At 70.9% G+C, this 54,313-nt stretch carries 54 protein-coding genes and 2 pseudogenes; 37 read left to right on the plus strand and 19 right to left on the minus strand.

What is annotated here, in order from left to right; all coding sequences use genetic code 11:
• Positions 1-134: 134 nt before the first annotated feature.
• Entirely contained in the window at positions 135-593 is a 459-nt protein-coding gene (locus IE269_RS39900; protein ID WP_189828245.1) for a cupin domain-containing protein, read from the minus strand.
• A gap of 19 nt (positions 594-612) precedes the next feature.
• Complete coding sequence (locus tag IE269_RS39905) at positions 613-759, minus strand: hypothetical protein (RefSeq protein ID WP_189828246.1); 147 nt, start codon at positions 757-759, stop codon at positions 613-615.
• 208 nt (positions 760-967) lie between these two features.
• Between IE269_RS39905 and IE269_RS39910 the strand changes: the two genes are divergently transcribed.
• Positions 968-2,395, plus strand: coding sequence for an NsdA family TPR-like regulatory protein (locus IE269_RS39910; protein ID WP_229898539.1), 1,428 nt, complete (start codon positions 968-970; stop codon positions 2,393-2,395).
• An 843-nt stretch (positions 2,396-3,238) separates the two neighbouring features.
• On the opposite strand, the gene IE269_RS39915 is transcribed toward IE269_RS39910, so the two are convergent.
• Positions 3,239-3,517, minus strand: a complete 279-nt coding sequence (locus tag IE269_RS39915) for a hypothetical protein (RefSeq protein WP_189828247.1) — start codon at positions 3,515-3,517, stop codon at positions 3,239-3,241.
• Between the two features lie 107 nt (positions 3,518-3,624).
• Here IE269_RS39915 and IE269_RS43545 point away from each other — a divergent pair, with 107 nt between their 5' ends.
• Both IE269_RS43545 and IE269_RS39920 read left to right on the plus strand, forming a co-directional pair.
• Entirely contained in the window at positions 3,625-3,759 is a 135-nt protein-coding gene (locus IE269_RS43545; RefSeq protein WP_268253650.1) for a hypothetical protein, read from the plus strand.
• A 99-nt stretch (positions 3,760-3,858) separates the two neighbouring features.
• On the plus strand, positions 3,859-4,029 hold the full coding sequence (locus tag IE269_RS39920; protein WP_189828248.1) for a hypothetical protein: 171 nt from the start codon (positions 3,859-3,861) through the stop codon (positions 4,027-4,029).
• A gap of 398 nt (positions 4,030-4,427) precedes the next feature.
• On the opposite strand, the gene IE269_RS43550 is transcribed toward IE269_RS39920, so the two are convergent.
• The gene (locus IE269_RS43550) at positions 4,428-4,559 is read right to left on the minus strand and encodes a hypothetical protein (RefSeq protein WP_268253649.1); all 132 of its coding nucleotides are present in this window, start codon (positions 4,557-4,559) and stop codon (positions 4,428-4,430) included.
• Between the two features lie 325 nt (positions 4,560-4,884).
• On the opposite strand from IE269_RS43550, the gene IE269_RS39925 reads away from it, so the two are divergent.
• The 23 genes from IE269_RS39925 to IE269_RS40040 all read left to right on the plus strand — a co-directional run bounded on the left by IE269_RS39925 (position 4,885) and on the right by IE269_RS40040 (position 33,449).
• Positions 4,885-7,110, plus strand: coding sequence for a conjugal transfer protein (locus tag IE269_RS39925; protein WP_189828249.1), 2,226 nt, complete (start codon positions 4,885-4,887; stop codon positions 7,108-7,110).
• Positions 7,107-7,469, plus strand: a complete 363-nt coding sequence (locus IE269_RS39930) for a hypothetical protein (RefSeq protein ID WP_189828250.1) — start codon at positions 7,107-7,109, stop codon at positions 7,467-7,469. Before IE269_RS39925 ends, IE269_RS39930 begins: the two co-directional genes overlap by 4 nt.
• 83 nt (positions 7,470-7,552) lie before the next feature.
• Entirely contained in the window at positions 7,553-8,149 is a 597-nt protein-coding gene (locus IE269_RS39935) for a hypothetical protein (RefSeq protein ID WP_189828251.1), read from the plus strand.
• A gap of 9 nt (positions 8,150-8,158) precedes the next feature.
• Complete coding sequence (locus IE269_RS39940) at positions 8,159-10,750, plus strand: ATP-binding protein (protein WP_308437010.1); 2,592 nt, start codon at positions 8,159-8,161, stop codon at positions 10,748-10,750.
• A gap of 122 nt (positions 10,751-10,872) precedes the next feature.
• The gene (locus IE269_RS39945) at positions 10,873-13,389 is read left to right on the plus strand and encodes a hypothetical protein (RefSeq protein ID WP_189828253.1); all 2,517 of its coding nucleotides are present in this window, start codon (positions 10,873-10,875) and stop codon (positions 13,387-13,389) included.
• On the plus strand, positions 13,386-14,513 hold the full coding sequence (locus tag IE269_RS39950; RefSeq protein WP_189828254.1) for a C40 family peptidase: 1,128 nt from the start codon (positions 13,386-13,388) through the stop codon (positions 14,511-14,513). The genes IE269_RS39945 and IE269_RS39950 overlap by 4 nt, the downstream gene beginning before the upstream one ends.
• A gap of 326 nt (positions 14,514-14,839) precedes the next feature.
• Positions 14,840-16,840 (plus strand): hypothetical protein, encoded by a 2,001-nt coding sequence (locus tag IE269_RS39955; RefSeq protein ID WP_189828255.1) that lies wholly within the window; start codon positions 14,840-14,842, stop codon positions 16,838-16,840.
• A gap of 578 nt (positions 16,841-17,418) precedes the next feature.
• The gene (locus tag IE269_RS39965) at positions 17,419-17,775 is read left to right on the plus strand and encodes a hypothetical protein (RefSeq protein ID WP_189828257.1); all 357 of its coding nucleotides are present in this window, start codon (positions 17,419-17,421) and stop codon (positions 17,773-17,775) included.
• On the plus strand, positions 17,772-18,314 hold the full coding sequence (locus IE269_RS39970; RefSeq protein ID WP_189828258.1) for a hypothetical protein: 543 nt from the start codon (positions 17,772-17,774) through the stop codon (positions 18,312-18,314). The genes IE269_RS39965 and IE269_RS39970 overlap by 4 nt, the downstream gene beginning before the upstream one ends.
• The gene (locus IE269_RS39975) at positions 18,314-20,596 is read left to right on the plus strand and encodes a hypothetical protein (RefSeq protein WP_229898536.1); all 2,283 of its coding nucleotides are present in this window, start codon (positions 18,314-18,316) and stop codon (positions 20,594-20,596) included. The genes IE269_RS39970 and IE269_RS39975 overlap by 1 nt, the downstream gene beginning before the upstream one ends.
• On the plus strand, positions 20,596-21,552 hold the full coding sequence (locus tag IE269_RS39980; protein ID WP_189828259.1) for a replication-relaxation family protein: 957 nt from the start codon (positions 20,596-20,598) through the stop codon (positions 21,550-21,552). Before IE269_RS39975 ends, IE269_RS39980 begins: the two co-directional genes overlap by 1 nt.
• Positions 21,553-21,800: 248 nt before the next feature.
• Positions 21,801-22,421, plus strand: coding sequence for a hypothetical protein (locus tag IE269_RS43555; protein WP_229898535.1), 621 nt, complete (start codon positions 21,801-21,803; stop codon positions 22,419-22,421).
• A gap of 389 nt (positions 22,422-22,810) precedes the next feature.
• Positions 22,811-23,287 carry an ATP/GTP-binding protein gene (locus IE269_RS39990; RefSeq protein WP_189828260.1) on the plus strand — a complete coding sequence of 159 codons (477 nt, stop codon included), beginning with the start codon at positions 22,811-22,813 and terminating at the stop codon, positions 23,285-23,287.
• Positions 23,288-23,348: 61 nt separating this feature from the next.
• Complete coding sequence (locus IE269_RS39995) at positions 23,349-24,038, plus strand: SAF domain-containing protein (RefSeq protein WP_189828261.1); 690 nt, start codon at positions 23,349-23,351, stop codon at positions 24,036-24,038.
• Between the two features lies 1 nt (position 24,039).
• A complete protein-coding gene (locus IE269_RS40000; protein WP_189828262.1) occupies positions 24,040-24,912 on the plus strand; it encodes a CpaE/TadZ family protein in 873 nt (290 codons plus the stop codon).
• A gap of 40 nt (positions 24,913-24,952) precedes the next feature.
• Positions 24,953-26,470, plus strand: coding sequence for a TadA family conjugal transfer-associated ATPase (locus tag IE269_RS40005; protein ID WP_229898534.1), 1,518 nt, complete (start codon positions 24,953-24,955; stop codon positions 26,468-26,470).
• Positions 26,467-27,381: a type II secretion system F family protein gene (locus tag IE269_RS40010; RefSeq protein ID WP_189828264.1), complete on the plus strand. Its 915-nt coding sequence runs from the start codon at positions 26,467-26,469 to the stop codon at positions 27,379-27,381. The genes IE269_RS40005 and IE269_RS40010 overlap by 4 nt, the downstream gene beginning before the upstream one ends.
• Entirely contained in the window at positions 27,378-28,271 is an 894-nt protein-coding gene (locus IE269_RS40015) for a type II secretion system F family protein (protein WP_189828265.1), read from the plus strand. The genes IE269_RS40010 and IE269_RS40015 overlap by 4 nt, the downstream gene beginning before the upstream one ends.
• A 28-nt stretch (positions 28,272-28,299) precedes the next feature.
• A complete protein-coding gene (locus tag IE269_RS40020) occupies positions 28,300-28,488 on the plus strand; it encodes a hypothetical protein (protein ID WP_189828266.1) in 189 nt (62 codons plus the stop codon).
• A gap of 109 nt (positions 28,489-28,597) precedes the next feature.
• Positions 28,598-28,951, plus strand: a complete 354-nt coding sequence (locus IE269_RS40025; RefSeq protein ID WP_189828267.1) for a TadE family protein — start codon at positions 28,598-28,600, stop codon at positions 28,949-28,951.
• Positions 28,948-29,391, plus strand: a complete 444-nt coding sequence (locus IE269_RS40030) for a TadE/TadG family type IV pilus assembly protein (RefSeq protein WP_189828268.1) — start codon at positions 28,948-28,950, stop codon at positions 29,389-29,391. The genes IE269_RS40025 and IE269_RS40030 overlap by 4 nt, the downstream gene beginning before the upstream one ends.
• Positions 29,392-29,465: 74 nt before the next feature.
• Positions 29,466-29,852 carry a pilus assembly protein TadG-related protein gene (locus IE269_RS40035; RefSeq protein ID WP_268253648.1) on the plus strand — a complete coding sequence of 129 codons (387 nt, stop codon included), beginning with the start codon at positions 29,466-29,468 and terminating at the stop codon, positions 29,850-29,852.
• A gap of 6 nt (positions 29,853-29,858) precedes the next feature.
• Positions 29,859-33,449: an AfsR/SARP family transcriptional regulator gene (locus IE269_RS40040; RefSeq protein WP_189828270.1), complete on the plus strand. Its 3,591-nt coding sequence runs from the start codon at positions 29,859-29,861 to the stop codon at positions 33,447-33,449.
• A gap of 1,675 nt (positions 33,450-35,124) precedes the next feature.
• Here the strand turns inward: IE269_RS40040 and IE269_RS43915 are convergent.
• Together IE269_RS43915 and IE269_RS40050 are read right to left on the minus strand one after the other, a co-directional pair.
• Positions 35,125-35,887 (minus strand): annotated as a pseudogene (locus tag IE269_RS43915) (DUF2637 domain-containing protein); the annotation flags it as partial.
• A gap of 289 nt (positions 35,888-36,176) precedes the next feature.
• Positions 36,177-36,989, minus strand: a complete 813-nt coding sequence (locus tag IE269_RS40050; RefSeq protein WP_189828271.1) for an alpha/beta hydrolase — start codon at positions 36,987-36,989, stop codon at positions 36,177-36,179.
• 7 nt (positions 36,990-36,996) lie between these two features.
• On the opposite strand from IE269_RS40050, the gene IE269_RS40055 reads away from it, so the two are divergent.
• Together IE269_RS40055 and IE269_RS40060 are read left to right on the plus strand one after the other, a co-directional pair.
• Positions 36,997-37,422, plus strand: coding sequence for a hypothetical protein (locus IE269_RS40055; protein ID WP_189828272.1), 426 nt, complete (start codon positions 36,997-36,999; stop codon positions 37,420-37,422).
• Between the two features lie 152 nt (positions 37,423-37,574).
• Positions 37,575-38,243, plus strand: coding sequence for a cysteine hydrolase family protein (locus IE269_RS40060; RefSeq protein WP_189828273.1), 669 nt, complete (start codon positions 37,575-37,577; stop codon positions 38,241-38,243).
• 69 nt (positions 38,244-38,312) lie between these two features.
• Here IE269_RS40060 and IE269_RS40065 read toward each other — a convergent pair whose 3' ends face one another.
• The 4 genes from IE269_RS40065 to IE269_RS40080 are packed head-to-tail and all read right to left on the minus strand — an operon-like array spanning position 38,313 to position 42,106.
• Positions 38,313-39,341 carry a hypothetical protein gene (locus tag IE269_RS40065; protein WP_189828274.1) on the minus strand — a complete coding sequence of 343 codons (1,029 nt, stop codon included), beginning with the start codon at positions 39,339-39,341 and terminating at the stop codon, positions 38,313-38,315.
• Entirely contained in the window at positions 39,325-40,269 is a 945-nt protein-coding gene (locus IE269_RS40070) for a phosphotransferase (RefSeq protein WP_189828275.1), read from the minus strand. The genes IE269_RS40065 and IE269_RS40070 overlap by 17 nt, the downstream gene beginning before the upstream one ends.
• The gene (locus IE269_RS40075; RefSeq protein WP_189828276.1) at positions 40,269-41,429 is read right to left on the minus strand and encodes a hypothetical protein; all 1,161 of its coding nucleotides are present in this window, start codon (positions 41,427-41,429) and stop codon (positions 40,269-40,271) included. Before IE269_RS40075 ends, IE269_RS40070 begins: the two co-directional genes overlap by 1 nt.
• A complete protein-coding gene (locus IE269_RS40080; protein ID WP_189828277.1) occupies positions 41,426-42,106 on the minus strand; it encodes a histidine phosphatase family protein in 681 nt (226 codons plus the stop codon). Before IE269_RS40080 ends, IE269_RS40075 begins: the two co-directional genes overlap by 4 nt.
• 236 nt (positions 42,107-42,342) lie before the next feature.
• Between IE269_RS40080 and IE269_RS40085 the strand changes: the two genes are divergently transcribed.
• A complete protein-coding gene (locus IE269_RS40085) occupies positions 42,343-43,107 on the plus strand; it encodes a GntR family transcriptional regulator (protein ID WP_189828278.1) in 765 nt (254 codons plus the stop codon).
• Between the two features lie 167 nt (positions 43,108-43,274).
• On the opposite strand, the gene IE269_RS40090 is transcribed toward IE269_RS40085, so the two are convergent.
• On the minus strand, positions 43,275-43,817 hold the full coding sequence (locus IE269_RS40090; RefSeq protein WP_189828279.1) for a flavoprotein: 543 nt from the start codon (positions 43,815-43,817) through the stop codon (positions 43,275-43,277).
• A complete protein-coding gene (locus IE269_RS40095) occupies positions 43,814-45,052 on the minus strand; it encodes a helix-turn-helix domain-containing protein (RefSeq protein ID WP_189828280.1) in 1,239 nt (412 codons plus the stop codon). Before IE269_RS40095 ends, IE269_RS40090 begins: the two co-directional genes overlap by 4 nt.
• 207 nt (positions 45,053-45,259) lie before the next feature.
• Here IE269_RS40095 and IE269_RS40100 point away from each other — a divergent pair, with 207 nt between their 5' ends.
• Positions 45,260-45,610 (plus strand): hypothetical protein, encoded by a 351-nt coding sequence (locus IE269_RS40100; protein WP_189828281.1) that lies wholly within the window; start codon positions 45,260-45,262, stop codon positions 45,608-45,610.
• Positions 45,607-46,023 carry a restriction endonuclease gene (locus IE269_RS40105; protein ID WP_189828282.1) on the plus strand — a complete coding sequence of 139 codons (417 nt, stop codon included), beginning with the start codon at positions 45,607-45,609 and terminating at the stop codon, positions 46,021-46,023. Before IE269_RS40100 ends, IE269_RS40105 begins: the two co-directional genes overlap by 4 nt.
• A 166-nt stretch (positions 46,024-46,189) precedes the next feature.
• Here IE269_RS40105 and IE269_RS40110 read toward each other — a convergent pair whose 3' ends face one another.
• Positions 46,190-46,390 carry a hypothetical protein gene (locus IE269_RS40110; protein ID WP_189828283.1) on the minus strand — a complete coding sequence of 67 codons (201 nt, stop codon included), beginning with the start codon at positions 46,388-46,390 and terminating at the stop codon, positions 46,190-46,192.
• 53 nt (positions 46,391-46,443) lie between these two features.
• On the minus strand, positions 46,444-46,581 hold the full coding sequence (locus IE269_RS40115; RefSeq protein WP_189828284.1) for a hypothetical protein: 138 nt from the start codon (positions 46,579-46,581) through the stop codon (positions 46,444-46,446).
• 75 nt (positions 46,582-46,656) lie between these two features.
• Here IE269_RS40115 and IE269_RS43560 point away from each other — a divergent pair, with 75 nt between their 5' ends.
• The 4 genes from IE269_RS43560 (at position 46,657) to IE269_RS43575 (ending at position 50,253) form a co-directional block, all read left to right on the plus strand.
• Positions 46,657-47,340, plus strand: a complete 684-nt coding sequence (locus tag IE269_RS43560; protein ID WP_308437009.1) for a hypothetical protein — start codon at positions 46,657-46,659, stop codon at positions 47,338-47,340.
• Positions 47,295-47,786: a tyrosine-type recombinase/integrase gene (locus IE269_RS43565; protein ID WP_308437008.1), complete on the plus strand. Its 492-nt coding sequence runs from the start codon at positions 47,295-47,297 to the stop codon at positions 47,784-47,786. Before IE269_RS43560 ends, IE269_RS43565 begins: the two co-directional genes overlap by 46 nt.
• 85 nt (positions 47,787-47,871) lie before the next feature.
• Positions 47,872-48,939: a hypothetical protein gene (locus IE269_RS43570; protein ID WP_229898533.1), complete on the plus strand. Its 1,068-nt coding sequence runs from the start codon at positions 47,872-47,874 to the stop codon at positions 48,937-48,939.
• A 72-nt stretch (positions 48,940-49,011) separates the two neighbouring features.
• Positions 49,012-50,253, plus strand: coding sequence for a tyrosine-type recombinase/integrase (locus IE269_RS43575; RefSeq protein WP_229898532.1), 1,242 nt, complete (start codon positions 49,012-49,014; stop codon positions 50,251-50,253).
• A 352-nt stretch (positions 50,254-50,605) separates the two neighbouring features.
• Here IE269_RS43575 and IE269_RS40130 read toward each other — a convergent pair whose 3' ends face one another.
• From IE269_RS40130 to IE269_RS40135, 3 genes are all read right to left on the minus strand, one after another.
• Entirely contained in the window at positions 50,606-51,178 is a 573-nt protein-coding gene (locus IE269_RS40130; RefSeq protein ID WP_308437007.1) for a transcriptional regulator, read from the minus strand.
• A gap of 100 nt (positions 51,179-51,278) precedes the next feature.
• On the minus strand, positions 51,279-51,404 hold the full coding sequence (locus tag IE269_RS43580; RefSeq protein WP_268253647.1) for a hypothetical protein: 126 nt from the start codon (positions 51,402-51,404) through the stop codon (positions 51,279-51,281).
• Positions 51,405-51,433: 29 nt separating this feature from the next.
• Positions 51,434-51,796 carry a hypothetical protein gene (locus IE269_RS40135; RefSeq protein WP_189828285.1) on the minus strand — a complete coding sequence of 121 codons (363 nt, stop codon included), beginning with the start codon at positions 51,794-51,796 and terminating at the stop codon, positions 51,434-51,436.
• Positions 51,797-52,439: 643 nt separating this feature from the next.
• Here IE269_RS40135 and IE269_RS43585 point away from each other — a divergent pair.
• Both IE269_RS43585 and IE269_RS43590 read left to right on the plus strand, forming a co-directional pair.
• Positions 52,440-52,583 (plus strand): annotated as a pseudogene (locus IE269_RS43585) (endonuclease domain-containing protein); the annotation flags it as partial.
• A 186-nt stretch (positions 52,584-52,769) separates the two neighbouring features.
• Positions 52,770-52,982, plus strand: a complete 213-nt coding sequence (locus tag IE269_RS43590; RefSeq protein WP_229898538.1) for a hypothetical protein — start codon at positions 52,770-52,772, stop codon at positions 52,980-52,982.
• A gap of 70 nt (positions 52,983-53,052) precedes the next feature.
• On the opposite strand, the gene IE269_RS40145 is transcribed toward IE269_RS43590, so the two are convergent.
• Positions 53,053-53,745: a hypothetical protein gene (locus IE269_RS40145; RefSeq protein ID WP_189828286.1), complete on the minus strand. Its 693-nt coding sequence runs from the start codon at positions 53,743-53,745 to the stop codon at positions 53,053-53,055.
• Positions 53,742-54,176 (minus strand): ATP-binding protein, encoded by a 435-nt coding sequence (locus IE269_RS40150; protein ID WP_189828287.1) that lies wholly within the window; start codon positions 54,174-54,176, stop codon positions 53,742-53,744. Before IE269_RS40150 ends, IE269_RS40145 begins: the two co-directional genes overlap by 4 nt.
• Between the last annotated feature and the right edge of the window lie 137 nt (positions 54,177-54,313).

Below are 54,313 nucleotides of genomic sequence, written 5' to 3' on the forward strand. Positions count from 1 at the left end.
CAAGGCCGACCACTTCCTCGCCTTCACCAGCATCGCCTGTACCCTCATCTGCTACCGCAGACTCGCCAAATGAGATGACTTCTTAGCCGGAGCGACGGGCCACCTCAGCCCGCCGCCACTGGGCAGAGCAGCTTTCAGCTCGCACCGTCATGGTCGTCCCAGTGGGTGCCGAAGCCTTCGGTTTCGGTCCAGGAGGCGTACGCGTTGATCTGGCAGTCGGTCCGCAGCCAGGACTCCAGCTCGTCGGCGAGAGTGCCGAGCGCAGGGTGCAGGTGGTCGATCTGGTCGACCACCAGCGAGGCCCCCTCGGCGAGCCGCTGGTGCAGCTCGGCGGGGTGGACGCGCTGCCACACGGTGTGGCGGCGGGTGGTGACCGGCACCGCGTACCGGTGCTGCGGGAGCATCTCGCCGCCGGCCGACAGCCGCAGCCGGGGCGGCTCCAGCCGGTGCGTGGCGATCAAGTGGTTGAGGTCGTCGTATGACAGGAGGGCGCCGACATCGGGCACGGCGCCGGGTACATGCAGGTAGTCGCGGTGCAGCGTCTCGGCCCGGAAGTCCGGGCCGAGACGCTCCGCGATGGACACGAAAGCCACCGCTAGATCACCGCGCCTTTCAGTCGTTGCCGTCGGACTTGCCGGTGCCGCCGCCGTCGGACTCCGACAGGCAGCTGCCGCGGTCGCGGGCCGACTGCACCAGACGGCGGGCCACGACCAGGCCGCCGCCCACACCCTTCTCGGTCGTCGTGAGGTTCTCGGCCATGCTGTGCCTCCCAGGAGGGGGGTGTCCCGGCCTGCTGCCGGGCTTGCCTCTTCAGCGTCCCGCTCCACCTGGCGCCCCGTCATTGCCCGTCGGGGGCAGGGACATTGACGGTAGGTGTCAATGTCCCGGGGTGCCCGAGGGCCTGCCGGGCCGGTGAGGGCTCGGCTACGGTGAGCGAGCCGACCGCCTGACACCCCGGGGGCGCCCCATGCTCACGATCACCCGCTCACGCCGCGCCGAGATCGTCCGCGAAGCCGCCGCCGTCCGGATGCGCTGCCAGCGCCACGGGCACAGCACCGAGCGCACCGTGACCGCGATCCGTACCGCCCTGCCCGAGGTATCCGCACTGGAGGGATGGCGGCTCGCCCTGGGCTGGTCGAGGGCCGACACCATCACCCAGGTCCGCGCCCTGTACGTCGCCGACGGGCTGCGCCCGCCCAGCCTCACCGAGGCCAAGCTCTGCCGGTGGGAGCACAACCCCCGCGAGTGGCCGGGCGAGGAGTACCGGGTCATGCTCTGCCGCGCCTACGGGGCCCGCCCCGCCCAACTCGGCCTCCCCGGCAGAGACAACGCGACAGGGCCCGTCCGGTACGGTCGCCCCCAGACCGATGCACGCGCCGAGGCGTACGGCCTCGTACGGGAGATGGTGTTGCCGATGACCACAGACGCAGGGCTCCCCGCCGTCCGTGAATCCCTCCACCTCGCCCTCCTCGCCGACCCGGCGGGCAGCAGCACCGTCACCGAACTCGCCCAGGCCGCCGTCGAGCACTACGCCCTCAACTACTCCACGCACCCGCCCGCGCTCCTGTTCGCCGAGGCGCGCACCGCCCGGGGGCTCCTCACCGAGGCACTCGTCGAGCCGTCCGTCACCGAGCCGGTCGCCACCGAGCTGCGGCGCACCATCGGCTGGCTGTCCGCCCTCCTGGGCAACGCCGCCTTCCACCTGGCCGACCTCACCGGCGCCCGCGCCCACCTCGCCGCCGCCGTCACCTACGGCACCCGCACCGGGGACGCCCGCCTGACGACCTGGGCGTACGGGGCACAGAGCATGGTGGCCCGCACCCTCGGCCACTACGACCAGGCCCTCACCCTCGCCGAGCACGCCCTCGCCCACGCCCCGGCCGGACTCCCCCGCGCCCAGGCCCACGCCTGGGCGCACCTCCCCGCCCTCGCCGGACAAGGCCGGGCCACCGACGCCGAGACCGCACTCGCCGACGCCCGCCGCCAGCTCGACACCGACCCAAACGGTTTCACCCCCGGCCGGTTCGGCTTCGACGCCGCCGAACTCGCCCTCCACGAAGCCGAAGCCCACATCCGGCTCGGCCGCACCGCCCTGGCCATCACCTGCGCCGAAACCTCGCTGACCACAACCACCACCGGCACGCCCGGGTGGGCGGCGGCCTCCCTCGTCCTGGCCCAGGCCGAAGCTCCCGCCCAGCCCGCCGACGCCGCACACCGCGCACTGCACGTCCTGGACACCGTGCCGCCCGCCCGCCTGCGCTCCACCACCCGCACCCGCCTATCCCGCCTGGCCCTCGACCTCACCACCACAGACGCCGCAGGCGTCGCAGACCTCCGCGACCGGCTCCGCACCCTGCCCCCGGCCATCGACCACCACGGCGCCGCCACCGCCTGACCCACCCCACCCGCACCACCGCCGTGCCCACGCCCGAAGTCCCACCACCCCATGGGGTGGTGGGACTTCGCCGCTCTCCGGACTTCAATCCAGAAGGGCGGCCAGGATCAGGCCGTCCAGCCCTGGGGTGCCGATGGCGAAAGCCCTACTAGTGCTCGACGCTGTCAGGAGTCGGCTTCACCTCGCTGCACGAACGCCTCGACACCACCACCTCCTCATGTCAGAACCACTGACATCCCGATGGCAGACGACATGGCAGGCTGTCCTGTCTCTGGGATGTCCGGGCAGTCTCGGAGATCACCCGGCTGCGAAGCGCCTCGGTCATGTCCGGGCAAGTTGCGGAGTGTCCCGTCATCTCCGGGTACTGCGGGCACGGCGCTTCTACGGTCGTAGCGTCTGGTCAGCACTGTGCCGGAGGCCGGGGTGGCGGAGCATGTGCAGGTACCGGAGGACTTCGAGGTCGAGTACGTCACGGCGAAGGCAGACGGTTGCGGGGGCTGTCTTTTTCCAGCGCCCTGCCTCGTGTGCTGACCCAAACACTGACCCAATTGGAAAAGGCCAGGTCAGCGACATTCCAGTCACACCTGGTTCCAAGCCGAGAGCAGGAGGTGAAATGCCCTTGCGTCGGATAATGGCGAGCGTGGTTCCAACCGGGGCTACGGCTTCCTCGCGCTGCTCGACAAGTGGTAGCCGTGGCACTGAGGGCACCGGTACACCCGCTGTTCGCCCCGACCGGCCGCCTCGGCCCGGGACATGGACATCTTCGCAGTGATCTTGTCCGGGTAGCGAACCTTGCCCGTCGGACAGGTCGTAATATGCCGGCGCACCATCGCCCCTCCTCCCCTACTTCGCCTTCAGCAGCTGCTGGACGCGCGGTACGGACAGACCGAGCATCGTTGCGACCTCGGCCATGGTGCGGCCCTCCTTGAGGGCTGCCACGGTTTCGTGGCGCACTTGCCGTACGTCGGTGACCGCCTCCCCGAGCTCGTCGTGAGCGGAGCGGGCCGCCTGGTCGCGCAAGATCAGGTCGTCGATTCCCCGCAGCGCTTCGCCCAGTTCACCCCGGAAGCGGCGCACCAGGGCCAGGACGGCTTCGGCTTCGGGGGTCTGCGGTGTGGTCATGCGGCCAGGGTAGCCGGATTCCAAGATTATTTATAGGGGGGTCTTGCTTTCTTATAGACCCCCCTATAAGCTGGTGTCACACCACGGGGAGAGAGGAGGTGAACAGCATGGACATTGGGGAGATCAGCCTCATCGTGAACATCGTCATCCTGGCGGTGAACACGGTGGCCGCGATCGCCGCAGTGATCGCCATCCGGCCCAAGCGCACGCGCAAGGACCGGGGGCGTCACCGCCGCGAGTGACGGCACGGAGTGGCCGGGGCCCGCTTCCACAGGGGTTCCGGTCCCTCCGGTCTCCCCCAACACCTCTGCCCCACCGGCGACTACCTGAAGGAGGAAAACGTGCGCACCGCGAGCAAGGCACTGACCGTGTGCACCGCAGCGAGCCTGATCGCCAGCATCGTCACCGCGATCACGATGGGATTCCAGCCGCTGATCTGGGCGACGTGGGCACTCCTCGCGGTCATCACCGTCGCGGTCATCGCTGGCGAGCGGCGCGGCGCCGGCCGCTGAACGGCCCGCTTTCGCGTCCTGGTCCCGCCACAGAACACCGGGACATGAACCGGGCAGAGCCGACGGCCCGGCCCGGAGAAGAGACAACGACACCTCTCTCCCTCTGGGAGAGAGGTGTCGTTGTGCGTCAACGCTGACCCTGAGCCCGTGACCTGCCTCGATGCGCCCGGGCCTGGAATCGAGCCGCAACCTGTTGCGCGACTGGCACCGCAATCAGTTGCGCAACCTGCAACGCAACCTGGCAACGCAACCGGTTGCGCAACCTGTTGGTCTGTCCGCAGCACCGCCACTGTCGGTACGTAGGCACCGTGCAGGAGGAAACGAGGCCCCGCATCGTCGCGAGGGGTGCGTCAGCGAGAGTGGCCCGTCGACGAAGGCGGCCGCGATCGGGGTCCGGCCTACTCGTCGATCTGGTGCAGGAGTTCGTCGTGCAGAAACGTCAGCTCCCACGCCTGTTCCTGCAGCACCTCAACGACCTTCTCCAGCTTCCCTCTCACCATGTACGGGACGCTGATCACGCTATCCAGCAAGGACCCGCCCCTACCGGCGAATGCCGGATCACATCGCCCGCCGGTGGTCCTGGGTGCGGGGCGTCGTGATCAGCGCCGTCCACTCAGCGGGTCGCATCACTCACCCCCGCGGCGCCCCAAGCCCGGCATAGCCGATCCCAGGGCCTGGTTCTTCGCCTCGGCTGCTGACCCGGCGGGCCCGGGTCAGCGCTCGACGCTGACCCGATGGCCGGGTGGGTGTTTGGGCAACCGTTTGACCTGCTCCTTTACCTCTTTGGGTGCGCGGATGGGTCAGGGGTGCTGAGGAGAGTGCACGGCAGATGACCTTGGGCTGAGGAGTTGTGCCGTGGCTGGAGTGGTGGGTGTAGGCGAGCAGTGGCGGGTCTTTGACTCGCTGGACGCCGAGTGGGCGCTGGTGGACGCTGACGCCGCGCACGCGAGGACCGTGTACGGCCTCCTCCAGGACAGCGGGGTCCTGAGCGCGGACGACGTGGCGGGCGGACTCGCAGAGCTCCTCGCAGAGTTGGAGCGGCGTGATCGCCGTCTGGGCCCTGCGCACAGCGACCAGTGGCTCTACGTGCTCCTGGACGCCGCGGCGGGGAACGGGGAGACGGCCCGGCTGGCAGCGCGGGTGGTGGTGCAGGCGATGCTGCCCGGTGCGGTGCGGCTGACCCGGCGCCTGCTGCGGGACGGGCGGGACTTCGACGAGACCGGGCAGGTCGTCCTCGCCTGCCTGTATCAGGTGGTGCGCCAGTACCCGTTGTCGAGGCAGCGGCGGGTCGCGGCGAACGTGCTCCTGGAGACCCTGCACCTGGCCAGCCGCGAACTCGCTGTGGAGACGGCGGTCGAGGGTGCCGTGGCGTACGACGCCGACCGGTCCGCCCTCCGGGGCGAGCCGTCGGCAGACGATCCGGTTGAGGAAGCCTTCCGGGCCGTCTTGGCCCAGCAGGCTGCCGAGTCGGGTCTCGCCTCCGTGGAAGAGGTGGAGGGGGCGCGAGGCGAGCTGGTCGAACTCCTCCTCTGGGCAGTACGGGCAGGGGTACTGGCGGCGGAGCGCGCGCAGGTACTCGCGGCGGAGACCCGTGCCGGGGCGCGGGAGGCGGCCGAGCGGGCCGGGGTGTCGGCGGTCGCGTGGCGCAAGCGGTGCAGCCGCAACGTGCAGCAGTTGAGGGTGCTCGCCGGGCAGTGGGTGCAGGCCTCCTGCGTGCAGGCGGAAGTGGGGCCCGCTCTGTCACATCCGGGGCGGTGCGCCTCCTTGGGGCGGGTGTACGGCGGAACGGCCGCCGTCACAGGTCCCAGGAGGAAGCACGGTGGCGCAGCACAGGACAAGCACCGGGTGTGCGGAGGTACGGGAGTTGGCGCGGGCGCGCCTGCGGTTGCAGGAGCTGGCCGCGCAGTTGGAGGTGGCGCCGTTCGCACCGCGCACGGTCGAGCTGATGCGCCGGCACGTGGAGCAGGACGCGGAGTGGGGGCAGCGCGCCTTCGCCCGGTGGGCGGCGCTGCCCGTACGGGTGCGGGAGCAGCAGGCGGCGGCGTTGCGCGAGGAGCAGCGGTGAAGCGCCGTCGCGGTAAGCGGGGCGACATTGGGCGGGAGCGGCTGCCGGTGGAGGCGGGTGGCTGGGCGCTTGGGTCGGTGGGGTCGGCGGCGGCCGCCGTGACCGTGCTGCGGCGGGCGGCCTGGGGGCTGTTGCTCGCTGGTCCGGCGCTGGGTGCGTGGGCGCTGGTCTCGCAGCCCGCGCCGACCGTCGCGGCTCCGGCCGTACGGGCGGAGCGGGCCCCGGCGGCTCCGGCGGTGGGTCCCGGCGGGTTCGCCGAGTTGTTCGTCACTACCTTCCTCGCGGCCGGGGAGGGCGACGAGGCGCTGCTCGCCCCGTTTCTCCCCGACGCGCGGTCGGTGACGCTGTCCGGAGCGGTGGCGCAGCGGGTCGGGCAGGCGGCGCCGGTGGCGGTGCGTCAGGTGAGTGCCGGGTACTGGGTGGTGACCGTCGCCTCCCGCACCCGGCCGCCCGTGTCCGGGGCGGTGAAGGACGGGACGAAGACCCCCGAGGAGACTGCCGGGGCCGCGTTGCTGCGGTACTTCCAGGTGCCGGTGAAAGCCGGGCCCGACGGGGGGCTGGCTGCGGTGTCCCTGCCCGCCGAGGTGGGGCCGCCCGCCCCGGGCGAAGTGCCCGCGCTCGCGTACGGCCAGCCGGCACCGGCGGGCAAGAACGACCCTGTGGCCCGCACGCTCGCCGAGTTCTTCGGCGCGTATCTGGCCGGGCGCGGGGAGCTGGACCGTTACCTCGCCCCCGGCACCGCCCTCACCCCGCTCTCGCCCGCCCCGTACACGCAGGTGGGCCTCGGGCAGCTCGCCGAGGTCGGCACCAACGACCCGGCCACCGCCTTCCCGGCGGGGGCGCCGGTGGCCGACGGGGTGCGCCGTCAGGTGCGCGCCGAGGTCACCGCGACCGATGCGGCCGGAACCAGGCGCCCTTTGTCGTACGCCGTCGCGCTCACCGCGCGCGACGGACGGTGGGAGATCGCCTCGGTGGGCGGCGCTCCCGTACTCACCCCCAACGGAGATGCACGATGAACAACCTGACGGACCTGGTCCTGGCCGCGACGATCGACGACGCCACGACGCTCGGCAACAAGATCGACAAGTTGCTGAAGTTCACCGTGATGTCGCTGATGGTGACCGTCTCGACGATCGCCACCTGGCACAAGACGAAATCGATCATCGCCGCCGGTGCGGCCGCCCTGGGCGGACTCGCCCTCTGGTTCGTGGTGATCAACGGGGTGGTGTTCCGCGACAGTGTCGGCGAGGACCTCACCCCCAACGGGCCCGCGGCGCCCCCGGGGAAGAACGACCAGGGTGCTGGCACCGCAGTCGTACGGCTCGCTGAAACTGGCCAGCAGAGTCCGGTGCGCCCGGGCGGTGAGCTCCAGTGAGTGCGGCTGCCGCCCCCGTTGCGGGGGGAGCGGGCGAGGTCTTGGTCGGCCGGTGCTACACCAAGGCGCGCAAGCATCCTGCGGTGATCGGGAAGTGGCCCGGCGGGCGGGCCCGGCTGTGGGGCGGCCCGTACACGATGACGCAGATGGCCGTGCTGCTCGTCTCGCTGGCGGGGCTGCTGCTCACCAGCGACCTGTGGGCCCATTTCGGGCTGGGCAACATCCTGATCGCCATCGGGGTGCCGTACGGGCTATCGCTGCTGGTGCGGCACGTCCGGGTCGACGGCCGCAACCCCCTGGCGGTGGCCGTCAGCGCGGTGGGGCTGCTGACCTCACCGGCGGCGGGCCGCTTGGGCGGGAGGCCGCTGGCGGCGGTCGGCCGGTACCGGCCGCTGATCGGGGTGTGCACCGTCACCGTCAATCCGGGCTCGCCGGACGGGACTTCGGCGGACAGGGGGCCGGTACGCCCCGTGCGGTCGCAACGCTTCGCCGCGCCCGCGCTGCGCACGGCCATGTCTGCGCCTCGTGCCGGGATCCGGTCGGCCGCGAGCGTGCCGTCGCGCGCGGGAACCGGGCGGGCGCCGGTCTCGGCGGCCTCTGCGCTGCTTCACGCACGCCGCCAGGAGGCCGTCTCCCGTGCTGGCAGCAGCCGCTCGACGAAGACGAATCAGGGGGTGTGAGGGATGCGGATGCCGGTACGGCATGTGGCGCAGAACGTGGTGTGGACCGTGCACGGCAGCGTGTGGGCGGTGTACCGGGTGGCCGGTGCGGACGCCGCGCGCACCTCGCGCAGGGCCAAGGAACAGCGGCTGCGTCAGCTGGAGACGCTGGTCAAGCAGTTGCGGGGGGAGTCGATGCTGCTGAGCCTGTGCCCGGCCGTCGACCCGCAGAGCGTGGTCACCAAGATGTGCACGAACATCGACATGGCCGCTTCGCCCCGCTACCGCGAGACCGTCCAGCTGCTGCACGGGCAGCTCGGGGAGCTGGAGCTGACCGGGCGCACCGACTGGCTGGCGGTGCCGCTTTCGATGTCCCGCGGCGAGCGGGTGCGGGAGATGGTCGCCTCGGCCCGCGCGGATGTCGCCTGGCAGCTGGGGCTGCTGCCGAAGGCGGTGTCCGCGCGTGAGGAAGCGGCGCGGCTCACGCAGGCCGCGCAGATGGCGTCAATGTGGCCTGCGGGGATCGCCCTGCGTCCGGCCTCCACGGCGGAGATTCTGTGGATCTACGGGCACAGTGCGCGCCGTGGCGTCGCCGAACCGCTGCTGCCCGACGAGGCGAGCGGCGTGCGGCGGATGCGGGGGCGCGGGCGCGGAGCGGCTGCTTTGGGGCAGGTGGTGCTCGCTGAGGGCGGCGACCGCCTGAGGAACGTCGCGGGAGCCGACGGGACCATGAACCCCGGACCGGGGCGGGAGCAGGCCAAGGCGGCGGGGCGGCGTACGAACCCGTTCGCACGGCGGTGGCTGGAGGTGACCTCCGAGTGGGGGCCCTCTTACCAGGCGCTCCTCGCGCTCGCCGAGATGCCCGAAGCGTTCTCCTTCCCCGGCTCCGAACACCTCGCGGTCCTCGACGACTTCTCCTTCCCCGTCGACTGGGTGGTGCGCCTGCACGTGTCGGGCGGGGCGGAGGCGGAGGCGAAAACCCGCCGCCAGGCCCGCGAGCTGGCCAACCAGTACAGCGAGTACGAGGGCGAGACGGCCGGGGTGCCTGCGTCGGTGGACAAGGCGGCGAGCGGGCTGGACGAGTACCGCGAGCGCCTGACCTCCTCGGCGAGTGAGGTCGAGGTGCGGGCCATGACGGCCCTGTGCGTGTGGGGGGAGACGCCGGAGGAGGCGGAGCGGCGGGCGGGGGAGCTGGCCGGGCACTTCGGCGGCGGCGAGTACACCTTCGCCCGACCGCGCGGCGAGCAGGAGCGGCTCTGGTACGGGATGCTGCCCGGCACCTCGGTTCCCCCGGTGCTCTCCCAGTACTCCCAGTACCTCCTCGCGCGGGATTTCGCGATGGCCGGTCCCTACACCGGGTCCGGGCTCGGCGACGCCACGGGCCCGTTGTACGGGCTGCAGTTGTCCAGCGGCGGGGTACGGCCGGTGCTGATCGACTGGCTGCGCGGGCCGGCGGAGAACCATTCGGCGACCGCCGCGATGGTCGGCGAGCTCGGCGCGGGCAAGTCGGTGGCGATGAAGTCGGCGGTCTACTCCGTGCTCGCTGCGGGCCGCCGGCAGCGCGGCGGGGTACGGCGGGGGCGGGCGGTTGTCGTGGACCGCACCCCGCAGCAGGAGTGGGTGCGCTTCGCCCGGGCCTGCCCGGGCCAGTGCGAGGTCATCACCGTCGACGACCAGGCCGCCCTCTCCCTGGACCCGCTGCGCATCTTCACCGCCAAAGGGGAGGCGCAGCGGTTCACCGAGTCGTTCCTGACCCTGCTGCTGGGTCTGGCGCCGATGAGCGACGAGGGCATCGCCCTCTCCGAGGCCGTCGAGGCCGTCCTCGCCCAGGAAGGGCCGTCGATGCAGGTCCTCCTGGAGGAGTTGACGAACCGGGGGGCGAACGGGGACGGGCCGTCCGCGATGGCGGCCCGTCGGCTCGCTGCCGTGCGCCGCAAGGACCTTGCCCGCGCGATCTTCGACCAGTCGCTGCCCGTCGTACGGGACTCCACCGCCGACAGCGTGGTGTTCGCCGTGTCCTCGCTGGTGCTGCCGAAGAAGAGCGAGCTGGAGGCGGGGCGGCTGGAGAAGCTGGAGTTCGAGAAGACCTTCGGCCGTGCGGTGATGTACCTGATCGCCGCCCTCTGCCGGAAGATCGTCTACGCGCGGGGGGACGAGTTCGCGCTCGCGGTGTGGGACGAGTGCTGGTGGCTGACCTCCAGCCCGGAGGGTCTCGAACTCGCCCTGGAGCTCACCAAGGACGGCCGCAAGCACAACGCGGGCGCGCTGTTCGGCAGCCACGACGAGGACGACATCGGCTCGGAGTCCAGCGAGAAGGGCCGCCTTCTGCGCGGCCTGATCGCCCGCAAGTTCCTCTTCCGCCACACCGACCGCCATCTGGCCCGCCGCGGCCTGGCCTTCCTCGGCTGCGACCCGGACGACGAAGACCTGATCACTCTGGTCACCTCCGGCCTGTCCCCGGCCGGACCCGAGCTGGACGACGCCCAGCGGGCCGCGAGGGCGGGCGAGTGTCTGCACCGCGACCTGGGCGGCCGTATCGGCGCCATGCAGGTCACCCTGCCCGCCGACCAGCAGGCCGCCGACGCCATCCACTCCCAGCCGATGCACGGACAGGCCGCATGACCAGGTCCACACCCGCCATGACCGTCGCCGGGCGCCGGGCCGGTACGCCGCCCGTGCCCGCCAGCGGAAGGACCCGCGTGCTCGTGCGTGCCCTGGCGTGTGTTCCGCGAGGGCCAGGGCTCGTGGATGCGATCGTGCGACGGGGGCGGCGGTGGCTGCGGCCCCAGCGTGTTCTGCGGATCGGGCTGCTGCTTGTGCTGCTGCCGGTCGTGATGTCGGCACTCCTGGCGGGGGCGGCGGCCGCCGCCCCCGTGCCGCCGCCCGCTCCGGGAGCGTCCACACCGCCGGTACTGCTCGGCCCCGAGACGGACCCGCTGTTGCGCCCCGACGGACCGCTGGCGCCCAAGCCGCCGCTGCGGCCCCCGCCCGCGCAGCCGGCCGATCCGAGCGACAGTCCGCTGCTCAAAGACGCCGCCCAGAGGGAGCGGGACGCCAAAAAGAAGGCCGAGGCCGCCTACCGGCAGCGGGTGGCCGACTACATGAAGGAGCAGGCGGCCCAGGACGGCATCCTCGGCTCTTTCGGGGTCACTGACCGCGAGGGCAACCCGGTTACGTCCTACCGCATCTACGCCGATACCGGCGACTGGACCGAATGGGACCTGAGCGCGGCGCACTTCATGGTCGAGATGCTCTTCCTCGGCAACAAGTGGGCGATCATCTTTCCCTGCTTCCTGATCTCCTGGGGTCTCTCCTTCAGCCTGGCCGGGCTGCTCCTCAAACCGGCCCTGCACGTCTCCTCGTCGCTGTACGGCGGGGTGGTGGTGCAGATCGGACTGCCCGGACTGGCCCTCACCATGGCGCTGGTCACCGCAGCGTGGCAGCTGATGTTCGGCAGCCGGGTGCGCGGCTGGGGCGAGTTGGTGGCCGCGCTGGTCATCTCCGCGCTCACCGTGGGCGCGCTCGCCTCCCCGCCCCAGCTGCTGCTGAGCAAGGACAGCGGGGCCATCGCCGTCGTGCGCGACCTTGCTCTGGAGGCGGCCGCGCTGGTTCTGGACCAGGAGGCCATCGAGGAGAGCCGGCCCACCACCGACGCCCAGTGGGAGCGCTCTGCTGCCGGAGGCACCGTCGGCGCGCAGGTCCGTACGGCGTCCAGTGCCCTGGCCCGGCCGATCATCGATGCGCTGGTCGACGCGTTCGTGGCCCGCCCGGCCATGCTGCTCTCCTACGGTCGCGTCTTCGACGGCAAGTGCGGCAAGGCCTTCCGCAGCTCCCGTATCGAGCAGGCCATGCTCGACCAGACCATCGACGAGGCCCTCAACAAGGCCGTCAAGAACGACAGCGACTTCCTCAAGAAGTTCCCCGTCGTCGGTGATCTGCTCGGCGGCACGTACGAAACGGTCGGCGAGATTCCTAAGAAGGTCGTCCGGGAGGCGCTCACCAGCAACGGGCCCATCGGGAAGTTCGAGAAGGAGTGCGTCGGCGGCAGCAAGGCCGCGAAGAAGGCCTCCGTGGACAAGGTCGGCGGCGCGTTCTTCATGTTCGTCGCCTCCTTGCTGGTCTCTGTCTTCCTGGTCGTCGTCGTCTGCGGGTTCCTTTTCGGGCAGATCCGGCTCGCGCTGGAGGCCATGCTCGCGAAGGTCGCGCTCGCCGTCGGGGTGCTGCCCGGGCCGGGACGGGCCTGGCTGTGGGACCGGGCCCAGGCCATCGTTCGCAGCCTCGCCCTGATCCTGGCCTCGGTCGTCTGCCTCGCGATCCTCATCGTCCTGATCAACGGCGTCCTCAACGCCCCCGAGGGTGATCTGCCCGGCGGGCTGACGGTGCGGTTTGTCGCCATCGACTTCGTGTGCGTCGCCATGTTCCTCTACCGCAAGCGCCTGGGCCGTTCCACCCGGAGCATGGTGCTGCGCGCCCGCCAGCGCCTCGGGGCCAGCCCGCTCGGCGGCGCCACCGCCCCTGCCAGTCTGGAGTCCCCCCGCAAGCGGCGCGGTCTTGGCAAGGGGCTGCTCGTCGGGGGGCTCATGCTCGGGGCGCTCGCCGCCTCCGGGGGCACCAGTGCGGCGCTCGGCGGCACCCGGCTTGCCGGCGGCCGCCTCGCCGCCCGCCTGGGCGGCACCGCCGTACGCGGCACCAGCCGCGCGGTGGGCGAAGTCGCCCGCGTGGGTGCCAAGGGGGCAGGAAAGACCGCCCTGTTCGGGCTGAAGGCCACCGCCGGACTGCCGGTCTACGGGCCGCGCGCCGCCCGCCACCTCCGCGCCACGGCCGCCCGTCTGCCCCAGCAGATCGCCACCGGCAAGGCTGCGGCGCTCAGGGACGTCCAGCGCACGTTCGCCCCCATGGACGCGTTCGTCAACGAAGGCATCCATAACGTCCGTTCCCTGGGCCGCATCGTCACCGGCCGCGGCGGCCTCGGCCCCTACACCCCGCCCCGCCCGCCCACGCCCCGCCGCATTCCCCGCCCCGCCCCACGGCCGGTACCCCCCGTTCCTCCGGCGCCGCCTGCGCCGGCTCCCCCACCGCCGCGGTCGCAGCGGCAGCGGCCGCGCTTGGCTCCGGCCACCGTGCCGCCCGCCAACGCCACCCACGCCCTACTCCAGCGCCGGCTTCACCGGGCCCGCAACCCGCGCCCCCAAACACTGCCGCCCGCCTCCGCGCGACGAGGCAACAGCTCGGGTACCGGGGCCCATGGGGGCCGGCCATGACCGACGGCAAGAAGCTTGCCCTCGCCGGCGCCGTCCTCCTGACACCGATAGCCCTGATCCTGGGAATGCTCCTGCTGTTCGTGGCCGCGGTCGCCAACGGCGCCGCCGGCCACCAGGACGAGAAGCAGAAGCGCTCCCGGACGGCCGGTGCCAGAGGGGCACCCGCCGCGGTGCAGGGCATCGACGCGGTGATGCTGTCCGCGTACGAGAAGGCCGCACAGAACATCACCATCATCCGCCCCAAGTGCGCCGGGATGCGCTGGTCGGTCCTGGCCGGGATCGGGATGGTCGAGTCCAACCATGCGAGCGGCCGCACCATCGCCGAAAACGGGAACATCACCCCGCGCATCATCGGGGTGCGCCTCAACGGCAGTGGGCAGGGCGAGAACAAGGACGCCCACAGCGACACCGACAACGGGAAACTCGACGGCGACACCGCCTACGACCGGGCGGTGGGGCCCATGCAGTTCATCCCCGCCACCTGGAACGGCCCCTCCGGACAAGACGGCAACGGCGACAAGAAGAAGGACCCGCACAACGCGTTCGACGCCACCCTCGCGGCCGCCGCCTACCTCTGCGGCACCCACGCCGCCGACCTCACCAACGAAGCCCAGCTCCGCAAAGCGGTCTTCCGCTACAACCACTCCCAGACGTACGTCACCAAGGTCACCGGGCACATCCGCGACTACGACAGGCTCGGCCCCGCCGCAGCGGCCGCCGGCTCCCCGGCCGGGAAGGCGACGGGAAAGGCCAAGGCGGTCATCGACGCGGCCCTCGCCGCGAAGGGCACCCCGTACGTGTGGGGCGGAGGCACCATCCACGGGCCCAGCAACGGCGGGTACGACTGCTCCGGCCTCATGCTCTACGCCTTCTACCAAGGCGCCCGCCTCACCCTGCCCCGCACCTCCCAGGAGCAGCGCAAGGTCGGCACCAAGGTCTCCCGCGACCAGATGCGCCCCGGCGACCTCATCGTCATCAACAACAACGGCAACTGGGGCCACGTCGGCCTCTACCTCGGCGGCGGCAAGATGGTCCACGCCCCCAACCCGCGGCGCACCGTCGAAACCGTCGGAACCGCTGGGTACTGGGCTGGCTTCGACTGGGACGTCCGGCGGGTGCTGTAGTACGACGGCTCGGGTTCTTTCGGGAATCCAGTCCTGCGGCAGACCAGCGAGTACTACTCTGGTTCGTTGACGCCGCTGGTGTAGCGGCCGAACGCCTGCGCATAGGACCGCGGTCTGAAGGCGCACGCCCCGTGTCTCCCCGCTCTCAACTTCCAGGGTGGGCAACCGGATTGCCAACGGCTGGTGTGCTGGCGCTGAGTAGCCCCGGTCGGACTGTGGTCCTCCGGCGGCGATGAGGGTGCGTAGCTCCCCATGGTGCTGCCTCGCGTAATTCCGCCGGCCGCGCCATTTTTTTGTGCGCGGCCGTACCCAGAAGGGCGGTCGCGATGAGCGACACCATGATTCCGGAGCTCGAACCGGTCGATACCGACACTGAGGTCCGCGTTATCCCCGTCACCGATTTCCGCAATGCCGACGGCGAATTCGAGCACCGGCTTCCTCCGCTGAGTGCAACGACGCGGGCAGAGGAGTACCTGCAGCAGCACCCGGACGTGAATCTTTCCGCTGACGGGATCCGCCGTCTCGTCCAAGGCGCCGTCGAGCCCCAGCAGCTCGAGGGCATCCGTGTCGAGCGTCATCGGGTGGAGAACGGCTGGTTGATGGTCATCTCCTATCGGGCCTACTCCCCCATGGTTTCGCTCGCGATCGAGAACGACCGCTTGCTGACCGAGGCGTCCTACTCAGCCGATCCGCATGCCACCGACGTACGTACGGCGCTGGCCATGCCCGAGCCCCACAGCACCCATGCGGTCTTGGTCCATCCGGACAGGTACAAGGACATCCTGGAGTCTGTCGATCGGTCTGCCTCGCGTGTACTGGTCGACAACCCACAGGAAGTGGGCGAGCGACTGGTCGAACGTCCCCTGATGCTGGTCCCAGCAACCTTCAAGTCCGAGAGCGGCGAGCCCGCCGAAGACCTCACAGCCGTGGACGGCAACTGCCGCCTCGCCTTCTGCCACCACCGCATCCCGGTGCCCCGGGGCTGGGTGGACGACTCCCTCATCGGAGACGAAAGCAAGAAAACCGTGGAGATGCGGCCCTCGCACCTGATGCGGATGTCGCTTCACCGGCGTCGAGAGCTGGTCCGTAAGGTGATCAAGTCGGCGCACAAACGTCTCAAGGACCCTCGTACCGGAACCCCGGCCGACATCACGGCCCGGAACAAGGCAGCAATGACCCTCAACGCCGTGACCATCCCGGTCACGGTCATTGTCGGGTACCGCGACGACAACGCCGATCGTGGGATGCAGCGCTTCCCCGCAGCGGTCCGCTCCCTGCTGTTGCGGATGAACACAGGCGGCAAGGTGTTCGCCGATGGCGCGAAGAACGCCGTAAAGGCCGAGGAGATCATTAACGGGTTGCACGACGAAGGATTTCTTGGCGCCGAGGCGCAGGCCCAGCCCATGCGCGACGCTCTGATCGGCCGGGGCAACGTCGCCTCGTCGATGGAGAAGCTCGGCTTCAACCCCACGCTTCCCGACCTGCGTTTCGCCCTTGTCCTGCAGCAGCTCACCTACACGAGCCCGCTGTTCAACTCGCTGGTGCGCAGCAAGCTGCAGACCGAGGGGTACCTCGTACTCAGCCGCCGCAACGGGCCGATCGTCGAACTAGGGCTGCGCTCCTACTCCGCGAGCATGCCAACGAACTCGCCGCGGACCGCTCTGGAGACGGGATGCCTGTGGCAGGACCTCGTCACTAACTCCTGGCCGGTCGAAAACGTCGACACCGACGACAAGGTCGACGAGCTCCTCGTCCGTGCGGACGCAGGGCAGACCCAGGCCGCCTTGCTGCTCGGTGTACTCGGGATGATCTCCTTGGTGATGAGCGGGCACCTGATGGCGGCGGCTGGCTCAGCGGAAGCAGATGCCGGGACCACAATTGCCCGTACCAACATCGGCCTGATCATCAAAGGGCTCCTGGATAAGGCCGAAGGCAGGCAGATCCTTGCGGATGCCATCAAGCGCGTGCGTACTGGCCTGGCCCCCCGTTGGTGGGACGCTGAGAAGGAAGAGCTTGTCGAACAATCCGGCAACTGGCGAGGTTCCACCTACAACGCGAAACTGCGCAGTGCCGTTCGGCACGGGTGGAAAACCGCGGGCGCACGAAAAGGGAAGACCGATGCCGAGCGTGAGGCCGACGCCCTCACCCTGTTCCAGGAGCAGCTGGGAACCTCCCTCGACCGCCTCCGCGACCTGATGGAGCTTCGCGACCAAAACAGCACTGTGGGCAAGCTGGCCTGGACCGAAGTTGAAGCATCCTTCACACAACTCGAGCACATCGCGGACGACCTGCGCCTTGTCTCCGAACCCAAGCCGCGTACCCGATGACCAAACCAGTATGGTCCGGCGTCGTCACCATGGCGCCGGACCGGTATACCGCGTTCGCACGCCTGGCTTCTCCCTGGCTCGAGGAGTTCAGGTGCTGCCCCCTGGACATCCGGGAGGACAGTGGCCGAGAGGAGCGCGCCGTGTACATCGTCGTCAACTCCGAAGGCTTGGCGTGCTACTGCGGCCAAACCCGTCCCGCCCGTCCCCAATGTCGGGGAGTAGCAGCCGCCAGGCTTCACGACCACAGAACCACCTCCCGCTCGAAGCACGATGAGTGGGCGAGGTACTGGATACTCCCCCTCTTGCCCGATACCCCCGACGAGTTCGTCGACCGGCTCGAACGCACAGTTCAAGCACGGCTCGGACTGCCCCGGCGCAACCGCCGGTGGCGCAAGGTGTAACGCCGGGCTCCTGTCGCCCTTCGGCTCCCAGCCGGAGGGCGACACCACGGTGAACCCAGCCATGGCTACTGCCAGAAAGAATTCCCGCCGGCGCGGTCACGTTTCTCCCTCCACAGCTCCTTGGGGTGGGTGAGTGGGTGGTACCGGACCGCCCACCGCCTTCAGGGAGGTGCGGGGATGGCGGCGTACGCCGGTTTCACGTCCGAGAACGACCCCAGCCAGCGGGATGTCGCTGTCGAGGCGCTCGTGCAGTGGTGTGGGTGGCTGTTCGCGGCGGTGTTCACGATCGGGTTCGCCCACGGGTGGTGGTGGGGCGGTGACCTGCGCAACCTGCCGCTGATAGGGGACCAGGTCGCCCAGAAGGCGGCCGCCGGGCAGGGGTTCCCGGAGATACCTCTGCTGTCCATGGTCCTCGGCGCGTACTGGATACGCCGCTGCTGGCTGTCGCTCGCCAACCGGGCCCGCGGAATCGACCCCCGCGCGCGCCGGCACAAGCGCGGCCCGAAGTTCCCCCCGAACGGAAACCACTCATGAACGTAGTGAACGACGTCCTCGGCTTCGGCCCAGACCTCACCCTGCTGCTCCAGGGGCTCCAGGCCGGCGCACCGTGGCTGGCGGCCGTCATGGTGGTCGCGGCGTCCGGGTGGGCGGCGGGCTGGATGTGGTGGCGGCGCCGTGCCGCGTTGGCGCTGCGCGGCCGCACGGCGGTCGACCTCGTACCGACCGCCGGCTTCGATCCCTCGGTGGAGGCCGTGGAGCGGCATGCGGCCCACCTCGCCCGGGTCCCGGCCGCCGCGGGATGGGTGCCGCGGCGCGCGGGGGCGGTACGGGTGCGGGCGCTGTGCGTGGACCAGGAGCTCGTCTACCGACTGGAGGGCCCCGCCCAGGCGGCGGCCGTACTGCGGCTGGCGACCTACGCCCACGTCGACGTCGTCGACACCCATGTGGTGCGCGCACGCACCGGCAACCGCATCCGTTTCGAAGGGGCCCCGCCGAACCCCCGCCCCGGCCTGGAGTTCCCGGGTGGCGAACGCGACGAGACCGCCGAGCAGGACGAGAAGGGAACCCCGTGATGGTGGTACTGGAGAAGACTGCAGGAGCGACGCCCGAGAAGTCCGGGGCCGGGGTCGGCCACGGAATGGTGCAGGAAGAGGGGGCGGGCCGGTACGTGGCGCGCGCCGAGCTGGTGCTGGCCCGCCCCCACCACCGGCGGCTCACCGCGGCCGCACTCGATCCGGACCCGCTCCAGCTCCTGGCCGCCGCCTGCGCGCACGTGAACTCGGCAGCCGGGGAGCAGGCGGAGCTCATTGTGGATCTCCTGCCCGTCTCCGGGGCGCGGGTCGCCCGCTGGCGGCGCAAGCTGATCCGTCAGGCGCAGGCCAAGGGGCCGTCCGCCTACGGCGAGCAGCTGGGCACCAGCCAGGGCGGCGGGCGGGGGCTGGGGCTGGGAGCGGTGTGGTCGCAGGTGGCCGCCGGACTCAACGGCGGCCGTACCGGGGGCAGACCGCCGGGCCGGGCGGGGGCCGGACGGCTGGTGCGCCAGCGGGACCTCGCGGAGCAGGTGGGTAAGTTCCTGCCCTCCGCCGACACGCAGGTTTTCGCCGTGCAGGTTCTCGTACGGGTGGTGGCCACGCACCCGGCGCGGGCGCGGGCCCGGCTGCACCAGGTGGTGGCGGTCCTGGACGCCTGGTCGGGGGAGAACTGGTGGCGTCCGGTGGGCCCGCGCCACTTCGGGTGGCGCCCTTACAGCAACGTGTGGTGGCGCCGTCGTTCGTTCGACCGCCGCTGCCGGACGGGTGAGTTCGCCCCGGTCCGCCGCCAGTGGGTGACCTCCACCGAGATCGCCGCGCTGCTGAAGCCGCCGTCGGCGCGCTGTACGGCGGCCAACGTGCGCCGTACCGGCGGCGTGGTGCCGGCCGCCCCGTCCCAGCTGCCGACCTGGACCGGTCAGCGCGGGGTGGTGCCGCTCGGCGCGGTCACCGGCGCGGACGGACGGCGCCGCCTGGCCGCGCTGCCCCAACAGGACCTGCTGTTCGGGGCGTCGTACGGCAAAAGTGGGTTCGGGAAGTCCGAGCTGGCGCTGCTCCAGGCGATCGCGCTGGCTTACGGCGGGGAGGGCGACTGGTTCCTCGACCCGCACGGGGCTGCCGTGAAACGGGCGAAGCCGTACCTGACACACCCGGCGGTGATCGACCGGGTGTGGGAAATCGACCTGAGCGTGAAGGACCGGCACCAGCTGATCGCGTCGTGGAACCCGCTGTCGATGGAGGGCCGGGACGCCAGCGAGGTCCAGGACGTGATCGGCGCGGTCGTCGGCGGGCTGGCCTCCGCGCAGGGCTGGGGCGACGGCGCACCCCGCGCGCGGGCGATCCTCTCCCACGCTGTCCAGGTCCTCGCCCACCTCGCCTGGCACCTGTGCCAGCAGGGCCGCCCCGACCTCCAGCCGACGCTCTTCTCCATTACCCGGCTGCTCACCGACGAAATGTGGCGCCAGCAGGTCCTCGCCGAGCTTCCGCCGAAGCTCCGCCGGTTCTGGATCCACACCTTCCCCAAGTACGAGGGAGCCGCAGTGCCGGTGGTCACCCAGACCCTGGAACAGCTGGAAACCTCGGACTCCCTGCGGGCCTTCCTCGGCCAGCCCCGCTCCAGCTACAGTGCCCGCCGGGCCATGGACGAGAAGAAGATCGTGCTGCTGCGCTGCTCGGGCACCGGCGGCGGCGACCAGATCATCACCTCCCTCCTGCTGTTCGACCTCTTCCAGGCCGGGATCTCCCGCGAAGGAACCCCTCAGCACGAGCTGGCGACCTGCTGGGCGTTCGCCGACGAGCTCACCGCGATCGACGGAGCCTCCCGCGGCTACGTCGCCGCGATCCTCGAACAGCTCCGCAAGTACGAGCTGCGGTTCCTGGGGATGACGCAAATGGCCATGCGGCTTTCCCCGGAAACCCGGATGGCGCTCATGCAGAACCAGTCCCTGCTCTCCGCCACCGCCGCGGACGCCGACGAGGCAGCCTTCGTCGCCAAACGCCTAGCCGGCCTGGACCCGGCCACCCTGCAGGCCCTCCCCAAGTACACGTACGTGATGTCCGCGATGCTCCACGGCAAGCGCACCACCCCGTTCCGTGTCAGCGGCCTGGCCGTCCACGAGGTTCTCGCCGACTACTACCGCCCCGACCTGCTGCCCGCGCTCGAAGCCGCCATCACCGCAGGCCTCCACCGCCAGCCGGTCGGCGAGATCCTCGCCCACCTTGACGGCGATGACGACCACCTGGGACTCGACGACGTCCTGCTCGCCCACCTCACCGGTGGTGCGTCTGGTACCAGCCCGGCCCCCAACGGAAGCGAGATCGACTGATGCCCTCCCCCCGCACCGCCTGTGGGCTCTCCCGGCTGGCGCAGCAACTCCTGCCGGTGCTCTACCAGCACCGCCTTCTCGCCACGAGCCAGCTCCACACGCTCCTCACCCCTGAGGCCCGCAGCACGGTCTACCTCCGTCGCCAGCTCGGGGAACTCTGCACGCTGGGTTTCGCCAGCACCACCGTGCGCCGCAACGGCCGGATGGGCCGCTCGGAGTTCCTCTGGTTCCTCACCCCGGACGGCTGCGAACTCGTCGAACAGAACCGCGAGATCACCCAGCGGGCGTACCGGATCAGCCCCGTCACCGCTGCCTCCCAGCTCCAGGACCACACCCTCGCCGTCGTGGACACCGGCATCGCGTTCACCACATGGGCACGCCGGTCCGGCGACGAGTGCGGGCCGCTGGACTGGGAGTCCGAACTGGCTCACCGCATCCGCGACGGCGACAACCGGCTCGGCGACGAAGCCGTCCTGGTCCCCGACGCAGTGCTCCGCTACACCCGCACCACCGACACCGGACGACGGCGGATGCTGTCGTTCTTCCTGGAAATCGACCGCGCCACCATGCAGACCACCCGCCTCGGCCAGAAACTCACCGCGTACGCCCGCTACGCCACCTACCTCCCCCAGCCCCTTCCCGGACGGCGCCCCGCCCCCGGTACCGTCGCCGGCCGTGAAGCATGGCGGGACCGCTACCCGGCCCTGCCCCGCCTGCTGTTCGTCTTCACCGGTGCCTCGGAAACCGTGTTGGCCCGCCGCATCGACGACCTCCGCGCGCTCGCCGAAGCCGACACCCGGCTGCGCCGCAACCCTCTGAACGCCGGAGCCACCACCCTCGACCAGCTCCGAGACCACGGCCCCTTCGCCCCGATCGTCACCCCGCTCCTCGGCAACCCCACCCCCACCGACGTCCTGATGACTCCGGCCCATCCGGTCCGCGCGGAAACCCCGTGAGCCACGGTCGGCCGCCGAGACCGGAGCACGGACCCCCTGTCCCGTCCTGCGGAACTGTCGCGGTGGTTACTTCCGGCCGTACGGGATTGTTGTGGTTTGGTACTCGCTCCATGGGCCTGAACTGGCAGAACGTGCTGTGAAGTTGACCTATCTATGCGTAACGTATGTGGCCGAACCAGCTACCTGTGGCGTACGAGACACCCCACAACTCCACCTCAACAGACCGCGGTTCACGAACGGGAGACTCCATGGCAGGCACCACAGCACGCAGGCTGAGCCAGGAGGACAGGAAGAGGCGGCGATCCCCCCTGGGCATCTGTGCCGCTGCAGCCGTCGCGCTGATCGCACCGCTCACCAGCTGTTCCACTGCGGACAAGCCTGGCGATGCGAACCCGCCGCCTGCGTCCACCGCTCCGGCCGCACCCGCGCCGACCGCCACACGCAGTGCGGACGAAACCGCGAAGGCCGAGGCCCTTGCCGCCTACGCCGCGTACTGGCGCGAGATGCAGGTGCTCTACGCCGAACCGACGAGCAAGAAGGCCAACCTCAAGAACTTCGCGGCGTCACAAGCGCTGCTGCGCGCGGAGAGCGACGCCAAGCGCTTGCACGGCCTGGGTCTGCACATCGTCGGTGAAGCCATCCCTCGGAACTCCACCGTGACGTCGGCCGACCTGAGCCGCAGAGTCCCCAATGTGCTGATCTCCAGCTGCCTGGACATCCGTAAATGGCAGACGGTCTCCACCACCACGCAGAAGCCGGCCTCGCTTCCGCCGGAACGGCTCACCCAGTACGTCATCAACGCCAGGGCAGAACGCTGGCCCGAAGGGTGGCGCATCGTCCGCGACGAGCCGCAGGACCAGCGATGCTGACCCGTCGGACCACCCGGGCGGGCGCCTTGCTGGCTGTTCTCACCCTGGTCTCTGCGGGAGTTGCCCACGCCGACGATCCGCCTCCGCCCCCTGCCACCTGTGGGCTGTTCAACTGCAGGGTCGAAGCCAAGTCTCCTGGAGAGGAAGCCGCAGCCCGCCCCGGGACCAAGCCGGCCGGGACCAGAGGCGGTGGCGGGAAGAGGAAGAGCCAGGGCCCGATCTGCACGTACACGCTTTCTGATCCGCAGCCACCTGCCGACAGCGCCGACTGGGCGGGGCACGAGCCTGGTGATGGCGCGGTCTACGACCGACGTTGCTCCTACGGTAAAGACAACGGCTACTTCGAGATCACCCCGGTGTGGGCCGCTGACCCGCCCCAGCAGCCTGTGGTGGATCCCGCCGTCCTGGCCCAGCAGGCCATCGACACGATGACGCTCAAGGGCCCCTCGATCGGCATTACCCCCAAGCCGGGCGGTAAGGGCGTGGTCGGCATGCCGGTCTACCTCTGGACCGCCCAGACCCCCGAAACCTACGGTCCGAACACCGCGACCGCGACAGCTGGCGCGGTGACGGTCACCGCGACCGCGAAGGTCTCCAAGATCGTGTGGGAGATGGGGGACGGGAAGACGGTCACCTGCACCAATCCCGGCACTCCCTACCGGCCGGAGTTCGGCAAGCAACCCTCCCCGGACTGCGGGCACCGCTATGCCCAACCCTCCAGCACCACCCCCAGCGGCAAGTACCACGTGACCGCCACCTCGACCTGGACCGTCGACTGGCAGGGCGCAGGGCAGACCGGTCAGCTCACCGAGGTCCGTGGAGCCGCCGTGGACATCACGGTTGCCGAGGTGCAGGTCCTCAACTGACCTGCACCCCAGGCCCTTTTCCTCACCCCGCGAACGAGTGCGAGAGGCACTGATCACCCTCATGGAATCCCCCTCCGCCGCGCCGCCGGCGCCGCGCCCCCAGAGCCCGCCCCGCAGGGACGTTCCCATCACGACCGGGCCGCCGGTCAAGCGGCAGCGCCGCTGGTCGGCCGTCGCGTTGTGCGTGGTCCTCGCCGTGGTGTGCGGGCTGGGAGCGGCGGCGGCCGTCACCTCGGCGAGCGACCGTACCCGGGTGCTGGCGGTGGCCCGGGATGTTCCGGCCGGTCAAGTGTTGTCGGACGCGGACCTCACCGTCGCGGAGGTGTCCGCGGACGCCGCGTTGTCGCCGGTGGCGGCCGCCGAGCGGCCGGCGATGGTCGGACGCCGTACCGCGGTCGACCTCCGCAAGGGCGGGCTGCTCACCGTGGCGCAGTTGTCGGCCGGCACCGGGCTGGGTGATGACCAGCAGCAGGTGGGCGTGCAGGTGAAGCGGGGGCAGGCCCCGTCCGGGACGCTCGCGGCCGGGGACAGGGTGCTGGCGGTGACGACCCCGGCCCAGGGGGAGCAGCAGGATCCCAAGTCGCAGGCCCCGCCGTCGACGATGGCGGCCACGGTGGTGTCGGTGTCGCGTCCCGATGCGACCGGCACGGTGGTCGTGAATCTGGCGGTGGCTCCCACGGATGGGCCGCTGCTGGCCACCCGGGCCTCACAGGGCCGGATCGCGCTCGTTCGTGAACCCCGGAGCAAGTGACATGCCCGTGATCGCATTGGTGTCCGCGAAGTCCTGCGGTGTGACCGTCTCCGCGCTGGCCCTGGCGCTGGCCTCCTCGCGGCCCAGCGTGCTGGCCGAGTGTGACCCGGCCGGTGGCACCGTACGGGCGGGGTATCTGCAGAACAGCGTCGACGGCGGGTTCGGCCTCTACCACCTGGCCGCTGCCGAGCGGGTGGGCCCGGACGCGCTGGCGAACGCGGTCGCTTCCTCGTTGTGGCCGATGGACGCGGCCGGGCACCGCAAGCTGCTGCCGGGGCTGACGGATCCGACGCAGGCTCCGGCCCTGGAGCGGACGTGGCCCGCGCTGGCGGACATACTGCACGTCCTGGCCGAGGACGCCGGGTACAACGTGTTCGTCGACGGCGGCCGGCTCGCCTTCGGTGCGGGGCGCCTGCACCCGGTGCTCTCGCCCGCTCCGCTGCTGCACCGGGCGGACCTGGTGCTGCTGGTGGTGCGCGGTACGACGCAGTCCTTGGCGCTGGCCCGGAATGTGATCGATCCGCTGCGTGCCGAGTTCGACGAGTCCGCCTCGACCACCTCCCTGGGGCTGCTGCTGCTGGAGGAGGGCGAGTTCCCGGCGCACCAGGTGTCCACCGCGCTGCGGACCCCGGTGTTGGCGGCGCTGCCGTGGGATCCGGACACCGCGGGCTACCTGACCCGGGGCGGCAAGCCCCCGCGCGGGTACGAACGCAGCCCACTGCTGCGGCATGCCCGCTCCGCCGCCGAACAGTTGGAAGCGGTGGCGCAGCGGCGCCGGGTCCAGCAGGAGTGGCCGGCGCGGCGCTCGTACCCGCAGTTGGCCGGGGTGGTTCAGCGGCTGGCCCAGACGTCGCGCGGGGGCCGCCGTGGCTGACACCCATCAGCGCCCGGACGCCAACGGGCATCCTCCGGCAATGGATCGCGACGCGATCGCCCACCTGCTCACCGGGCGCATCCAGCAGCGGTCCGTGCCCCGTCCGAAGCCCTCTGCCGGGCTGGTACCGGCGCCTTCCCCACAGGCGCCGCCGACCGGGACGGATCCGGCGGCGGTGCCGCGGCTGGCCGATCTTCCCGGGGAGCTGCCGGTGGCGTGGGAGGTGATCGAGGAGCTGCAGGTAAAGGTGTCCGCCGAGCTGAGCAGCCGGGATGCCCAGCGGCTGCTGGAGGAGGAGGACCGGCGGGCGCTGGCCCGCTCCCTGACCACCAGTGCGGTCGCGGACTGGGCCGCCCTGCACGCGCAGGGGCACACCCCGCTGAGTGCCGAGCAGGAAGCGGCGGTCCGCCATGCGGTGTTCGACGCCATGTACCGGGGCGGGCGTCTGCAGTCGCTGCTCGACGAGGAGGGCGTCGAGGACGTGATGGTGGACGGGACGACCGCGTCGGTGGAGTACAACCACCGTCCGCGGCGCACCGTGGAGCGGGTCGCCGACTCGCACCAGGAGCTGATCACGTGGGTGAACCGGATGGCGCAGCTGTCCGGGCACGGGGAGCGGGCGCTGTCCCAGGCCACCCCGAGCGTGGGCTTCCGGATGCCGGACGGGTCCCGGGTGACGGCGAGCCTGCTCACCACCCGTCCCTCGGTGGTCATCCGTAAGCACAACACCCGCCAGCACGGCATCGAAGCCCTTCTGCAGTGGGGTTCCATCAACCCGTTGCTGGAGCGCTTCTTGGTGGCTGCGGTGCGGGCCCGGATGAACATCCTGGTCGTCGGGGACATGGGGGCGGGCAAGACGTCGCTGCTGCGGGCGCTCGGGCGGGAGATCCCCGTCGAGGAGCGGCTGGTGACGCTGGAGTCTGACCGCGAGCTCTACCTGGATGAGCCCGGTCCCAAGGGGCCGCTCACGTTCGCTTTCGAGGCGAGGCAGTCCAACGGCGAGCGCAGCGGCAACAACCAGCTGGCCGGCGAGGTGACGCTTACCGACATCTTCGAGACGGCGCTGCGCTACAACGCGACCCGGGTGATTGTGGGCGAGGTCCGCGGCAGGGAGATCCTGCCGATGCTCAAGGCGATGTCGGCGAGCGGGTCGGGGTCGATGTGCACGATGCACGTACGGCGCCCGCACGCCATCGTCAGCCGCCTGGTCCAGCTGTGCACCGAGGCCGGCATGGCCTCGGAGTCCGCGCACCACCTGATCGCCTCGTCGATCGACATGGTCGTCTACCTCACCTACCGGGACGAGACAGCGCTCGGCGGCCGCAAGCACCGGTACGTCTCGCACATTTACGAGGTCCACGACGAGGTCGGCGAGGGCGGGCGCCCCGTGACGACGGACCTGTTCGCCCCCACCGAGAGCGAGCCGCGGGCGGTCTACCGCAACATGCCGTCCTTCATCGAGGACCTGGAGCTGACCGGGATCTTCCACCGGCAGTGGCTCACCGACAACCCGCACGGCGCCTGGGGCGCCCCCCTGCAGACGGTGAGGCCCCGGTGACCACCAACCAGCTCGCTCTCGTTGCCGCCGTGCTGGCGGTGCTGGCCGTCCTTGGGGTGGTCCAGACGGTCCGTGAGGTCCGCGGCCGGATCCCGGACCCGGCGAAGCCGCCGTCACGGTGGGCGGCCCGGCTGCGCCGCGCCCGGGCGGAACTGCCCGCCGCGTGGCAGGCCCGCTGGCGCCAGCTGGTGGCTGTGGCCGTCCTGGTCACGCTGGGCGTGTGGGCGTGGACCGGCTGGCCGGTGCACGGGCTGCTCGCCGGGGCCACCGTGCTGGGGCTGCCGTTCGTCCTGCACCCGGGCGGGGCGGCCGCGGCACGGATCGAGCGCCTGGAGGCTTTGGGGCAGTGGCTCAACCACCTCGCCGGCATCCACACCGCCGGCATCTCGCTGTCCCAGACCATCCAGGCGTCCGCGAAGGCCGCCCCCGCCCCGATCGCGGTCAACGTCCGCGTGCTGGCCGAGCGGCTGCGCACCGGCGTGGACGCGCAGGAGGCGTTCGCCCGGCTGGCCGACGAGCTCGCCGACGGCGTCTCCGACCACGTGGTGCTCCTCTTCCAGTCCCATGCCGTCTACAAGGGCCGCGGGCTGGCCGATGCGCTGGAGGCACTCGCGGTGACCATCCATCAGCAGGCTGCGGACGCTCGGGACGTGGAGGCCGACCGGGCCAAGGTCCGCAAGTCCTCCCGGATGGTGTCCGTCGCGATCTGTGTGGTCGTCGTCGGCTGTCTCCTCAACGACGCCTGGTCCGCCTGGTACGGCTCGCCCGTCGGGCAGGCCGCGCTGGTGGTGTTGGGTGCGATGTTCGCGTGGACGCTGACCTGGCTGCGCCGCCTGGCCCGCACCCAGCCCGACCCGCGCCTGCTGGACCCGCTGCCCGCCGCGCCGCCTGCCCCGGGAGGGCTGCGATGATCCCCATGGAAGCGGTGCTGCCCGCCGCCGGCGCCGGACTGATGATCGGGCTCGCCGTGAAGGCCGCCTGGCCGGCCCGCCCCGATCTCAACAGCATCCTCAACCGTCTCGACACCCCCGCCTCCACCCCCCTGGAGGCGCCGGGGCTGACCGGATCCTCAAACGCACTCGCCACCCGGGTCGGGGCCCGGCTGCTCGGCGAATTCGGCGGCCGGCTCACCCTGCCCGTCAAGGACCTGAACCTGTTGCGGATCACCCCTGCCGAGCACCTCGGCAAGCGGTTCCTGTTCGCGCTGTACGGACTCCTGCTGCCCCAGCTGGTCCAGGCACTGCTCGCACTGGCCGGGGCGGCCCTGCCGATCGCGATGCCGACCGCCGTCTCGCTGGGCCTGGCCGTACTGCTGTGGCTGGCCCCGGCTCACGACGTGAAACGCGACGCGGCCGCCGCCCGGCTCATCGTGCGGCACGCCGCCGCGTCCTACCTGGAGCGCGTCGCGCTCGCCCGGCTCGCCAACAGCGGTGCCGCCCAGGCGTTGACCCGCACCGCCGAGGTCGGCGACGGGTGGATCTTCGTGAGGATGCGGCAGGTCTTCGACCAGGCCGAGCTTTCCGGCATGACGCCCTGGGACGCCCTGCGCCAGCTCGGCGAGGAACTCGACATCCCCGAACTGACCCGGCCCGCCGACACCCTGGCGCTGGCCGGGGATGGCGCCGCCGTCTACACCACCCTGCAGGCCCAGGCCCGCCAGCTCCGCAAGGCGCTGCTGTCCGACACCAAGGCCGAGGCCAACGCGGCCAGCGAAACGATGGTGCTGCCGGTGACCTTCGGCGTCATCCTCATGCTCGCCTTCGTCATGATCCCCGTCGTCAACACCATCCTCGCCAGCTGACCCACCCCTTTCCAAGGAGAACCCTGTGATGGACCTTCAGACGCTGACCCTGCTGCTCCGCGCCCGCTGGACGCAGCTGCGCACCGCCGGGGACAGGGGGGCAACCTCCACCGAGATCGCCGTCATCGCCGGCGCCCTCCTGCTGGGCGCGGGCGCCGTCGTCGTCGCGATCCGCACCAAACTCCTGGAGAAGATCGGCATCATCCAGGGCGGCTGAACAACCCCTCCGGCCCAAAGATCAAGAAGGGAGAGCGGTGCGCCCGCACCTCAGGAAGCGGCACCTGTCCGGCATACGGCGAAAGGACCGCCGAGTGCAGGACCGGGGGGTGGCCAGTGTGGAGTTCGCGATCCTGGCCGTGGTGGTGCTCATGCTCGTCTTCACCGCCATCCAGGTCGGCCTCTACCACCACGCCCGCAAGGTCGCCCAGTCCGCCGCCCGGCAAGGCGTCGAAAGCGGACGGCAGTTCGGCGCCACGGCCGGCGACGGGACCGCTCAGGCCCAGCAGTTCCTGGCCCGCTTCGGAGACTCGGTACGCGGCGCTCAGGTGACCGCCGACGGCAGTACGGCCGAGCAGGTGCGCATCACCGTCACCGGCACCGTGGCCACCCTCGTCCCCGGCCTGGAGCTGTCCGTCGTCCAGCACGCGCAGGGCCCAGTCGAGAGGTGGACCCAGCCATGATGCGCACACCCGCGGGCACCCGTGACCGGGGCAGCATGGCGCTGGAGACGGCCGTCCTGGCACCGGTACTGATCGCCGTGCTCGGCCTGATGATCGCGTTCGGGCGGATCGTGGACGCCGACGGCGCTGTCGACGGCGCCGCCCGCGCCGCCGCCCGGGCCGCCTCACTGGAGTACGACGCCGCCACCGCACAGGCCGCGGCGCAGACGGCGGTGACCCGCAGTCTGCAGGGCGAGGGCATCACCTGCACCGCCAGCAGCATCGAGGTGGACACGGCGGGCTATGCCGCTGACCTCGGCCAGGATGCCCAGGTCACCGCGACCGTCGCGTGCACCGCCGCTCTCGCCGACATCGGACTGCCCGGGCTGCCCGGCTCCAAGACGTTGACCGCGACTTGGACCAGCCCCCTCGACACCTTCCGCGGAAGGCCCAAACCATGACCAGAGAAGTCCTGAGGCCCGGGCCGCACCACGGTCTGCGGGCCGGACGTCGGCGAACCGGGGACCGCGGGTCGATGTCGCTGTTCTTCGCCGTGGCCACCATCGGCGTCCTGACGGTCATGGGCCTGCTCGTGGACGGGGGCGGGGCCCTGAACGCAGGCAACCGGGCCACGTCCCTGGCACAGGAAGCCGCCCGCGCCGCCGGCCAGCAACTCGACCCGGCCCAAGCGGTCCAGGGCACCGCGATCACCGTCGACCCCGACGCCGCAGCCGGTGCCGCACGCGACTACCTCGCCGCGGCGAACCTCCAGGGCGACGTCACCGTCAACGACGGCGGACAGACCCTCACCGTCACCGTGCACGACACCTACACCACCGTCTTCGGCGCCCTGGTCGGCCTCGCCACCATCAACGTGACCGGCACCGCCGACGCCCACCTGCAGACCCAAGCTGGAGGATGAGCCGCCATGGCCCCCCGCACCCCCAGGCCCCTGCGCGCCCTGACCGCTTCCCTGCGCGCCGTCTGCGGGCTCGCCGTGCTGGCAGCCCTGGTGGGCGGCGTCCCCTACGTGCTGCTCGCGGTGGGCCACCAGCCCACCGAACTCACCGGCGGATGGCAGATGCTGGTCCGCCAGGACGACGGCACCCTCTTCCTCGTCGTGCTCACCCTGATCGGCTGGGCGGCCTGGGCACTGTTCGCCCTCTCCGTCCTGGTCGAGATCGTCGCGGTCGTACGCCGCCGCTCCACGCCCCGGATCAAGGGACTGGGCGGCATGCAGTCCCTGGCCGGCTTCCTCGTCGGCGCGATCCTGGTGCTGGCCCCCACCGCCGCCTCCGCCGCGACCGCCACACCGGCCGCCGCCGTCACCCAGTCCCTGAACCACGACACCGCCGAAACAGCCGCTGCTCCCGCCGCCTCGGTGACACGGGCCACCGCCACGCTCCGGCACACGGTCACCTCGCCCACCGAATCACCCTGGGACCTGGCCGAACGCTTCCTCGGCAACGGGCAGCGCTGGAAGGACCTCGCCGCCCTCAACCCCGAGGTGCCCGCACTCGCCGCCGGTGACGCCTACGTACCCCAGGGCACCGTCATCGCCCTGCCCGCCGACGCCCGCACCGACGCACCGTCCTCCCCGCCCGCCCAGGCGTCCACCACCACGGTGAGCGCCCCCCAGAGTGCTGCGGGCACCTCCCGCACCCCCGCGCCGGCCCGCGCCCCGCAGGCGGACAACGGCCGGGCAGGGGAGGCGTACGTCGTCCAGCCGGGCGACCACCTCGCGAAGATCGCCCACGAACGGCTCGGTGACGCCGACCGGTGGCCCGAGCTGTACGAAGCCAACAAGGGCGAGAAGCAGCCGTACGGGCACCACTTCGAAAACCCGGACCTGATCTACCCCGGGCAGCAGATCGACCTCCCCGCGGGAGCGACCGCAGTCCCCCCGGTCTCTCCCGAGGCGGAGAAGAAGCCGACGCCGAAGCCGACGCAGCCGACGGACCCCGCACCGGCTCCGCCCGCGCCTTCGGCCTCCGGCGGGCCCACGTCCGGGACGGACCAGGGGAAGGGCACTGGGGGTGCGGACCGGCAGCAGGAACGCGACCGGGCAGCAACGCCGAAGACCCCGCCGCCCACCGCTACGCCGGCATCACCGGTCCCGCCCCAGAAGTCGGACTCCCCGGAGCAGACCCGCCCGCCGCAGCAGGCGGGTACGCCGACGCCGTCAGCCAGTTCCGCAGGAGCGCCGTCGGAGCAGACCGGCTCGGAGACCGGGCAGACGGTCGCGGCGATCGGGCTGGCCGCGAGCGGGGCCGTGGCGGCCGCGCTCGTGGGCACGCTCGCCTCCCGCCGCCTGCTCCAGCGCCGCAAGCTGCGGCGCGGCCGGAAGATCGTCATGCCGCAGGGGCGGCCCGCCGCCACCGAGGTGCTGCTGCGCAGCGTGGACGCGTCGTACGAACTCCAGTTGCTGGACGCGATGGTGCGCACCCTCGGTACCCATCTCGCCGAGCAGGAGCGGGTGCTGCCCGCGCTGGCAGCCGTCCGGCTCGGGGAGCAGGGCGCCCTGCTCTACCTGGAAGAGCCAGCCGAGCCAGCCGCCCCGTTCACGGCGCTCGACGAGGAGGGGCTCCAGTGGTGGTGCCCGATCGACAGCGAGCAGCTCCTCGACGAGGACGAGCTGCGGGAAATCGACCCGCCGTATCCGGCGCTGGTGCCGCTGGGTGACGACACGCAGGGCGGGATCGTCCTGGTCGACCTGGAACGCATCGGGGTGCTGCACCTGGTCGGCGGAATGCGCCAGCAGATCCTGCGCACCCTGGCCATCGCGCTCGCGCTATCGCCGCTCGGCGGCCAGCTCGAGCTGGCCGTCGCCGGGGAGGACACCGCACCCGGGCTGACCATGCTGGACCCTGAGCGGGTCCTGGCCCACGGAGACCTGCCGGGCGCCGTACGGGCACTGGCGGCCCATCAGGCCGAACAGCAGCAGGTCCTGGAAGGCTGCGCGCTCGGCGGGCTGGCTGCCGCACGCCTGGATGGCGAGGTCGGGGAGCTCTGGCCGATGGTGCTGCTCACCGATCTCGACACCTGCCCCGGCGCCGAAGACCGTGACGCTCTGCGCCAGGTGGTGGGCGTCGAGCCGGGCACGGCGCTGGCGGTCCTCACCAGTACCGGTGCAGTGCCCGCCGAGGACGACGAGGGGTGGGTAGTGGACACCGACGCCGCCGAGGTGACGGTGCCGGGCACCGACGTGCGCTGCGTGCTGTCGGCGTGCTCGGACGAGGAGTACGCCGACGTCATCGACCTCGTCCTCGTCTCCAGCCTCGGCGACGAGGACGATCACGCCGCGCCTGCAACCTCCGCCCCCGCCCCTGCACCGCGGGACGCCGGGGTGACCGCACCGCCCGGGTCCGCAGCGCCTTCGTCCGGCGGGCCCTCGGAACCTGCGGGGCCTACCCGCCTTCCTCTCCCGGCAAGCAGTAGTCCGCTGGCAGCCCTCGCTGACCTCGACGATGACCCCGACGGCGAACCCATCGGCGGGACGACGCCCGTCTCCGGCCCGGCGCCTTCGCTCCCCGCACCGACCAAGCCCGTGCCCGGATCAGCAGAAGAGACACCGGCTCCCGCTCCCCCGCCGGCCACGGGCACGGCCCCTTTGCCCGGCGCGTCCCCGGCTGCGGCGGCCAGCCCGTCAGAGATCGTGATTCCTTCGCTGGTCCCCGTGTCACGGGTCAGCGCCCGTATCCCCGCCGGCCAACCCGCCGCCCCCTTCTCTCCGTTGGGAACGACGGTGCTGTCTGATGAGGTACCGGAGGTTCCTGACGGGCCGTATGTCCAGGTCCTTGGACAGGTGGCCCTGGACGGCGCCCAGGGCTCCATCCCCACCGGCCGCCGCACCACAGCCCTGGAGTTCGCCGTCTGGCTGGCCCTGCACCCGGGGGCCGACCGCCACCAGATCAATGAACTCCTCGCCCCCGGCGGCGGCCAGATGAGCCGCGACACCCGCAACTCCCGTACGACCGATGTCCGCCGCTGGCTCGGCACCAGTCCCGAAGGCGACCCCTACCTGCCGCATCTCAACCACCAGCCCGACCGGCTCCTGCGGCTCACCGGTGTGGCATGTGACTGGGACCTCTTCCAGCAGCACGCCGGCCACGGCCACCAGGACCCCGGCCCGCACGGAACCCGACTCCTGCACCAGGCCCTGTGCCTCGTGCGCGGCCGCCCCTTCTCCGGTGTGCCGCCGCGCCGCTACCAGTGGGCCGCAGCACTCACCGAAGAAATGATCAAGAAGATCGTGCATGTCGCGCAGGACCTCGCCGAACGCCACCTGGCCGCTGGTGACGGACGCAGCGCGCTGTGGGCGGCGACTCGAGGTCTGGACATCGCCCGCGAGGTCGAGGTGCTGTGGCGGTGCCGCTTCCGCGCCCTCGCCCTGCTCGGCCAGCACCGCGAACTGGAAAACGCCGTACAGGCGCTGGAGGCGTTCCTGCTCGAACTCGGCTGCGCGATGGAAGAGGAAACTGTCGAACTCCTCCAACAGCTCCAGCCCAGTCACCACTGACCCCCGCAAGACATCGGCGGAGCCGGCGGGACGCCAGGGGGCGAACGTTTCGCCCGGCTCCACCCCGCTCCCCGGCCTTCCGTGTTGGCGCTCTCCCCGGCCGCAACCGGCTCGGCCAGCCGGGCTGGCCGCGCCGGATTCCCATTCGCCCCGTTGGAACAGCCACCAGTCCCGCCGCCGCCCCCGGCTCCCGGCTGAGGCCAGTTCGGCTGAGCGGTCGGGGCGTGCTGGAATTCCAACCCGCCCCAGCCCCGGCCTTGGTGCGGCGGGCCCGCACGCAGCCCGGTACCCGCAGGACGTCTGCTACAAGGCGGCACGCCGGGGCGGACACCCCCTGCGAGCGCTGACCGAAACACTGACCCGCATGCTGACCAAAACGCTAACCAAGTTGGAAAACAGCAGGTCACAGTCATGCTCCCCAAAGGGAAGGAGGGAACCGCGAACCCAGGGACCAAGAATGAGGCCGATGGCGGCCGCAACGCGGGACCGGCCCCGGGCAGTTGATGAGGGCGTACGCGGGATCTGCGGTTCGCCAGGTGGAACACGGCACCGGGTGGACCGCAGGCCGGTTCCAACGGCGTTCCAGAGTTGGAATTCCAACGTGCTGCACGGAGCACGGGCCGACAACGGCTGGAATTCCAGCTGGCCGCGCGACCGCCGGCCGTGCAGGTTGGAACATGCGGACTGGAACGTCAGGACGCGCCGGAAGCACGTTCCTTGTCGGCCTTCTTGATCACCCCGAGGTACTTGCGCGTGGTGCCCTCTGCGTAGCGCGAGAGTTCCGAGAGCCGCGGGGCCAGAGCGTTCGCCGAGAGTCGCTGCTCCTCCGGAGGGAGGGCCCGGTAGTGGAATTCCACCAACTCCACCCCACTGAGCCCGGAAGCGCCACCGGAGGGTGAGTCAGCGGATGGGGAAGGCTCGCCGGATGCGAAGAGCGTCAGGTTCTCGGGGGATGCCGCAGGTTCGGGCTCCTCGTGCGGTGCCGTGAGGCGCATCTGCACACTGACCCGATTGCTGACCCCTGTGCGATCCGCCACCGCCCCGGCACGCTCCAACTCCGGCCGGAACTGCTCCTGGTACTGCTGCGTGTACACCTCCAGTTGGGCCAACGGGGGCACTTGCCCGTACAGGGCTTCCAGGAACGCCCCGAACTGGAGCGGCGTGGGGAACGCCCCGTTCTCGATCGCGCACTCACGGAAGGCCGCGTAGTACGTGTCGTCGTCCAGGACGAAGCCCGTGTCCGCGCCCGGCCCGTTCCCTGCGCCGTCCAAACCAACCTCGAAGCCGTGCCCTCCAAGCGGGCGGCTGCGGCCGGAGCCGGAGTCGGGGGGCACCGTCACGGGCTCGGCCCGCGCGGGGGCGTGCTGGTCTGTGCGCTGATCCTGCTGGACGGGGGCCGGTGCCGCGAACCAGGGGCTCGGGTGGCCCTGCTCTGGGCTCTGCGGCTGGAGGTGCAGCGGGGAATGCTGTTCAGGGACGCGAGCAGCAACGTCCGGAGCCGCGGTGAGCGCCGCGAGATCCGGGTTGCCCGGTGCCTCCGGCTCGTCCTTCTCCAGACGGATTCGGGGTCCGGCCGCAGCCTCGGCTATCGAGCCCTGGTCGTTGGCCGCCGTACGGGGCGTGCGGGCAGCCAGGAGCACAGAGGCCGGTGTCGATCCTGCCTCCGAAGCGGCCTCCGGGACCGAGGGCAGCAGCGCCGGCTCGATCCCCGCGGCCGCCAGCCCCGCCGGACCCGTGTCCGACAGCGGCACCCCGTACTTCGCTAGCCGCAGCGGCATCAGCGACTCCACCGGCGCCCTGCGCTTCCACGAGCGCCCGAAGCGGGCCTGGAGGCGGGCCTGGTAGATCAGCCGGTCCTGCTCCACCTTGATGACCTGCTCGTAGCTGCGCAGTTCCCACAGCTTCATGCGGCGCCACAGGCGGAACGTGGGAAGCGGCGAGAGCAGCCACCGGGTGAGGCGCACGCCGTCCATGTGCTTGTCGGCGGTGATGTCCGCGATCCGGCCCACCGCGTGCCGGGCCGCCTCCACGGAGACCACGAACAGAACGGGGATCACGGCGTGCATGCCGACGCCGAGCGGGTCGGGCCAGGAGGCGGCGCCATTGAAAGCGATCGTCGCCGCGGTGAGCAGCCAGGCGGTCTGCCGCAGGAGCGGGAACGGAATCCGCATCCAGGTCAGCAAGAGGTCCAGGGCGAGCAGGACGCAGATGCCCGCGTCGATGCCGATCGGGAAGACGAGCGCGAAGGTGCCGAAGCCCTTCTCGACGGCGAGCTCGCGCACCGCCGCGTACGAACCGGCAAAGCCGATCCCCGCGATGATCACCGCACCGGCGACCACCACACCGATCAGTACCCGGTGCGCCCGGCTGAGCACGATGGACTTCGCTGCCTTGTCCGTACGCACGGGCGCTGGTGTCTCCTTCGCCTTCCGCGGCATCCGCTCCTGATCCTGACCGTCCGTCACGGTCTCACGGCCGTTGCCGCCCCCGCTCGCCGTTGGCGGCCGGTACCCGGCATCGTCAGCAAATAGTGATCTCCCCCAGATGGAGTACCCGGTAGGTGAGGTAGCGCCGGAAGGGCCGTGGGTATCAGATGCCATACACCCCCAAGGCGGGCGAGGGGGCGGAGTGTGACCTCCGCGAACGCGGCAGCCGGAAGCCTGGCGGATTCGTCGGTCGCCCGGCCGTCAGGGAACTGCACGACCAGCTCACCGCGCTGACGGCGGTTTAGGCGGTCAGGAACGTGCTGACACGTTCGATGACGTCGGCCTGCCACGCCTGTGACTGCGGGTGCAGGTACTTGGGGTCGTCGTGGACGGCGAAGCCGTGCTGCGCACCGTCCAGTTCGACCAGTTCAACGGGCCCGCCGAACATCGGCTTGTGCGTGCGGGAGGACTCGATGGGCACGAACGTGTCGCCGGTACCGTGCACGATCAGCACCGGTGCCCGTACGGCACTGAGGATCGCCTTGGTGTCGAGGTAGAACACCTCGTTCAGCAGGGCCCGGTTCAGCTCGAACGGGGACCGCTCGGTGAACCCGTGCTCGTCCAGGTGGGCAGCGGCCTCCTTCGACAGGTAGTCGCCTGTCCAGCCGGGGCGGGAAGTGACATACCGCTCGCGGTAGTCCAGCCTCGGGTTCAGCAGCACCAGGCGGTCGACGTCCTGGGGGCGGTGCGCGGCGTGCAGGCACACGGCCCCACCGGAGAACGACGCGGCGATCACGTGCACCGGACCCGTGCGACCGGTCTCGGCACACAGATCGTCACCAGCGGCGCGTACGTCGTTGGTGACACCCGCGATTGTGAGCTCGGACTCACGGCCGCCGCTCGCCCCATGCGCGCGCAGGTCAAATCGGAGGCTGGTGATCCCTGCCTCGGCGAGACCGGCCGCCAGACGCGCAAAAAAGCCGCCTTCCTCGCGGGTGACCCCGGACCCGTGGACCAGGACCGCGCACCCATCAACGGGGACGGTGGCAGGAGATAGCGTGCCGGACAGGGCGATGCCGTCCAGTGAAGCAAACGCCGTCTCGTAGTCGACCATGCCTCTGATGCTAGGACCTGCTCCCGCACGGCGATATGGCGCACGTAGATGGCCAACCCGCCCTGCGGGCGACCTCAACTGCCGCAAGAAGGAGCACCGCTGCGCGGAGAACTCGCCCGAGCTGCGGGACCGCATCGGGCACGACGCGCTCGGCCACCAGATAGCCGGAAGCCTCATCCGCAACGGCTACACCACCGGCGACACGGTCGGCCGGGCGTCGCTCTCCGCCATCGAGGACTGCCAGAGCATCAGCGTCAAGGGCCTGGAGCGTCTGGCGGCCCACGGCCTGATCAACCCCACGAAGGACCCCGGGCAGGAACTCATCGACGCGCTGGCCAGGAAGAAACCGCTGTATGAACAGGACGCCCGACGGCTGGTTGAGTCCTACCGGCAGTACGTCCTGGATGCCGTCTCCCCGAGCGATCGCCCATAGCCGCGGTCCGGACGGACTCCCCTCCGTCCGCTGTAAGAGCCAGAGCGCTTCCGCACCTCCTTCCGTAGGGTGCGGGACCGCCCCCGCCAACCTGCGGGCGTTCACCAAACGAATTGCCCAGTTCAGCACGAAGCGCGGGTAGGACTGCAGGGGTGCTGACCGATTCCGAACTTCACCGCTGGTGGATCGATCCCCGCGAGTACGAGCGTCACGAGAGCAGGCGCGGCAGGCGGCACGCGTACGAAACCCTCGATCCGGTGCGTACTGCGCTGGTCGTGGTCGACATGGTGCCGTTCTTCGCCGACAACAACGCCTACGTCCGCGGTATCGTCCCGCACATCAACCTCCTTGCCACGGCCTTGCGTTCCGCCGGTGGCCTGGTCGCCTGGGTCGTGCCCGCGCACGCGCCCCCGCTGGGACGGACGAGCAGCGAGTTCTACGGCCCGGCGGTCTGTGCGGTCTTCACAGCCTCCGGCGGCACCGGCCCGCCCCGCTCACGGCTGTGGCCGGCCCTCGACGCCCACCCCCAGGACCTGGTGGTGGAGAAGTCGGCCTACAGCGCCTTCTTCCCCGGCCGCTCTCCGCTCCCCGAACGCCTGGCCGAGCACGGCATCAACTCCGTCCTGATCACCGGAACGCTGACCAATGTGTGCTGCGAATCCTCAGCCCGCGACGCGGCCACCAGCGGCTTGCGCGTCCTGATGATCGCCGACGCGAACGCGGCCCGCCGCGACCTGGACCACAATGCTGCCCTCCACACGATCTACCGGTCGTTCGGCGACGTGCGCACCACTGCCGAAGTACTCGGCCTGATCAGATAGCAGCCGCAGTAGGGTCTGGCCGGCCGAGTTCCAGAGCCTCCCACGGCCGTGGCCGCGCAGGACTGCGGGTCAGCGGGCGAGAGTGGCGAGGTAGCTCTCGGTCGCGCTCCACGGGGTGAGCTCGATGCCGAAGCCGCCGGTGCCGGTGGCGTCCTGGATGTGGACGAGGCGTCCGGACAGGTGGACGGTGTCGCCCTGGCGGAACGCGCCGGTGTAGGCACCGAGGTAGCTGCGCAGGTGGGTGATGCGGCGGGCGAACACTTCGGGTTCGTCGATGGTGGAGGCGATGACGGTGTCGACCTCGATGCCGTACAGCGCCGGCGTCGTCAGCCCCTGCCGGTGGTCGGTGATCCGGGCAAGCACGCTGATCTGCCCGACCTCCTGGGCGATCACGTTGTGGAAGGCGCGGTCACCGTCGGCGCGCAGCGGCTCGCAGTTGATGTGCGCCCCGGCCCCGGCGGTGAGCCCTTGGAGTTTGCGGGCCTCCTGGCGCAGCAGGATGTCGAAGGACGATCCGGCCATGTACTTGGCGCGGCGCAGGTACAGGCGGGTCAGGTCCTCCCCTTCGTACGGGCGGATCAGCGACCGCTCCGTGAAGAGGCGCCTGGCCGTTTCGTAGCCGCGCGGGCCGTAGCAGACCAGGTCGATGTCCGAGCGGGCGCCCGCGACGCCGACGAGGAAGGAGCCGGTGACACCGAGGACGTCGTCGGCTTTCCGGTCGATGATCCAGTTGATGATGGCGAGCAGGTCCTTGCTGACTGCGGAGCCGTCCAGCAGGGCGGGCGTCTCGTGCAGGGTGGTGAGGGCGTGACGGCACGAGTAGTGGCGTACGACGTCCTCGCGGGGCACTCCGGTGATCACGCAGCCGATCGCGGGCGCGTAGACGTAGCACTCGGGCCGGTCGGCCAGGATCCCGAACGCCTTGGAGACGACCGTGTTCTGGCGGTAGGTGGTGTCGAACAGGGTCCGGTCGCCGCGCGGGTCGGGGTAGTACTTCACGTACCCCAGCCAGTGCGTGGCGGGGTGCACGTCGCCGATCACCTTGAAGACGACGCCGGCACGGTCCAGGAGGTAATCCCGGTCACGGACGGCCGGCATCGCCCTGCCCAGCGGCGAAGTCGTCCAGGGTGGGGAAGAGGGCGGTGTCGACGGTGCCGGTGCGTTCATACTGCTCGATTCCCTTCAGGGCGAGGTGGCGCCGGTACTGCCACTTCTGGTGCTTGTCGGCCCGGGCCGGGTCGGCGGGGCGCATCAACGCGAGGAAGAACAGGCTCTTGACGAGCAGAAAGGCGCCCAAGTACGGGCTCACCGACGGGCTTCCGGCCGCCTGGGCTGCGGCGTCCAGCACGGCCAGGTACCGCCGGCGCTGGACTGCGGTCGCGGTGTAGCCCTTGGTGCCGCCCTTGAACGGGATGACCTCCAGGGCCAGGGCGACGTCGTACCCCAGCGGCACCACCCCGTGGTGCTGCCAGTCGATGACCCCGGCGGGCAGGACGTTGGGCAGCCCGTAGTCGAGGTGCCCCCACACCATGGGTACCCCGGCCAGCTCGCGGGTGGCCCGGGCGAGAGCGGCGCGGGTGCGCGGGGTGTCGAGGTCGGGGTTCTCGGTGAAGACGTTGGAGGTGAAGCCCGCCTGCTCCACCCACTCCCCCAGCGCGGAGCGGCCGCCGGGGGCCGGGTGGTGGGCTTGCGCGGACAGCAGCCGGGCGGAGACCTCGCCGAGCTCATCGACCACTTGGTCGGCCAGGACCTGTCCGCCGTCCAGCAGGGCCAGCGCCCGCTCGTGCAGCGACTGGAGGCCGAGGGACTCCTCGTCCACGAAGAATGTGCCGTCGTCCAGCTCCCCCTGCGCCAGAACGTGCGGCACCGGGTATCCCAGAGTGGCGGCCTGCTGCTGGAACGCCGCCTCGGCCCGCAGGCCGGTGCCGCCGGTGCGCCGGTAGCGGGTGCCGTCGGCGGAGACGAACACCGCCCCCTGGGCATCGGCGGTGCGCCGCTTGACCAGTTGCCACGCGAAGCTCTCCATCAGAACGCTCCCTTCTCGAAGGCCGCAGCCCTGGGGTTCTCCCGGCTGGCGAGGGCGCAGGCCAGCATCCGGGCATCCATCACCCAGCGCATATCACCTGCCGCCACACGGTGCCGGAGTTCCGTCAGGAGATCACTCTGGGGTGCGGGCGGCCGGGCGAGGTGGGCGCGGCGCAGGAACTTGAGCAGGGCGGGCAGGCGGGCGGCGCTCACGCCGCTGCGCTCCCGGGCGGCGCACAGCGGCAGGTACCAGCCGGTGAACACCTCCCGGAGCGCCTGGGCTTGGTGCACCTCGTACAGCCGGCCGCCCGCCGCCGCCCCATAGTCGACCTTGCCGTGCAGGGCGTACCGCAGACGCATCGCACCGAACTGGCGGAACGGGGCGCCGTAGGCGGCCACGTGGGCGGCGGCGGTCTCGGTCACCGTCATCACCGGCCGCACCGCACCGCGTTCGGCGGCGGCCGCGAGCACCGCGACGTGCAGCCCGGCCCGCGGGTCCAGCACCATCCCCTCCAGCCCCAGCTCCTCCAAGGAAACGCCGTGGTCCCGGGTCCGGGAGAGCACCAGGACCTCGGGGACGTTGCGGGCGATGTGCAGCAGGTGCGCGGGGGTGCGGGCGCCGGTGGCGTGGACGTCGTCGCGGTCGAGCACCGCGGGGTGGGTGGTGCGGTCGCAGACCAGCAGCGGCCGCCGTGCTGTCCGGGCGACGGTGTACCCGCAGGCACGGCAGTCGCCCGTCGTGCCGGGGCCGGCCAGGTGTCCGCAGCGGGCACACAGCCGGACCGGCATGTCCCTCACGGCCAGCGTCCCGTCGTCCAGGAGGGCCCGGGTCATCTTCAGGGCCAGGGAGGCGACCTGGGGGTCGGCGTCGGTGCGCAGTCCGCCCGCCGGGGCGGGCCCGGGCGCGTACTTCGCCGCCACCGCCTGCGCCTCGCGCTGCGTCCGGCCGAGCATGCCCCGGTCGGCTGCGCGGCGGTGGCGTACGTCTCCGTGGAGGGTGACGGTGTTCCACAGGTGCGGCACCGGCGCCACGCCGAGCAGCGCGTTCAGCGCCTCGGCCAGCCGGATACCGGTGGCCTTGCCCGGCCGCTCGGCGAGGGTGAAGTCGCCGTTCTGCACGGGGCCGTTGACGTAGAGGACCTCGGAGGTCGCGCGGTTCACCGCGGGCTCCCCTCGGCATCGCCCGGCTCGGCAGCGTCGACCTGGCGGAAGCGTCCGGCCCGCCGCTCGTAGACCAGGACCCCCGCGTTGGGGGTCTTGCGGATCCGGGCTTCTGCGACCAGCTCGGTCACGGGCCGGTACTCCAGCACACTGCGCAGCGCCAGGATCGCCGTGTGGTGCGTCAGGGCCACCACGGACTGCGCCCGCCCTTCGGCGAGGCTGTCGACGAAGGCCCGGGACCGGGCCAGCACGCCGACGGCCAGGGACTCGCCGCCCTCACCGGGAGGCGTCCACAGGTGCTTGGCGGTCTGCCGGTCGGCCTCGCACGCGGGCCAGGTCGCGAACAGCTCCCGCTTGGTCATGTACGTGGCGTCGCCGTAGTGCTGCTCGTTCAGCAGGGCGGTGACCTCGACGCGGTGGCCGGGCAGCGCCGACTCCGCGGTGTCCAGGGCCCGCCGGTACTGCGAGCAGTACACGAACGGGGCAGGGCCGGCGAGGTCGTGGAGCGCGGCGCCCAGCCACTGGCACTGGAGAAAGCCGCGCGGGGTGAGGCCGACGAGGTCGCGGGACAGGGCGTGCGCGGCCGGGCTGGCCCACGGGCGCGGGTCCCGGTAGAAGCCGGTGTGCTTGGTCGCGTTCTCGATCGACTCGGCATGGCGTACGACGGTGAGAAGCATGCGTCACCTCGGCAGAGGCTGATGAGGATGAGGAAGAGTGCGGGGCGGTCGCGGTCTCACGGGCATCGGGCCGCGAGCGCACCGAGTGGGTGGCGCATCCGTCCGGTTGCGGGATGGACCGCACCCCTGACAGTGCATTAGAACTAGGACTATCTTCGGCGGCACCTGATAAGCCGTCAATAGGGCTAGGACTATCGGATGTGGTTGTCCGAATCTGCCGGAAACAGGAGGTACCCATGAGCAGCCCCGCGTACCAGCAGATGGCCGCCGACCTGCGTGCCGCCATCGGGAACGGGACCTATCCCGCCGGCAGCACCCTGCCGAAAATCACCGACCTCGCCCAGCAGTACGGCGTCGCCAAGCAGACCGCCCGCGAAGCCCTCGCCCAGCTCGAAGCGGAGGGCCTGGTCGACATCATCCGCCGCCGCGGAACCGTCGTCCGCGCCCGACCGGTCCGCCGACGCCTCACCCGCGGCCGCCAGGTCCACCGCGACGCACGCGGCTACTTTTTCGACGCCGCCGCCCAGCCCTGGACCGCCCTCGAACCCCCCACCATCACCTGGGCACCCGCACCCCACGACATCGCCGCCCTTCTCCAACTGGCCGACGACGCACGGCAGGACGTCCTCGTACGCGACCGCCTCATGGGCGACCCCGCCACCCAGACCCCCCTCCAGCTCGCCACCAGCTACCTGCCCGCCTCCCTCGCCCGCGGCACCCGGCTCGCGCACAAGGACACCGGCCCCGGCGGCATCTACGACCTCCTCGAAAGCATGGGCCACACCCCCCTGTCCTGGGAGGAAGCCGTCAGCGCCCGCATGCCCACCCCCACCGAATGCGAGCAACTCCACCTGCCCAAAGGCGTCCCGCTCCTGCGCATCACCCGCACCACCACCAGCCCCGACGGCACCGTCCTCGAAGTCAACGACACCCGCATGTCCGCCGACACCTTCGAAATCGGATACACCCTCACCCGCCACCCGAGCGCCCAACGCCCTTGACCACACCCACAAATGCGCCCGCCCGCACGAGTGCAGTCCCGCACCCCTGTACTGCGGGTGCGGGACTGCGCTCGTGGCTCATGCTGGGCTACTGCTTGTTGATGGTGTCGCCGAGGCTGATCGCGTCGTAGAGGCGGGCGGAACGACTTCGCCGTACGGCGGTGCGCTCAGGCGGGCAGGGCGTCGAGTGCGGCCTGCCACGGGTAGGCGTCGAGGTCACCTTGCCGCGGCTCGTGCGGAGTGAAGCCCTCCTCGCCCAACAGCACGGTCACTCCGGCGGTGCGCAGCGTCTCCACGCTGCGGGGTACCGCCGGGTGCCGGTTCTGCGCGGCGTTCCAGTGCGGCAGGGCGACGATCGGCAGACCGAGACCGATGCCCTCGGTGAGCAGCCCCAGAGCGAGCGTGTCCGAGGTCCCTGCCGCCCACTTGTTGACGGTGTTGCTGGTCAGGGGCGCGACGAGGAGCGCGTCCGGGGGCGGCAGGACATCGGGCTGAGAGGGGAGCTTGTACTGGTGGCGGACGGGGTGGCCGGTGCGCTGCTCCAGGGCCTCGATGCCGCCCTCGAAGTCCTCCTTCGCCCACCGGTACGCGTCCGGGGTGAGGATTAGGCAGACGTCCCAACCCGCCTGCTGGGCAGCACGGATGGGAACGTCGAGGCGTTGGGCGGGCGGGGCGGCGCAGGAGATCAGGTACAAGGTCTTCTTGGTCATCCGGGCAGTCCACAGCGCTGAGCGAGCGCGCGCAAGCGTCCCTCTGCGCTCCCGGTGCCCAGGAGGCGCAGTTCTTCGACGAGTTGCCGGGTGCGGGGGCGGCACAGGACCTCTTCCTCGCAGAGCGCTTCGGCCTCAAGGAGGGTGGCGACGGCCTGTTCGCGCTGTCCGGCCTGCTTTTCCGCGATGGCCCGGTCGGTGAGCAGGTGGGCGCGGCGCTCGCGGGGCAGCGCGCCGAGGGCGGCGTCGGGCAGGCCGGCGGCGACGGCGAGTGCGTCGGCGCCCTCGGAGAGCTGGACGTGGGCGGCGACCCGGTAGAGGCCGCAGTTCGTGGGACCGAAGGAGGTCCACAGCTCGTTGCGGTCGCTGCCGAGACGGTCGGCGTGCTCGTCGGCCTCGTCGAGGAAGACGGGCACCGCCCGGGCCAGAGCGTCCGGGCTGATGTCGTCGGCCTCGGCCGCGGCGGCCTGCGCCATCGCCGCCTTGAGGAACAGCATGCCCAGCACGCTCAGCCCCTCCGGGCCCCGCTGGACAAGCTCGTCCTGGAGGCGGCGGGCGGCGGCCGTGACGAACTGGACGGCGGCCGCGGCCTGGCCGTGGGCGGTCATGGCGTCCGCGAGGTGGCGGGCGGCGCTGGCCATGATGACCGGGTCCTGGGAGCGTTCGGCGGCCGCGACCGCGCGGTGGCCGGCCACGACGGCGAGTTCGCTGTCGCCCCACTTGATGGCGGCGGCCTCGGTGAGCTCCAGGGACAGCGACAGCAGCCGGTAGGCGGCCAGCTGGTCGTCACCCTGGTGGCGTTCGGCGGCCCGGGTGGCGTCGATGAGGAGGTGGGGGATCTGTGCTCCGAGCGTCGCGAAGTGCCCGGCCTGGAAGCCGGTGCGGGCGAAGCTCAGGCTGCGCTGCAGGGCGGCGACGGAGACCGGCTCGGTGCTGGAGTCGTCACACCGGCCGGTGATCACGTCGTGCCGCTGGAGAGCGGCCCGTACGGCGTCGATCTCGGATTCGGCCGGGCACAGCACCACCGGGTCGTACAGGAGGCGGTCCACCGTGATGCCCAGACGCAGGGCGACCTCGGTCACCACGGACAACTGCGGGTCGGCCTGGCGGCGGCCGCCCTCCAGCTCCTCCACCCACCTGCGCGAGCGGCGCATCAGCGCGGCGAACTCCGCCTGGGACAACCGGCGGCGGCCGCGCCAGTGCGCGACGCGACGGCCAAACTGGACACGGTCCATCACAAGGCTCCACCAGGAGGTGCGAACCCACACGATGTGTGTGGTCTGCTTCCGGTATAGCGCTCCTACGGTCGCCGTGTGGCCAAGTCCCGGCAGTCCACCCCTACGTGGCACACGTGCGCCGTTCCCACCGGTCAACGGCGGGACGCGTGGCGCAGCGGGCGCGGCCGCTCGGTTCTCGAACCGCTCGGGGAATGGTGGGACGCCGTGGCCCTCACCCCGCTCGCGTTCGGCCTCCACGTCCTCACCGGCATGCGCCTCAGCCCCCGCGCCGGATACCCGGTGATCGGCGATCTCGGGCACGACACCGCGTACGTGATGGTCTCCCCGCACAGCGCCGACGGCGCCCCCGTCGTCGACGGTGTCCGGGTCCTGGGGGCCGGCCACCTTCTCCTGGTCCCCGACACGGTGCGCACCGCCTCCCCGCACGGCACCTTCTGCGCTCACTGGATCAGCGCACCACGGGCCGACCGGTACGAACGCCTCGTTGACGGGCAGACACTTGCCGCCCACCTCCACCAGCTCCACAGCACCCACCGAAAGGCACCAGCGTCATGACCCACCAGATCCTCCACGACCCCGACGGGCACCTCGCCGCGGAACTGCCGCTCGACCCGCAGGCCCGCACCCACCACGAGACCCTGGCGCAGCGAGTCCTGGGCTGGGGCGACGACGTGCTGCTGAGCGCCCGGGACCTGGAGCTGATCGCGCTGCTGCTCACCGGACACGCCCGCTGCGTCCGCGACGACGTCCGGCAACGCAGCGAGGATCCCCGTCTCAACCGCGGGGTCCAGGGCCAGCTTGCCGCCCTCGCGGACGACGCCGACCGCCAGCTGAACGCCACCGCACCGCCGGTGGGGGAATTCGGCTACACCCGGGGCCGGGCCCGGCTCGTCCTCAGCCTCTACGCGGGGCTCGACCTTGCCGAGGAAGCCGGTGCGGCCTCCCCCAGGGTCACCGCGCATCCCTGAAACGATGGTCGCCCCCGCCACACACCACGCAGCCCCCTCGTCGAACCGGACGTGAGCTGGCCGTCCGGCGCCTCGGCGACACCATCAACAGGAAGTAGCCCCAGCACGAGCCGCGAGTGCAGTCCCGCACCCCCGAATGTGGGGTGCGGGACTGCACTCGCGCGGGTCAGGCCCTGCCCTGCTCGTGCATGCGTCGCGCGAAGATGTTCGCGCCTTCGTTGCGCTCTTCGGGGGTGAGCCTCTCCGCCAGGCCCTTCAGGATCATCTCGGTCCCAAGGGGGGTGCCGAGTCCCTTCTGGGCCGAGTCGTAGAGGCGCTCCATTGTGTTGGCGAACTGCTCCGCCGCGGGCTTCTCGTGCTCAAGCATGATGTGGCCTTTCGCAGGGTCGGGGAGGTGCGTGGTTGACGGTCGTCGGTGGGTCACAGGGCCGCGATGGCGAGTGCGGCGATTCCGAGCCAGAGCGTGTGCCAGCTTTGGTCTGTTGACTGCACCAAGTTGGTGATCCGCTGGTGTTCCGGCTCGTGGGTGCCGAGGATCTCGGCATGTCCTCGTTTCATGGAATGTCCTCCGTACATCGGGACCTGATGGATGGCCGCGGCCGACTGCCGTCGGTCGGTGCAGTGGTGAAGGGGGTGAGGCCTTCGCTCCCGTGGTTCGTGGTCGATGCGGCGGGTCGGGAGATCGAGCCGGTGAGCCGGTACCTGCGGGATCTGGCGCTCGGCGATGCGAGCGCGCTGTCGGGCCGCAGCTACGGGTACGACCTGCTGCGCTGGTTCCGGGTGCTGTGGGCGGTGGATGTCGGCTGGGAACAGGCGACCGAGGCGGAGACGACCGCGATGGTGGGCTGGCTGCGTACGGCGCCGAATCCGCAGCGGCGCCGCTCGCTGCCGGAGTCGATGCCCGCGGGCGTGGTCAATCCGAAGACGGGCAAGTCCACGCTGCGCGACGGGTACGCGCCCAGGACGATCGCGCACGCGTTGACCGTGGTGCACGGCTTCTACGCCTTCCACCAGCACTACGGCCGCGGGCCACTGATCAACCCGGTGCCGGAGAGCCGGGACCGCAGAGCCCGGCTGGCTCACCGCTCCCCGCTGGAAGCACCGGTGCACGCCCGGCGGGCCCGCCTGCGGCCGAAGGTGCCCGACCGTCAGCCCCGGGCGATCCCGGACCGGCTGTGGGACGAACTCTTCGCGCAGATGGGATGCGACCGAGACCGCGCCCTGCTGGCCTGCTATGTCAGCTCCGGCGCCGCGCCAGCGAACTGCTCGGGGTGCGCCTGGAAGACGTCGACTGGTCGGCCGGACGCTTGTGGGTGATCACCAAGGGCACCGGCCAGCGAGACCCGGTGCCCGCGTCCCCGCAGGCGTTCGCCTACACGGCGGCCTACCTGGACCAGGCCGGGCTGCCCGAGCCGGGCGGACCGATCTGGCGAACACGCCGGGGCGAGCCCCGGCAGCTGACCTACTGGGCGATGCGCCGCGTGATCCAACGGGCGAACGCCGTGCTGGGCACGAACTACACGCTGCACGACACCCGGCACACGGCGGCCACCAGAATGGCGCGGGATCCCTCGCTGACGCTGGTGGAGGTGCAGACGATCCTGCGGCACGCGCATCTCAGCACCACCGCCCGCTACACCGCGGTCGGCCTGGAGGACCTGATGGACAAGCTCGCCGAGCACTACCAGCGCCCCCGGCAGGAAGTCCGCTGGTCGCAGACCTATGACCCTGCCAACGTCGAGGCGGTGTTCGGTGCCCGGTAGTACCGCTGGCTACAACGCACGGGCGATGGGCCCGACGACCGGACGCATCCAGCGCAACCCCCTGCGGGAGGCGCCAGCGGACCGAGTGAACACCAAGGTTATCCAGCCCGCGCCGCCGCCCGAGCCGGAGAACCCGCCCCGGCCGGCCGGTGACCTCTCCCGGGCCTCGCTGGCCAAGGTGGCCGACGCGGCCGTGACGGCCTGGAACGACGAGGCCCTTGAGCGGCGCAGGCTGCGCCGCCTCAGCACGGTGACGATCCTCGAACACCTGGCGCGGTTCCCCGGCACCACCTGGCAGCAGCGATGGGTGGCGGCAGGACTGGACGAGTACGGCACGAACCCCGGTGACCTGGGCGGCGAGGACAAGAAGCTGCGCAAGTTGTTCATCTCGGGCACCCGCCATCTGTTCTGTCTGCGGGTGATCCGTCCGAGCCTGGATGCCTTCCGCGGGCACACCTACCCTAACTACGCCCTCGACTTTCGCCTGGTGGCGAAGGACCCGCTGCTGGACAAGTTCCACGCCGCGGTCGAAGCCTCCGACGCGACCCCGGCGGCCCGGCGCACCGCGCTGTTCGACGTCGCCTGCGCCCTGACTGTGTTCGGGATCTCCCTGGCCGACCTGACGCCGGAGGTGCTGCTGCACTACTCGCTGGAGTCGCGGCGCAAGCAGCTCACCCGCGGGGCCACCAAGCGCGGCCAGGAGTACAACTACGCGGCGATCGCGGCCTGGCACATCCTCTACGAGTCGGGGCACTTCCCGCCGTCGGCGCCGCACGTGCTGCGGGCCGCCCTTGTCGGCGGGCAGAAGAGCGTCGAGGAGCTCGTCGACCGGCAGCAGCTGCGCAACACCAACGTGCGCAACCTGCTGGTGGACTACCTTCGCCGCCGCGCCGCCGACCTGGACCACTCCTCGCTGCGGCAGCTGGCCCGGGTCCTGCCCGGCACATTCTGGAGCAACGTCGAGAAGGTCAACCCCGACCAGGCCGACCTGCGGCTGAGCGAGGAGACCTACCAGCAGTGGAAGGAGACCATCTCCGTCCTGCCCGGCGGCCGGCCCCGGCTCGACATGGACGGCGTGCTGCTCAAGGTCCGCACCTTCTACCTGGACTTGCAGAGCTGGGCGGTCGCCGAACCCGAGCGCTGGGCGGCGTGATCGGCGCCCTGCCCCGTCCGGGATGCCGAACTGCGCTGGTTCAACGTCCGCCGCCGCGAGATCAACGCCCGGATGGCCGAACGCACCCGCGTCCGCCAGCCCCTGCTTCCCCTGCTGGTCGACCACGTCACCAACCGGTGGATGCGGCTGCGCGAGATCCTCGCCGCCGCCCAGGCCGTCGAACCCGGTGAACGGTTCACCGCCGCCGGCGCACAGTGGCAGCGCACCGCCAGCGAGTACGACCTCAAGCGGGCCAAGACGGAGAAGTCCTTCCCCGTCCGGGCGGTCAACCGGGACACCGGCGAGCTGGTCGCCGTCACCCGGGACGAGACCGCGGCCTTCTGGGACTGGGCCGTCGTCGAAGTGCTCCGGCACGCCGGTCTGCGGATCGAGGAGCTGACCGAACTGACCCACCTGAGCGTCCGCAACTACCAGCGCCCCAACGGTGAGGTCGTCGCGCTCCTGGTCGTCACTCCTTCCAAGACGGACCGCGAGCGGGTGATCCCGATGTCCGCCGAACTGTTCCACGTCATCGCCCAGGTCATCCGCCGGCACCGCGCCACCTACGGCACGGTGCCGATCGCAAGCCGGTACGACGTCCACGAGAAGGTGTGGTGTCCGCCCCTGCCCTACCTCTTCCAGACCCAGACCGGCCTGGAGCGACAGGCGATGAGCACCACCACCATCTGGCGCCGCCTGCGCAAATGCTGCACCGAGCTGGCCAAGACCCACCCCGAGTTCGTCGGGACGACGTTCTCCGCCCATGACTTCCGAAGGATCTTCGCCACGGACCTGGTCAACTCCGGGCTGCCCATCCACATCGGTGCCGCCCTGCTCGGCCACCTGAATATCCAGACCACTCGTGGCTACGTCGCGGTCTTCGACGACGACATCGTGCGGCACTACCAGCAGTTCCTCGACCAGCGTCGCCAGCTCCGGCCGGAGGAGGAGTACCGGGACCCCACATCGGAGGAGTGGTCGGAATTCCAGGAGCACTTCGACAAGCGGAAGGTCGAGCTGGGCTCCTGCGGACGCCCTTACGGAACGCCGTGCGCGCATGAGCACGCCTGCATCAGATGTCCCATGCTTTCGGTCAACCCGACGATGCTGCCCCGGCTGGACGAGCTGGAAGACGACCTGGTCACCCGCCGCCAGCATGCGATCGCCCAGGGCTGGAAGGGCGAGGTCGAAGGCATCGAGCTGACCCTGACGTTCCTGCGCTCCAAGCGGGCCCAAGTCCACCGGTCGCAGCAGCTGCCCCCCGTGAACCTGGGCATCCCCTCGTTCCCTCACAGCCGGCCCACAACCGAATGATCAGCAGCGTGGACCAGAAGCGCGCTGTCTCCACAGAGAGGACTACGAACACGAGATCCAAGCAGTCCGACAGCCACCTCAAGATCATTCCCACTCGTCTCAGGTCGCGGCACGCTAGAGTGCCCGTCGCACCGCGGGAGGGGAACATGACGGAGCAGAGTTGGCAGCTCAGACAAGGTGAGCGACTGGTCGGAACATTGACCCTTGAAAGCGGCGATATGTTCTGGTCTGACTGTCGATTTAAACCAGGTCCGGCGTGGGAAGAGCTTGCTCCCCTCTTCGCCTCGTCCCGTGATGCCTGGCGCCGCGGTGACGAGGATGCTGCCTTGGCCGCAGACGAGACGATCTACGCTCAAGACCTGGCCCTCGTTCCGGAGGGCAGCGGAGCCCCGATCACGGAGTTCCTGATTCGAATCGAGGGGGAAGTCGCCCGATTCCGGCACTGATCCGATGTGCCACGCTCGGTCGGATGTCTAGCGCCGACGTTGGTGCAGAGAAGGTCGAGTGCATAGGCGCCGGTGCCCAGGGTCGGGGCGTACGTACCGGTGGCGGTGACCGGGTGGGCGGGATGCGCCGGGGTGCCCAGGGAGAGGAACTCGCCCTTCCCGCAGCGGCGGGCGAGGCGGGCGAGCGTGGTGCGCCGGTCAGCCCAGTAGTGCGAGAGGGCGTCCGCGCCGAAGCCGACGGCGAGGCCGGCTGCGCCGACGGCGAGGTCCAGGACCAGCACGACGGGGGCGAGGACGAGGGCCTTGGTGACGGTGAGCCCGAGGACGTGCCGGGCGCAGGCCGCGCGGCCCTGCCAGCCGGGCAGTCCCTTGTCGGCGGCCTGGCACGAGCTCTGGACCCAGTGGTTGCCGACCGAGTGGCCGACGTACAGGGCAACGAATACGGCCGCGAAGACTGCGGCAAGGCCGGGATCGGCCATGATAGTGGTCTCCTGTTTCTCTGCGAGGAGTTCGGGAGTACGGGGCGGCCGTGCGCCTGGCAGTGGACGGCCGCCCCCGCTGAACTGCTCGAACAGACGGTCAGCAGCCGCCGTCGCGCTGGGCGGCTTCGGCGATGGATTCGGCCTGCTGCCGGGTGTTCTCCTCCAGTTCCTCAGCCGCCACGCGCAGGGCCTCCATCACTTCTTCTGGGGTCTGTTCGGACATGGCTTCGGGTCCCTTCGTGGGTGTGATGGTCAGTCGTCGGCGGGACGGTGGCCGGAGTCGTACATGCGCCTCACTGCCTGGTGCTTGTCGGCGTCGCCGAGGACGGCTTTGGCGATGGCCCGCCAGGAATGCCCGTGGTCGTCGCGGAGCCTGACGACCTGGACGGCGGCGCGGCGCTTGAGGTCCTTGGCGAGGGCGGTGGTGTGGTGGGCGGCGGTCAGGGCCGCGTCGGGCGTCTCGGGCAGGCCGCCCGCCGGGTCCGCCAGCGCGTCCAGGGCCCATGCAAGGCGGTCCTGGTCGATCGCCTGCACCAGGAACCCCTGGGGGTCGTCCCCGGGCTCCCAGGCGATTTCTGCGCTGGTGCTGGTGGGTCGGGTGATGTGTACGGACAAGGGTGGCTCTCTTCCGGTGGTGGCCCGGCCGAGGTGCGGTCCTGACCGGGACGGGGGCGAGGTCCGACAGTCGTGCACATTGTGCGCACCGACAGGTGTGACTGTGTCAGAGGCGTGCACAATGTGCAAGGGGTCTTGTGGGATTCCTTTTGCCAACCGCCGGATCATGGAGAGTTGCCGAATCTCCGCCCCCGCTCCCCTTCAGCAGGCTCCGGATACGCGGCTGCGGGAAGGACTGCGCCGGCACGGCAACCGGTTCTACGGTGCAGAAATGACGCTGCTGCCGCTGCCTGAGCCAGCCCGCCCAAGGGTCAGTTCGCCTTCGTCGCGCTCGCGAGTCCCGGCCCTGGCCTCACTCATGACACCGCTCCTGGTCGCCCGCGTTCTCGCGGCACAGCGAATCATCGACAGGAAGTACTGGAACTGGTGCCGTGGTTCGGGTAACTACCCTTGCCGCAACGGGACGTTGGACGGAGTCCCAGCATGCTCGCGTCATCTCACCTCGGAGGAGCTGGCTGCGGTCGATGAACTCCGAGCCGGAGCCGCCCGGCTCGTTGACCGGTGGCTGCCTCACTTGCCCCCCGCCTGCTGGTTCTGGCCCCTCCCGGCGGACCAAGACCCCTTACCGGCGAGCACTGAGGACATGCTTTTCACCTGGCAGCAGTCCAGGTGTGCCATCTGCGGCCGAAACGGACAACGGACCCGAAGGACAGCTCCGGATGCCCTTGTTCTCGACCACGATCACGAGACGGGGCTTGTACGAGGCCTCCTCTGCTATCGGTGCAACAAGCGCGAAGGACTTCAATCCCCGGGAGAGGACGGCCGCTACGGCAACTACCGGAAGCTCCCGCCCGCTCGGCAGCTCGGTCTGACTACGCGCTACAGCCAGGCCCTTCAACTCCGTGTTCCGGGCCCCCGCAGCGGAGGTCCTGCCGCCGATGCCTACACACGCCAGAAGGGGACGTTGCGCCGCGTGGCACCCAAGCTGAAGAAGGACTTGGCAGCTCCCGTCGAAGGGGTGGACCGCCAGCAGCAACTCCTCGAAGAGATCCAGCGGACCGTCGAGGCCCTCGTACCCGTACTGCATGCCAAGATCGAACAGGTCTCCCGTGACCACCCTCAGCTGCCTCCGCAGGCAGAAGCCCTGGTCAGATGGCTGACAGAGTTCCCTCGTGAGCACACCTAAGCCTGGCCCGGTAAGCGTCCTGGCGGCAGCGCAACGTACGCAAGGCTGTGCCTGCCTGTGGTGGAACGGGTCAGGCCCCGGCCACGGCGGTACCAGGGCCGAATGACACCCTGTACGTCGCCCGGCGGTGCCCATCTCCTGAAGCCGATGCTGCCGCCGGGCGCACAGCACGCCGAAGAACAACGGCACGGAGCGCCTCTCCGTACGACAGCAGGGGCCGTCGGATCGCTTCCGGCGGCCCCTGCTGTCGTGCGTCGAGCTGGTCCAGGGCGAGATACAGCGTCCGGACCAGGCGGGCGCAGCTCTGCGCGTGGGCCAGGGTGTCGTGCATCAGCTCGGGGAGCCGTCGGTCGGCTTCCCGCAGCGATGCCTCGACAAGGGGGCGCAGGGGGCTTTTTGGTGGCAGTGCGTCGCAGCGGCGGCGTACCAAGGCGGCCTGTTCCCAGGCGTGGTCGCGCAGCTGCGGGAGGATCGTCGCGCAGTGGGCGGCCTCGAGGACGGTGGTCTTCGGGACGGCGAGCACCGCGGCCGCCAGGGCGAGGTGCGGGACGCGGTCGAGCGGCAGGTCCTGCGTGTCCTGGTCGTTGGCGACGACCACGTGGTGCGGGTGGAGGCAGGCGGTGTCCAGGTCGTAGGCCGGGGCGTGGTCGAGGTCCTGGTCCGCCACCACTTCCCAGGTGCTGTCGTTGTCGAGTTTCAGGATGCCGTTGACGCCGTGCCGGGCCATCAGGTCGGCGAGCCGGGCGCGGGCTTCACTGCTCATGCGCCCACCCTCCCCGCAGCTGCGGGCTCTGATTCTTCCGTCGGCCGTGCCGGTTGCGCCTGTTCTGCTGCCCGTACGGGCAGCAGCGCCCACACGCTCTTGCGGTCCGTGCCAAGCAGCGTCCAGCCCCAGTCGGTGCTCAGTGCGTGGACCAGTTGCAGGCCGCGGCCGCTTTCCGCGTCTGTGATGCCGCGTACGAGTGCGGGCGGGCAGCTGCTGTTGTCGTGGACCTCGACCAGGAGGAGGCCGTCCCCGTGGGTAAGGACCAGTTCGGCCATCGCGCCGGCGGTGTGCTGTACGGCGTTGGTCATCAGCTCGGACACCACGAGCAGGGCGGTGTCGATGGCCCGGGGGATCTGCCACGCGGCCAGCGTCCGCGCCGCTGCCTCGCGGGCCCGGGGCACGCCTTCGGGAGCGGCAGGAAACACCATTGCCGCCTGCCCGCAGGCCGCTACCCCAGGGCGCTCCCGGGGCGGTGCCGCGCTCTTAGAGGTGCTAACAGAAGTGCCGTCGGTGTGACTATCGGTCTGGTTGGTCGTTGGTCTGTTCGTGGGCAAGAGGGTGTCTC

This window comes from Streptomyces spiroverticillatus (assembly GCA_014650415.1).
Lineage (GTDB): Bacteria > Actinomycetota > Actinomycetes > Streptomycetales > Streptomycetaceae > Streptomyces > Streptomyces spiroverticillatus.

Excerpts from the sequence above, each read along its gene's own strand:
- IE269_RS39905 (WP_189828246.1), bottom strand. The coding sequence starts at position 759 with ATGGCCGAGAACCTCACGACGACCGAGAAGGGTGTGGGCGGCGGCCTG.
- IE269_RS39910 (WP_229898539.1), top strand. The coding sequence starts at position 968 with ATGCTCACGATCACCCGCTCACGCCGCGCCGAGATCGTCCGCGAAGCC.
- IE269_RS39915 (WP_189828247.1), bottom strand. The coding sequence starts at position 3,517 with ATGACCACACCGCAGACCCCCGAAGCCGAAGCCGTCCTGGCCCTGGTG.
- IE269_RS43545 (WP_268253650.1), top strand. The coding sequence starts at position 3,625 with ATGGACATTGGGGAGATCAGCCTCATCGTGAACATCGTCATCCTGGCG.
- IE269_RS39930 (WP_189828250.1), top strand. The coding sequence starts at position 7,107 with ATGAACAACCTGACGGACCTGGTCCTGGCCGCGACGATCGACGACGCC.
- IE269_RS39940 (WP_308437010.1), top strand. The coding sequence starts at position 8,159 with ATGCCGGTACGGCATGTGGCGCAGAACGTGGTGTGGACCGTGCACGGC.
- IE269_RS39950 (WP_189828254.1), top strand. The coding sequence starts at position 13,386 with ATGACCGACGGCAAGAAGCTTGCCCTCGCCGGCGCCGTCCTCCTGACA.
- IE269_RS39955 (WP_189828255.1), top strand. The coding sequence starts at position 14,840 with ATGAGCGACACCATGATTCCGGAGCTCGAACCGGTCGATACCGACACT.
- IE269_RS39965 (WP_189828257.1), top strand. The coding sequence starts at position 17,419 with ATGGCGGCGTACGCCGGTTTCACGTCCGAGAACGACCCCAGCCAGCGG.
- IE269_RS39970 (WP_189828258.1), top strand. The coding sequence starts at position 17,772 with ATGAACGTAGTGAACGACGTCCTCGGCTTCGGCCCAGACCTCACCCTG.
- IE269_RS39975 (WP_229898536.1), top strand. The coding sequence starts at position 18,314 with ATGGTGGTACTGGAGAAGACTGCAGGAGCGACGCCCGAGAAGTCCGGG.
- IE269_RS39980 (WP_189828259.1), top strand. The coding sequence starts at position 20,596 with ATGCCCTCCCCCCGCACCGCCTGTGGGCTCTCCCGGCTGGCGCAGCAA.
- IE269_RS43555 (WP_229898535.1), top strand. The coding sequence starts at position 21,801 with ATGGCAGGCACCACAGCACGCAGGCTGAGCCAGGAGGACAGGAAGAGG.
- IE269_RS39995 (WP_189828261.1), top strand. The coding sequence starts at position 23,349 with ATGGAATCCCCCTCCGCCGCGCCGCCGGCGCCGCGCCCCCAGAGCCCG.
- IE269_RS40000 (WP_189828262.1), top strand. The coding sequence starts at position 24,040 with ATGCCCGTGATCGCATTGGTGTCCGCGAAGTCCTGCGGTGTGACCGTC.
- IE269_RS40005 (WP_229898534.1), top strand. The coding sequence starts at position 24,953 with ATGGATCGCGACGCGATCGCCCACCTGCTCACCGGGCGCATCCAGCAG.
- IE269_RS40015 (WP_189828265.1), top strand. The coding sequence starts at position 27,378 with ATGATCCCCATGGAAGCGGTGCTGCCCGCCGCCGGCGCCGGACTGATG.
- IE269_RS40020 (WP_189828266.1), top strand. The coding sequence starts at position 28,300 with ATGGACCTTCAGACGCTGACCCTGCTGCTCCGCGCCCGCTGGACGCAG.
- IE269_RS40030 (WP_189828268.1), top strand. The coding sequence starts at position 28,948 with ATGATGCGCACACCCGCGGGCACCCGTGACCGGGGCAGCATGGCGCTG.
- IE269_RS40035 (WP_268253648.1), top strand. The coding sequence starts at position 29,466 with ATGTCGCTGTTCTTCGCCGTGGCCACCATCGGCGTCCTGACGGTCATG.
- IE269_RS40040 (WP_189828270.1), top strand. The coding sequence starts at position 29,859 with ATGGCCCCCCGCACCCCCAGGCCCCTGCGCGCCCTGACCGCTTCCCTG.
- IE269_RS40050 (WP_189828271.1), bottom strand. The coding sequence starts at position 36,989 with ATGGTCGACTACGAGACGGCGTTTGCTTCACTGGACGGCATCGCCCTG.
- IE269_RS40055 (WP_189828272.1), top strand. The coding sequence starts at position 36,997 with ATGCTAGGACCTGCTCCCGCACGGCGATATGGCGCACGTAGATGGCCA.
- IE269_RS40065 (WP_189828274.1), bottom strand. The coding sequence starts at position 39,341 with ATGCCGGCCGTCCGTGACCGGGATTACCTCCTGGACCGTGCCGGCGTC.
- IE269_RS40070 (WP_189828275.1), bottom strand. The coding sequence starts at position 40,269 with ATGGAGAGCTTCGCGTGGCAACTGGTCAAGCGGCGCACCGCCGATGCC.
- IE269_RS40080 (WP_189828277.1), bottom strand. The coding sequence starts at position 42,106 with ATGCTTCTCACCGTCGTACGCCATGCCGAGTCGATCGAGAACGCGACC.
- IE269_RS40085 (WP_189828278.1), top strand. The coding sequence starts at position 42,343 with ATGAGCAGCCCCGCGTACCAGCAGATGGCCGCCGACCTGCGTGCCGCC.
- IE269_RS40090 (WP_189828279.1), bottom strand. The coding sequence starts at position 43,817 with ATGACCAAGAAGACCTTGTACCTGATCTCCTGCGCCGCCCCGCCCGCC.
- IE269_RS40095 (WP_189828280.1), bottom strand. The coding sequence starts at position 45,052 with ATGGACCGTGTCCAGTTTGGCCGTCGCGTCGCGCACTGGCGCGGCCGC.
- IE269_RS40105 (WP_189828282.1), top strand. The coding sequence starts at position 45,607 with ATGACCCACCAGATCCTCCACGACCCCGACGGGCACCTCGCCGCGGAA.
- IE269_RS40110 (WP_189828283.1), bottom strand. The coding sequence starts at position 46,390 with ATGCTTGAGCACGAGAAGCCCGCGGCGGAGCAGTTCGCCAACACAATG.
- IE269_RS40115 (WP_189828284.1), bottom strand. The coding sequence starts at position 46,581 with ATGAAACGAGGACATGCCGAGATCCTCGGCACCCACGAGCCGGAACAC.
- IE269_RS43575 (WP_229898532.1), top strand. The coding sequence starts at position 49,012 with ATGGCCGAACGCACCCGCGTCCGCCAGCCCCTGCTTCCCCTGCTGGTC.
- IE269_RS40130 (WP_308437007.1), bottom strand. The coding sequence starts at position 51,178 with ATGGCCGATCCCGGCCTTGCCGCAGTCTTCGCGGCCGTATTCGTTGCC.
- IE269_RS43580 (WP_268253647.1), bottom strand. The coding sequence starts at position 51,404 with ATGTCCGAACAGACCCCAGAAGAAGTGATGGAGGCCCTGCGCGTGGCG.
- IE269_RS40145 (WP_189828286.1), bottom strand. The coding sequence starts at position 53,745 with ATGAGCAGTGAAGCCCGCGCCCGGCTCGCCGACCTGATGGCCCGGCAC.
- IE269_RS40150 (WP_189828287.1), bottom strand. The coding sequence starts at position 54,176 with ATGGTGTTTCCTGCCGCTCCCGAAGGCGTGCCCCGGGCCCGCGAGGCA.